At 31.1% G+C, this 45,372-nt stretch carries 36 protein-coding genes, 8 tRNA genes and 2 rRNA genes (2 of these 46 running past the window's edge); 18 read left to right on the forward strand and 28 right to left on the reverse strand.

Translation table 11 applies throughout. From position 1 onward, the window contains the following. A protein-coding gene (locus NAB20_RS08485; protein WP_375604979.1) for a PepSY domain-containing protein crosses the window boundary here: on the forward strand, positions 1-866 show its 3' end. 1,330 nt of this gene lie to the left of the window's left edge; the window shows 866 of its 2,196 coding nt (coding positions 1,331-2,196); its start codon lies beyond the left edge, outside the window; it ends in the stop codon at positions 864-866. After that, positions 866-1,846, forward strand: a complete 981-nt coding sequence (locus NAB20_RS08490) for an FAD:protein FMN transferase (protein ID WP_375604980.1) — start codon at positions 866-868, stop codon at positions 1,844-1,846. The genes NAB20_RS08485 and NAB20_RS08490 overlap by 1 nt, the downstream gene beginning before the upstream one ends. A gap of 237 nt (positions 1,847-2,083) precedes the next feature. Here the strand turns inward: NAB20_RS08490 and lptB are convergent, their stop codons facing one another. From lptB to NAB20_RS08510, 4 genes are all read right to left on the reverse strand, one after another. Then, positions 2,084-2,824 carry an LPS export ABC transporter ATP-binding protein gene (gene lptB / locus NAB20_RS08495; RefSeq protein ID WP_088391306.1) on the reverse strand — a complete coding sequence of 247 codons (741 nt, stop codon included), beginning with the start codon at positions 2,822-2,824 and terminating at the stop codon, positions 2,084-2,086. Positions 2,825-2,988: 164 nt separating this feature from the next. Next, positions 2,989-3,333 (reverse strand): carboxymuconolactone decarboxylase family protein, encoded by a 345-nt coding sequence (locus NAB20_RS08500; protein ID WP_088391304.1) that lies wholly within the window; start codon positions 3,331-3,333, stop codon positions 2,989-2,991. Then, complete coding sequence (tatC, locus tag NAB20_RS08505; RefSeq protein ID WP_105197017.1) at positions 3,326-4,144, reverse strand: twin-arginine translocase subunit TatC; 819 nt, start codon at positions 4,142-4,144, stop codon at positions 3,326-3,328. Before tatC ends, NAB20_RS08500 begins: the two co-directional genes overlap by 8 nt. After that, on the reverse strand, positions 4,145-5,110 hold the full coding sequence (locus NAB20_RS08510; RefSeq protein ID WP_105197019.1) for an SIS domain-containing protein: 966 nt from the start codon (positions 5,108-5,110) through the stop codon (positions 4,145-4,147). It lies immediately after the preceding gene. Positions 5,111-5,346: 236 nt separating this feature from the next. On the opposite strand from NAB20_RS08510, the gene recQ reads away from it, so the two are divergent. Further along, positions 5,347-7,542 carry a DNA helicase RecQ gene (recQ, locus tag NAB20_RS08515; RefSeq protein WP_105197018.1) on the forward strand — a complete coding sequence of 732 codons (2,196 nt, stop codon included), beginning with the start codon at positions 5,347-5,349 and terminating at the stop codon, positions 7,540-7,542. An 823-nt stretch (positions 7,543-8,365) separates the two neighbouring features. Here the strand turns inward: recQ and NAB20_RS08520 are convergent. From NAB20_RS08520 to NAB20_RS08550, 7 genes are all read right to left on the reverse strand, one after another. Further along, the gene (locus NAB20_RS08520) at positions 8,366-9,691 is read right to left on the reverse strand and encodes an IS110 family transposase (RefSeq protein WP_375604981.1); all 1,326 of its coding nucleotides are present in this window, start codon (positions 9,689-9,691) and stop codon (positions 8,366-8,368) included. Positions 9,692-10,293: 602 nt separating this feature from the next. Next, positions 10,294-10,366: transfer RNA gene (locus tag NAB20_RS08525), tRNA-Lys, on the reverse strand. Positions 10,367-10,402: 36 nt separating this feature from the next. Further along, positions 10,403-10,487, reverse strand: a tRNA-Leu gene (locus tag NAB20_RS08530). 38 nt (positions 10,488-10,525) lie between these two features. Continuing rightward, positions 10,526-10,598, reverse strand: a tRNA-Lys gene (locus NAB20_RS08535). Between the two features lie 29 nt (positions 10,599-10,627). Next, positions 10,628-10,700: transfer RNA gene (locus NAB20_RS08540), tRNA-Lys, on the reverse strand. 29 nt (positions 10,701-10,729) lie between these two features. Beyond that, positions 10,730-10,802: transfer RNA gene (locus NAB20_RS08545), tRNA-Lys, on the reverse strand. A 29-nt stretch (positions 10,803-10,831) separates the two neighbouring features. Continuing rightward, positions 10,832-10,904 (reverse strand) — tRNA-Lys (locus NAB20_RS08550). Between the two features lie 114 nt (positions 10,905-11,018). Between NAB20_RS08550 and NAB20_RS08555 the strand changes: the two genes are divergently transcribed. Continuing rightward, positions 11,019-11,540 (forward strand): shikimate kinase, encoded by a 522-nt coding sequence (locus NAB20_RS08555; protein ID WP_105196371.1) that lies wholly within the window; start codon positions 11,019-11,021, stop codon positions 11,538-11,540. Here the strand turns inward: NAB20_RS08555 and NAB20_RS08560 are convergent. Genes NAB20_RS08560 through NAB20_RS08570 form a run of 3 tightly spaced genes read right to left on the reverse strand, consistent with a single transcriptional unit; the run spans position 11,528 to position 12,997 of the window. Continuing rightward, positions 11,528-12,025 (reverse strand): phosphoribosyltransferase domain-containing protein, encoded by a 498-nt coding sequence (locus tag NAB20_RS08560; protein ID WP_105196370.1) that lies wholly within the window; start codon positions 12,023-12,025, stop codon positions 11,528-11,530. The two genes, NAB20_RS08555 and NAB20_RS08560, sit on opposite strands and share 13 nt — an antisense overlap. A gap of 8 nt (positions 12,026-12,033) precedes the next feature. After that, the gene (locus NAB20_RS08565) at positions 12,034-12,615 is read right to left on the reverse strand and encodes an SAM-dependent methyltransferase (RefSeq protein ID WP_105196373.1); all 582 of its coding nucleotides are present in this window, start codon (positions 12,613-12,615) and stop codon (positions 12,034-12,036) included. Further along, complete coding sequence (locus NAB20_RS08570) at positions 12,599-12,997, reverse strand: RNA-binding S4 domain-containing protein (protein ID WP_088394168.1); 399 nt, start codon at positions 12,995-12,997, stop codon at positions 12,599-12,601. The genes NAB20_RS08565 and NAB20_RS08570 overlap by 17 nt, the downstream gene beginning before the upstream one ends. A 76-nt stretch (positions 12,998-13,073) precedes the next feature. Between NAB20_RS08570 and NAB20_RS08575 the strand changes: the two genes are divergently transcribed. Continuing rightward, a complete protein-coding gene (locus NAB20_RS08575; RefSeq protein ID WP_375604982.1) occupies positions 13,074-14,009 on the forward strand; it encodes an FKBP-type peptidyl-prolyl cis-trans isomerase in 936 nt (311 codons plus the stop codon). Between the two features lie 53 nt (positions 14,010-14,062). On the opposite strand, the gene NAB20_RS08580 is transcribed toward NAB20_RS08575, so the two are convergent. The 5 genes from NAB20_RS08580 to NAB20_RS08600 all read right to left on the reverse strand — a co-directional run bounded on the left by NAB20_RS08580 (position 14,063) and on the right by NAB20_RS08600 (position 18,855). Next, a complete protein-coding gene (locus NAB20_RS08580) occupies positions 14,063-14,713 on the reverse strand; it encodes an alpha/beta hydrolase (RefSeq protein ID WP_088394172.1) in 651 nt (216 codons plus the stop codon). Continuing rightward, positions 14,714-15,049 (reverse strand): hypothetical protein, encoded by a 336-nt coding sequence (locus tag NAB20_RS08585; protein WP_105196368.1) that lies wholly within the window; start codon positions 15,047-15,049, stop codon positions 14,714-14,716. Positions 15,050-15,051: 2 nt separating this feature from the next. Then, positions 15,052-16,305: a dihydroorotase family protein gene (locus tag NAB20_RS08590; protein ID WP_105196372.1), complete on the reverse strand. Its 1,254-nt coding sequence runs from the start codon at positions 16,303-16,305 to the stop codon at positions 15,052-15,054. After that, the gene (locus NAB20_RS08595) at positions 16,302-18,224 is read right to left on the reverse strand and encodes a BatA and WFA domain-containing protein (RefSeq protein ID WP_105196367.1); all 1,923 of its coding nucleotides are present in this window, start codon (positions 18,222-18,224) and stop codon (positions 16,302-16,304) included. Before NAB20_RS08595 ends, NAB20_RS08590 begins: the two co-directional genes overlap by 4 nt. A 106-nt stretch (positions 18,225-18,330) precedes the next feature. Beyond that, positions 18,331-18,855, reverse strand: coding sequence for a DUF4442 domain-containing protein (locus NAB20_RS08600; protein ID WP_088391503.1), 525 nt, complete (start codon positions 18,853-18,855; stop codon positions 18,331-18,333). 100 nt (positions 18,856-18,955) lie between these two features. On the opposite strand from NAB20_RS08600, the gene NAB20_RS08605 reads away from it, so the two are divergent. Further along, complete coding sequence (locus tag NAB20_RS08605; RefSeq protein WP_375604983.1) at positions 18,956-21,133, forward strand: ATP-binding protein; 2,178 nt, start codon at positions 18,956-18,958, stop codon at positions 21,131-21,133. 492 nt (positions 21,134-21,625) lie between these two features. Here NAB20_RS08605 and NAB20_RS08610 read toward each other — a convergent pair whose 3' ends face one another. From NAB20_RS08610 to NAB20_RS08635, 6 genes are all read right to left on the reverse strand, one after another. Beyond that, positions 21,626-22,972: a DEAD/DEAH box helicase gene (locus NAB20_RS08610; RefSeq protein ID WP_088391507.1), complete on the reverse strand. Its 1,347-nt coding sequence runs from the start codon at positions 22,970-22,972 to the stop codon at positions 21,626-21,628. A 261-nt stretch (positions 22,973-23,233) separates the two neighbouring features. Next, entirely contained in the window at positions 23,234-24,352 is a 1,119-nt protein-coding gene (dnaN, locus tag NAB20_RS08615) for a DNA polymerase III subunit beta (protein WP_105196365.1), read from the reverse strand. A 99-nt stretch (positions 24,353-24,451) separates the two neighbouring features. After that, entirely contained in the window at positions 24,452-26,119 is a 1,668-nt protein-coding gene (gldG, locus tag NAB20_RS08620) for a gliding motility-associated ABC transporter substrate-binding protein GldG (protein WP_375604984.1), read from the reverse strand. 1 nt (position 26,120) lies between these two features. Further along, positions 26,121-26,852, reverse strand: coding sequence for a gliding motility-associated ABC transporter permease subunit GldF (gldF, locus tag NAB20_RS08625; RefSeq protein WP_088391513.1), 732 nt, complete (start codon positions 26,850-26,852; stop codon positions 26,121-26,123). An 83-nt stretch (positions 26,853-26,935) separates the two neighbouring features. After that, positions 26,936-27,232 (reverse strand): putative quinol monooxygenase, encoded by a 297-nt coding sequence (locus NAB20_RS08630; protein WP_088391515.1) that lies wholly within the window; start codon positions 27,230-27,232, stop codon positions 26,936-26,938. 38 nt (positions 27,233-27,270) lie between these two features. Beyond that, positions 27,271-28,092 carry an S-adenosyl-l-methionine hydroxide adenosyltransferase family protein gene (locus NAB20_RS08635; RefSeq protein WP_105196363.1) on the reverse strand — a complete coding sequence of 274 codons (822 nt, stop codon included), beginning with the start codon at positions 28,090-28,092 and terminating at the stop codon, positions 27,271-27,273. 94 nt (positions 28,093-28,186) lie between these two features. On the opposite strand from NAB20_RS08635, the gene NAB20_RS08640 reads away from it, so the two are divergent. Further along, complete coding sequence (locus NAB20_RS08640; RefSeq protein ID WP_127822939.1) at positions 28,187-29,137, forward strand: PhoH family protein; 951 nt, start codon at positions 28,187-28,189, stop codon at positions 29,135-29,137. A gap of 157 nt (positions 29,138-29,294) precedes the next feature. On the opposite strand, the gene NAB20_RS08645 is transcribed toward NAB20_RS08640, so the two are convergent. Further along, positions 29,295-29,723: an Rrf2 family transcriptional regulator gene (locus NAB20_RS08645; RefSeq protein ID WP_375604985.1), complete on the reverse strand. Its 429-nt coding sequence runs from the start codon at positions 29,721-29,723 to the stop codon at positions 29,295-29,297. A gap of 15 nt (positions 29,724-29,738) precedes the next feature. Then, entirely contained in the window at positions 29,739-30,935 is a 1,197-nt protein-coding gene (gene hmpA / locus NAB20_RS08650) for an NO-inducible flavohemoprotein (RefSeq protein WP_127822940.1), read from the reverse strand. A gap of 158 nt (positions 30,936-31,093) precedes the next feature. Here hmpA and NAB20_RS08655 point away from each other — a divergent pair, with 158 nt between their 5' ends. The 6 genes from NAB20_RS08655 (at position 31,094) to NAB20_RS08680 (ending at position 38,975) form a co-directional block, all read left to right on the forward strand. After that, complete coding sequence (locus NAB20_RS08655) at positions 31,094-32,044, forward strand: phosphoribosylaminoimidazolesuccinocarboxamide synthase (protein ID WP_105196360.1); 951 nt, start codon at positions 31,094-31,096, stop codon at positions 32,042-32,044. 86 nt (positions 32,045-32,130) lie between these two features. Continuing rightward, a complete protein-coding gene (locus tag NAB20_RS08660) occupies positions 32,131-33,519 on the forward strand; it encodes a hypothetical protein (protein ID WP_375604986.1) in 1,389 nt (462 codons plus the stop codon). Between the two features lie 987 nt (positions 33,520-34,506). Continuing rightward, positions 34,507-35,898: a hypothetical protein gene (locus tag NAB20_RS08665; protein WP_105197036.1), complete on the forward strand. Its 1,392-nt coding sequence runs from the start codon at positions 34,507-34,509 to the stop codon at positions 35,896-35,898. Between the two features lie 223 nt (positions 35,899-36,121). After that, a complete protein-coding gene (locus NAB20_RS08670) occupies positions 36,122-36,937 on the forward strand; it encodes a cyclase family protein (RefSeq protein WP_258929452.1) in 816 nt (271 codons plus the stop codon). 727 nt (positions 36,938-37,664) lie between these two features. After that, positions 37,665-37,898 carry a hypothetical protein gene (locus NAB20_RS08675; protein WP_375604987.1) on the forward strand — a complete coding sequence of 78 codons (234 nt, stop codon included), beginning with the start codon at positions 37,665-37,667 and terminating at the stop codon, positions 37,896-37,898. Between the two features lie 360 nt (positions 37,899-38,258). Beyond that, positions 38,259-38,975 carry a zinc-dependent metalloprotease gene (locus NAB20_RS08680; protein WP_375605780.1) on the forward strand — a complete coding sequence of 239 codons (717 nt, stop codon included), beginning with the start codon at positions 38,259-38,261 and terminating at the stop codon, positions 38,973-38,975. 401 nt (positions 38,976-39,376) lie between these two features. On the opposite strand, the gene NAB20_RS08685 is transcribed toward NAB20_RS08680, so the two are convergent. Then, a complete protein-coding gene (locus NAB20_RS08685; protein WP_088391533.1) occupies positions 39,377-40,465 on the reverse strand; it encodes a M42 family metallopeptidase in 1,089 nt (362 codons plus the stop codon). A gap of 80 nt (positions 40,466-40,545) precedes the next feature. Here NAB20_RS08685 and NAB20_RS08690 point away from each other — a divergent pair, with 80 nt between their 5' ends. From NAB20_RS08690 to NAB20_RS08710, 5 genes are all read left to right on the forward strand, one after another. Continuing rightward, positions 40,546-41,256 carry a DUF4294 domain-containing protein gene (locus tag NAB20_RS08690; protein WP_105197034.1) on the forward strand — a complete coding sequence of 237 codons (711 nt, stop codon included), beginning with the start codon at positions 40,546-40,548 and terminating at the stop codon, positions 41,254-41,256. A gap of 965 nt (positions 41,257-42,221) precedes the next feature. Then, positions 42,222-43,737 (forward strand): 16S ribosomal RNA (locus NAB20_RS08695). Between the two features lie 96 nt (positions 43,738-43,833). Further along, a tRNA-Ile gene (locus NAB20_RS08700) sits at positions 43,834-43,907 on the forward strand. Positions 43,908-44,020: 113 nt separating this feature from the next. Further along, a tRNA-Ala gene (locus NAB20_RS08705) sits at positions 44,021-44,094 on the forward strand. A 207-nt stretch (positions 44,095-44,301) separates the two neighbouring features. Beyond that, positions 44,302-45,372, forward strand: a 23S ribosomal RNA gene (locus tag NAB20_RS08710); it runs 1,835 nt beyond the window's last position. The 16S and 23S rRNA genes sit together here with 2 tRNA genes alongside, the layout of an rRNA operon.

Consider the following 45,372-nt stretch of genomic DNA (forward strand, 5'->3'; position numbering starts at 1 on the left):
TATTAGAAACACAAGCTTGGACTCAAAAAATACTTGATTTGCATACAATAAATGATCAATCTATGACAGATTGGTTGAATTGGGTAAATAGCTGGAATGCAGTTTCGGGTATTCCATTAAGTACTCTAGAAACAACCTATCTAACTAAAAATAAAAAAGAAATACTTTTTAAAGTATTATCTAAAACCCAAGTAGAAGAAAATAACCCTAACTTTATATTAACATTAAAACCTTTAAGAAAGATAAAATATCAATCAGGTGATTTATTCGTCATTTATTTAGGATACCCCAAAAAAGAACGTTTATATTCTATCGGAAAGTTAAATGATGAAATTCAACTAATGGTTAAGCTACACTCTAATGGTATAGGATCTAATTATTTATACCAATTAGAAAAAGACCAAATAATAAGAGGAACAATTATACAAAATTCGAAATTTAATCTACCTAAAAACGAAAAAATCATAATGATTGCTAATGGAACGGGTGTAGCCCCCTTTTTAGGAATGATAGCAGAATCTACACCAAACCAATCATTTTATCTATATGCTGGTTTTAGAAATAACAATTCCTTTGTTCAAAACCTACAACATCAAGTAAAAAGCTTTAGAAAAGAAGGGAAATTACAAGAATTTAAACTAGCCTTATCTAGAGAAGAAAATCGAACCTATGTTACAGATTTAATTAATCACGATCTAGCGTTTGTTTTTCAGTTATTAAAAGAAGGAGGGATACTAATGATTTGCGGTTCATTAGCCATGCAAAAAGATATAGAAAAATTGTTAGAGAATCATGCTTTTATATATGAAGCTGAAAATGTAGAATTTTACAAATCAACACGTCAAATCTTAACAGATTGCTATTGATGAAAAAAATAACGATACTAACCCTCTTTTGTTCTTTTTTATTACAAGCGCAAGTACAACGTCATCGAGCCGTTACACTTATGGGAAGTCGATTTGATATAACCATAGTCGAAAAAGATACCATTCTTGCGGAACAAAGAATTGAGGAAGCTATAACAGAAATTAATCGTATAGAAAATTTAATATCAGAATGGAAATCTACTACACAAATTTCACAAGTTAATCAGAATGCAGGTGTACAAGCTATAAAAGTAGATCAAGAAGTTATACGACTTACAAAATCAGGATTATTTTTTTCTAAAATAACAGAAGGAGCTTTTGATATTAGTATAGTAGCAATGGATAAAATTTGGAAATTTGATGGATCAATGACGACCATGCCTGAAGAAGTGAATATAAAAAAATCAATAGAAAAAGTTGATTATCAAAAGATCCTAATAGATACAATAGCTTCCACAATCTTTTTAAAAGAAAAAGGAATGAAAATAGGTTTTGGATCTATAGGAAAAGGTTATGCAGCAGATCGAGTACGTAGTATCTTAGAAGCAAAAGGAGTTAAAGGAGGAATTATAAACGCATCGGGTGATTTAACTACTTTTGGGGAACAAGTTAACGGGAATTTATGGAAAATAGGAATTACCAATCCTTTTGATAAAGAAGAGTTTATAGATGTAGTTAAGTTAGGAAGGTATGCTGTAACCACTTCGGGAAATTATGAAAAATATGCTGAAATAGAAGGAAAACGCTATTCTCATATTATAAATCCCAAAACAGGTTATCCATGCCAAGGAATTTGTAGTGTAACCATTTTGGGTCCTAGTGCAGAGATAGCTAATGGGTTTAGTACTTCCATCATGGTTTTAGGTATACAAAAAGGAATGAAATTATTGGCTAATTATCCAGACTATTCTTGTTTATTAGTAACTGATAAAGGAAAGATTATTAAGTCTAAAAATTTTAACAAAATGTACAGTAAGTAGTGTGATCAATGATAATGGATTTATGTTGAAGATAAAAATAATGAAGATTTTTTAGATTAAAATGCTTAGCAAGCAATGAATTTAATCATCTAATTTGAATCCTGAATATTGAAGAGTTCCAAAAAAAGAAAAACCTTTTTTAAATTGGCGCAATTTTATTTCTTGTTGGTTTTAGAACTCCTATGTAACCAACAAGAAATTTATTAAAAGAAATATTAACCAGAGTAAGTAAAAAAATTAAAACTCTAATTTTTTCCTTCTTAACTCGAAGTTTTGTCCTAAATACACACGACGTACCATTTCATCTTCCACCAATTCTTCAGGAACTCCTGCTTTTAGAATACCTCCTTCAAACATTAGATAAGTTTTGTCTGTAATAGCAAGTGTTTCTTGTACGTTATGATCTGTAATTAAAATGCCAATATTTTTGTTTTTAAGTTTAGCTACAATACGTTGAATATCTTCAACTGCTACAGGGTCAACACCAGCAAAAGGTTCGTCCAATAAAATAAATTTAGGGTCAGTGGCCAAACATCGGGCTATTTCTGTACGACGACGCTCACCACCCGAAAGCAGATCACCACGATTTGTACGAATATGATTTAATGAAAATTCATCAATAAGAGCTTCCATTTTTTCTTCCTGCTGTTCTTTAGTTAAATTTGTTAGCTGTAAGACACTCATAATATTGTCTTCAATACTCATTTTTCTAAAAACAGAAGCTTCCTGAGCAAGATAACCAATGCCATTTTGGGCTCTTTTGTACATAGGAAAGTTGGTAATGTTCATGTTGTCTAAGTAAATATTACCAGAATTAGGTTTTACCAAGCCTACTATCATATAAAAAGAAGTTGTTTTGCCAGCCCCATTTGGACCTAAAAGTCCCACTATTTCCCCTTGATTAACTTCAACAGATATCCCTTTTACTACGGATCTCTTTTTATATGTTTTGATTAAATTATCTGCTCTTAATATCATGTTTTAAATTTGAAAATCTGAAAAATTTGAAAGTGAATTAATTATTCAAAATCATTTTTAAATCCAACTTGACAAATAAAGTTAAAATTAATCAATGAAATAAACGAATTAGTATAAAATTACAATTTCAAATTTTCAAAATGATTAATTTTAAAATTAATTAATTAATTATTTTCAAGTGCTTCCCAAAACTCGTAAGCTCTTCTCAAATGAGGAATTACAATAGTGCCTCCGACTAGGGTAGCAACACTCATTGCTTCCATCATTTCAGCTTTGTTAATTCCTAATTTGTAACACGTTTCTAGGTGATATTTAATGCAATCATCACAACGTAAAACAGCTGATGCAACAAGTCCCATGAGCTCCTTTGTTTTTATATCTAAAGCACCTTCCGTATAAGTATTCGTGTCTAGGTTAAAAATTCGTTTAATAACTTTATTGTCATCGCCTAATATTTTTTCGTTCATCTTAGAACGATAATCGTTAAAATCTTTTACTAAATCAGTCATTTTGTTCTTTTAATTGGTTTTTGTATACAATTCTAGAAATAATAATGCTCATTTCATATATTAAGAGCATAGGAACTGCTACGGTTACTTGACTTACCACATCAGGAGGAGTAACAATAGCGGCTATAATTAATACAATTACGATAGCATATTTTCGAGTATTTTGTAAAAAACTAGGTTTTATAAGCCCTAGTTTAGTTAATAAGTAAATGATAATTGGCATTTCAAAAAAAATACCACCAGCAAGTACAGATGTTTTAACCATTCCTATATAGGAATTTAAATCAATATCGTTTTTAACTACACTACTGATAGAAAAGGAAGCTAAAAAGTTTACGGACATAGGAACAATTACATAGTAGCCAAATAAAACACCTGTAAAGAAAAGGATAGATGCTGAAATAATAAATACTTTAGCATATTTTTTTTCATTTTCATAGAGTGCAGGGCTTATAAAACGCCATAGTTCCCATAAGATATAAGGAAATCCAAGTATAAAACCAGCAGTAATACACATCCATATAAATACATTTACCTGTCCTTCCATACTTGTATTTTGTATAGTAAAAGGAAGCTCTTCAATACAAATAGTATCCGCAAAACCAAGGTAATGAGAGGCATCGCAAAAAAAGCGATATGTTATAAATTCTACTCGTGTGGGGCCAAAAATTACTTCATCAAATATAAAATCAGCAAAAAAGAAGACCACAATGGCTAATATAACAATTGCAATAGTACTTCTTATGAGTAACCATCTTAGTTCTTCTAGATGGTCTAAAAAAGACATTTCTGATAAATTTTTCTTTGCCATTTATATAATTCCTTCTTTTAAAATATCGTGTATATGTAATATGCCTACATAATTTCCTTCTTCTTCAACAACTAGTTGAGTAATCGAAAAGTCTTCCATAGTGTGAAAAGCATCTATAACCATAGCATTCAAAGCAATTGTTTTAGGTGTCTTTGTCATAATATCCTTTGCTTTTAATCCTGATATAGTTTCAGTAGTATTAAGCATCCTTCTAATGTCTCCATCTGTAATAATCCCAATGAGTTGCTTGTCTTCTATTACAGCTGTTACACCAAGTCTTTTTTCTGATATTTCAATAATTACATCCTTTATTGGAGAATTAGAGGAAACCTGTGGTTTATGGTTTTTATCTAATAAGTCAGAAACTCGTAGCAAAAGCTTTTTGCCTAATGCTCCACCAGGATGATATTTAGCAAAATCTTCACTTTTAAAATTTCTTTTTTTCATCAAACAAATAGCCAAAGCATCTCCTAATACCAATTGAGCAGTCGTACTATTAGTAGGAGCTAAATTATTAGGACACGATTCTTTAGTTACATAGGCATGCAAAACAAAGTCTGATTCTTTGCCTAAAAAAGAATGAAGATTAGCAGTCATTCCTATTAATTGATTACCAAATCGTTTTAATAAAGGAACTAATACTTTTATTTCAGGACTATTACCACTTTTTGATATGCAAATAATTACATCACCATCTTGTACCATTCCTAGATCTCCATGAATAGCCTCAGAAGCATGTAAAAACATAGAAGGGGTTCCTGTTGAATTAAAAGTAGCCACCATTTTTTGGGCAATAATGGCACTCTTTCCTATTCCTGTAACAATTAGTCTACCTTTGGCGTTATATATAAGTTCTACTGCTTGAGCAAAATCAGCTGTTAAATAATTTACTAAGTTTGCTATAGCTTCGCTTTGTTCTAATAAAGAGGCTTTAGCGGTGGCAAGAATGGAATCTTTAGTAATCAAAACAAGAGTCTTTTTTAAAATTTGTATAATGATAAAGAATTTTGTATCTTTATGTAAGTGCAAATTTATAAAAATACCTAGTTGAAAGAATTTTTTATTTGACTGAAATTTTATTAATTTTGTTTAAAATTTCCCAAAAATATACCAAACACATTTTTTTTTACTAGTTGGGGATAGTATAAAAGCTGTTTGATTTTCATCATTTCATTAATTTGTCAATAGAAAATAGTTGAAGAATGAGTTCTCACCCAATTGATTTACACAAAGAATTAAAAAAGTATTTCGGATTTAACCAGTTTAAAGGTTTACAAGAACAAGTAGTAAGAAGTATTGTATCTGGAGAAAATACTTTTGTTATTATGCCTACAGGTGGCGGAAAATCGTTATGTTATCAGTTACCTGCACTAATCCAAGAAGGGGTAGCTATTGTTGTTTCGCCTCTTATTGCCTTGATGAAAAATCAAGTAGATGCCCTTAGAAGTTTAGGCTCTGGGGATGCTATAGCGCATGTTCTTAATTCTTCATTAAACAAGACCGAAATTAATCAAGTTAAAAAGGATATAGCATCTGGTTTAACTAAATTGTTGTATGTAGCCCCTGAATCTTTAACAAAAGAAGAGTATATTGATTTTTTAAAGGAGCATAAGATTTCTTTCGTTGCCATTGATGAAGCGCATTGTATTTCGGAATGGGGACATGATTTTAGACCTGAATATCGAAACTTAAGAAATATAATTAGGGCTTTGGGAGATATTCCAATCATAGGACTAACAGCAACCGCCACCCCAAAAGTTCAAGAAGACATTCTTAAAAATTTAGATATGTCTGATGCTAATGTATTCAAAGCATCATTTAATCGTCCTAATTTATTTTATGAGGTACGAACAAAAACCAAGAATGTAGAAGGAGATATCATTCGTTTTATAAAACAACATAAAGGAAAGTCTGGAGTTATTTATTGTCTTTCACGTAAAAAAGTAGAAGATATAGCTGAAGTTTTAAAAGTGAATGGCATTTCGGCTGTACCGTATCACGCAGGTCTTGATGCTAAAACAAGAGCTAAACACCAAGATATGTTCCTTATGGAAGAGGTAGATGTAGTGGTAGCTACTATTGCATTTGGTATGGGTATTGATAAGCCTGATGTCCGATTTGTAATTCATCATGATATACCAAAATCCTTAGAAAGTTATTATCAAGAAACAGGAAGAGCAGGACGTGATGGAGGAGAAGGACATTGTTTAGCTTACTATTCATATAAAGATGTAGAGAAATTAGAAAAATTTATGGCAGGAAAACCAGTAGCTGAACAAGAGGTAGGTTTTGCTTTGCTACAAGAAGTAGTTTCTTATGCAGAAACGTCTATGTCTCGTCGTAAATTTTTATTACATTATTTTGGAGAAGCGTTTGATAGCGAAACAGGAGATGGTGGAGATATGGATGATAATATGCGTAATCCTAAAAAGAAAACAGAAGCTAAGGATAATGTAATAAAACTATTAGAAGCTATTCGTGATACAAAAGAAATATATAAAGCAAAAGAGATTATTTTAGCATTAATAGGAAAAGTAAATGCCGTTATTAAAGCACATAAGACAGATGCCCAGCCATTTTTTGGTATAGGAAAAGATCAAGATGAAAAATATTGGATGGCATTAATTCGTCAAGTAATGGTTGACGGCTTTATGCGTAAAGATATTGAAAGTTATGGTGTTTTAAAAATGACTGATAAAGGATACGATTTTCTGAAGACACCAATATCTTTCATGATGACAGAAGATCATGAATTTTATGATAATGAAGATGATACAGTTATAGCAGCTGCTAAGTCATCAGGAACCACAGATGAGGTTTTAATGGCTATGCTGGTTGATTTACGTAAAAAAGTAGGTAAAAAAGAAGGTGTGCCTCCTTATGTTGTTTTTCAAGAATTTTCATTAGAAGATATGGCCTTGAAATATCCTATCACTATAGCTGAATTAAGTAACATTCAAGGAGTAGGAGAGGGAAAAGCAAAAAAATATGGAAAAGCATTTGTAGATCTTATTTCAAAGTATGTTGAAGAACATGATATTATGCGACCTGATGATTTAGTTGTTAAATCTACAGGAGCTAATTCAGGATTAAAGCTTTATATCATTCAAAATATAGATCGAAAGTTACCTTTAGATGATATTGCAAAAGCAAAAGGTTTGGATATGGATGCTCTACTAAAAGAAATGGAGCAAATAGTGTATTCAGGAACCAAATTAAATATAAATTATTGGGTTGATGAAATTTTAGATGAAGATCAACAACAAGAAATTCATGATTATTTTATGGATTCTGAGTCGGATAAAATTCAAGATGCTTTAGATGAATTTGACGGAGATTATGATACGGAAGAATTGCGACTTATGCGAATTAAATTTATTAGTGAAGTGGCTAATTAATATGAAAAAATCGAATTTTTGACAAAAAGCGGGATAATAATAAAAGAATTATTCCGCTTTTTTTGATGGTTTATTTAAGGTTTAATAGACTAAGAACAAAAGTTGGGGAGGATTTCAAAAAAAGAGATCTTTGTCAAAATTAAACACTACTATGAATCCCTATAGATCTTTTAAAATTGGTGCTTCCTGATTTTCTAGTTGATTATTTTGAAATAATTTCAGTTGATAATTCACAAGAAAACTACATCTCTATTTTGAAGAAAAAGCAAAACCTCCAAAAGAGTTTGATCACACAGAGTTAGCCTCCAAAGGCTTAACAGATGAAATAATAATTCAAGATTTTCCACTAAGAGGAAAGTTTGCGTATTTGCATATAAAACGTCGTCGTTGGATTGATAAAAACACAGACGAGATAGTTAAAAGAGATTGGAATTTATACAATTTAAACTTTGAATTTTCTTTTTAAAAATAGTACCTCTACAAAAACAACAAAAAATAGTATTGGTTCTTGATGCGCTTCGTGCTCGAACTAACGATAATTTCAATTATATACTCAACCGTCTGTTCAAGTTGTTTTTAAAATGAAAAAAAACATATCGAGGACGTTACTTTTAAACCCAGATTCCGCATTAGACTTCGTTGTGAAACAAAAATTTTCAATAAATTCAAGTGCTCACGGAAAATTTTAGAAGAAGAAATAGTGAACTATTTTGATGATTAAAATTTGAGTACGTGCTTGAATTTGAAGAAAAATAAAGTGGAGTAGATTTACTTCGTCTATTCGCTACGCTCGGGTCTAATGCGTAATTCTATCTAACTTAATTTAAGGAATTGATAAAGAAGTAGTTTCGATTCCGTATTTTTTAATCATTTTTTTAATTTGTATCGTTTTTTTATTCTTCATTTCTTGAATATATTCGTTTGTATTTATTGGTATATAATGTTGTTTTTTGACTATCATATTCCAAATTATAACTGCTATTTTTCTTGCTGTTGCTGTAATTGCAGCACCTCTTCCTTTTTTAAAAGAAATCCTTTTAAAGAACATAACGAGGTAACCTTCTTTTTTTCTTTCAATTGTATTTGCCGCATTTCTTAATGTCAATGCAAATTTATTTTTCCCTTTTGGAGTTCTGCTACTCAAAACCTTGCCTCCACTAATTTTATTATTTGGAGCTAACCTGAGCCAATTCACAAATTGCTTGGAGGTCTTGAATTTATATATATCGGTGCCTATTTCGGCTAAAAAACTAGTAACGGTTCCTGAGCAAACTGATTCTATAGCAAAGAGATCTACTCCAAAAAGTTTTAAACTATATTTCTGTACATCAAATTTGGGTTGGTTTTTCCCTTTATTCTGTTTCTTTACCAATTCGATATCTTCTGATAAAACAATTTCTCTGGTTTGATTTTTCAGCACTTGATCAATACGAGTGTCGGTGTTTTTTATTTTATCTTGAATAAGTCTGTAAATATCATAACAATCGGAAAGCTCATGTAGGTATTCATTGTTTATTTTACCTTGTAAAGCGTCGGCTATTTCTTCTTTGCTTTTTTTAACTCGTTTGTCGCAATATTCAGCTAATTTTTCACCTGAAGTTTCACCTGATAGTATCATCTCAATTACTCTTATTCCAGAAACTCCTGTGATGTCACTTATCACAACGTCGAGTCTGAAGTTCATTAAACGTAATGCTTTTTGCATTTTGTTTACAAAGCCTGAACTTTGTTCAATCAAACTAGAACGATGTCTATGAAGTGTTCTTATCTGCAAAGTGGTTTCAGAGGGCAAAAAAGAACCTCGTAATAGCCCTAAAGAATGAAGTTTCTGTATCCATTGTGCATCTTTCACATCTGTCTTTGCTTTGAGGTTTTTTGTTTGAGTCCCTTGAACCAAAAGAACTTCAAAACCATTTCCCTGCAAGATCATAAACAAAGATTGCCAATAACTCCCTGTGGACTCCAAAGCAACACTACGAATCTTGTTCTCTTGAAGATAAGCTACCAAAGCGCATAATCCTGATTGATAAACATTAAATTCTCTAATTTGATTTTCATCCTGTCCTATGGCTACAAAATGAGAACGTGACCCAACATCAATTCCTGCAGCATTGGGATTTACAATTTGCATTTTTTCGAAACTTTTCATAAAATATTTTTTTATTAAAATGCGAGGAAATGTAATATCTTTGCTTAAATTATTCTATACGAGATAACATGGTGTTTCATCATTGATTGTCTCAAAGGGCTTCCAAATGGAAGCCTTTTTACATTTCAGCCAAAATCTGGGAGGGGATAAATTCACCATTTTATACATAGGCTTTGCTCGCAAGTGCAAGTTAGCTCTCATTTGTCAAAGAATAATACTTTCTTGAAATCTGGGTTTAGTCCAGTTGTTTTAAGTTAAAATGGTATTAGTGGCTAAAGGGACACGTATGATGCAAGAATTTGCGTCTTTTTTAAAAGAAATTAATCGATAGTACTGCTGTAGATTCTCAAAACTACTTTGATAATAGAAGTACAAATGTAGCTGCTAAATCTTTTAATGCAAAAATAGAAGCCTTTAGAAGTCAGTTTGGAGGGGTAAGAAATATCGATTTCTTCTTATTCGGATTGTTCAATCTTTTTTGCTTAATCCTTAAATTTTGTTCTTGATCCCTTTTGTTCTTGATTTTTCTAAGATACTTTTTTAGAGTAAAAAAGCAACAAAAAAGGCTATCCTAAACAACATTTTGAACAGCCTTTTTTTAGTGACCCCGCTGGGGCTCGAACCCAGGACCCCATCATTAAAAGTGATGTGCTCTACCAACTGAGCTACGGAGTCTATACTATTATATTTTTGTTTCTTAAATTAGTTTTATGGTGACCATGATGGGATTCGAACCCACACGTCTTACGACACCACCCCCTCAAGATGGCGAGTCTGCCAATTCCTCCACATGGCCGTTGAGAATGAAAAAGCCAAACTTTTGTTTGGCTTTAGTGACCCCGCTGGGGCTCGAACCCAGGACCCCATCATTAAAAGTGATGTGCTCTACCAACTGAGCTACGGAGTCAATGCTTTAATAAATTTTATTTTGTTTAGTGACCCCGCTGGGGCTCGAACCCAGGACCCCATCATTAAAAGTGATGTGCTCTACCAACTGAGCTACGGAGTCAATGCTTTAATAAATTTTATTTTGTTTAGTGACCCCGCTGGGGCTCGAACCCAGGACCCCATCATTAAAAGTGATGTGCTCTACCAACTGAGCTACGGAGTCAATGCTTTAGGAAATGTTGTTTTGTTTAGTGACCCCGCTGGGGCTCGAACCCAGGACCCCATCATTAAAAGTGATGTGCTCTACCAACTGAGCTACGGAGTCGTAAACATTTCTTGTTTGCGGGTGCAAATATATTACCTTATTTTTGATTTTTCAAAGAAAAGGAGGTTTTATTTCTGTTTTTTTTGTAAGTTATTGATTATTAATGTGTTTTGTATGAGTAAAATTGTGTTAGTAGGTTATATGGGATCAGGTAAATCAAGTGTTGGGAGAGTTCTAGCTCGTAAATTGGCATTAGAATTTATAGATTTAGATGATTTTATTGTTCAAAAAGAAGGAAAAAGTATTAAAGAAATTTTTGATACAGAAGGTGAGATTTATTTTCGAAAGTTAGAACATATTGTTTTAAAGGATTTATTGTTAAAAAAAGAGTCTTTTGTTTTGAGTTTGGGAGGTGGTACTCCATGTTATGCTGGAAATGATCTTTTATTACAAGGAGATGCTGTTAATTCAGTTTATTTAAAAGCTTCAATTCAATTGTTGGTTGAGCGTTTAGTTATAGAAGCTGATAAAAGACCCTTAATAGCGGGTTTAAATAAAGAAGAAATGAATGAGTTTGTAGCCAAACATTTATTCGACAGAAGCTATTATTATAATAGTTGTAAAAAAATAGTTTCTGTCGATAATAAGACGATTGATGAAATTTCTGATGAATTGGTACGTCTTTATTCTAAATAGGCGTACTGGTTGTTGTTTTCGAATACAACGTGAACGTGTTCTAGTATAGAAGTAGACAAAGAAATGCCTTTGAAATCAGCTTTTATAGGATATTTTTTATGGTTACGATCTACAAGTACCGCCGTTTTAAATTTTTGAAGAGGTACTTCCAAAAAATGTTTTACTCCATATATAAGGGTTGTTCCAGTGTTGAGTACATCATCTACCAATACAAGCCCTTTATTGCTGTATTCTTCTTTTGGAAGGCTTGTGTGTATAGTAGTGTTAGGATTTTTTTTATCAATTATAACTTCACAAAATTGAATAGATAGAGGAGAAATATCTTTTAGTGTGATAACTAATTTTTGTGCTAATATGCTCCCATTTCCCTGTATCCCAGCAATAATTACTTCTTTTTCATTAATAAATGTTTCGTGTATCTGATATGCTATGCGTTTGATTTTAAATTCTATTTCAGTATGAGTAAGAATAATATTTGTGTTCATTTGTGTTGTTATTTTTTTGTAAATATAAAAAAGAGTTCTTTACCTTGTCTAGGTTTGATAGAATTGTAAGCAATTTCTAGTGTTTTTATAGTAAATTGGGGTGAAAACAAAAGTTTGTATTCTTCCTTAGAACCTCCAAAAGGAGGGCCTTGTTCAGTTAAAGGGAAATCAAATAAAAGCCCCGCTATTTTTCCTTGTGGATTTAATAGTGAATTTATTTTGGTTGCATATTCTTTTCTTGCCATAGGAGGAAGTGCGCAAAAAAAAGTTTGTTCTATAATTAGATCATAGTTGTCTTTATGTGAAAAAAAATCTTCGTATATAATTTGGTTATAAGGTACCTGTGGTAATCGCTTTTTTATGTTTTTAATGGGTGTTTCTGCAAAATCGAGAACATGAGTGTTCTTAAAACCTTTTTGGATCAAATATTCAAATTCGTATGCGTTTCCACCTCCAGGAATTAGTATTTTGAGATTTTTATTTGTTAATTGATCAAAATAACTTTTCAGAGGTTGTGTAATGATTCCAGTATCCCAACCTGTTTCGTTTTTTTGATATCTGTTTTCCCAGTAATTACGATTCAGATTCATCTTTAAATTCATTTTCAAAATCTAATTCAAATTCATCCAAATCACGACGGTCTTTTTTGGTAGGTCTACCTTCACCATATTTTCTGTAATGTGCTTTAGAAAGTTTAAGCATTTCTAAATGAGCAAATGCTTCTTCTGGGGTTTCATCTCTACGATATATATCGACTAGTTTGGCACCTACTCGGCTTGTAGGAATGTCTAAAACCTGAATGCTATAGGTAATTTGGTCTTTTCTAAAAGTAACTTTGTCTCCAGAAAAAACTTCTTTAGAAGGTTTGGCTGTAATTCCGTTTACAGTTATTTGGTTTTTTTTACAAGCTTCAGTTACCATGTTACGAGTTTTGTAATATCGTACACACCATAAATATTTATCAATACGCATAAAATCAAAAATCTTAGTTAAATTAGTATACAAAAATAATTCAAAATTGTATCTTGCGTGCAAATTTTATAGAAGAATGAATAAATTAAGTAAATTGATAGGCGGCTTATTTTTAGTGATTGTATTTATGTCTTGTAATAGAAATAATGATACAGTAGATGTCGTTCCTCCTAAAGCATATTCAGAACAAATACCAGGAGAAATTTTAGAAATAGAAAAGTTTTTTGAAGATTATCACATGGATGTTGATGCAGATAAAAATGTTGAATTTGTAAAAAGAATCGGTTCTAAATCAGGCTTAGTTTCTATAAAAGATCAGTATGCACCTAAATTCAAAATAATACGTTACAACGATTATGATTTTAAGGTGTATTATATTAATCATAATGGTGGAGGAGAATTAAAACCAGAACTTTCTAAAACTCCTTGTCCTATAGATACAGTTTTAGTATCATATCATGGCCTGTTGTTAAAGGAAAAAGCGGGTTTTGATCAAGAAAAAACGACATTTAATAAAAATCAGTTTTTTGACCGAGGAGAAAATCCAGTTCGTTTTGATTTAGCAAAAGTAATAGCTGGTTGGTCTAGAATGGTGTCGTTAATGACTACAGGTATTACAACAGTTGATCCTGTTACAAATGTTTTAAGTTTTAAAGATTTTGGTGCTGCAGTATTGTTTCTACCTTCAGGGTTAGGGTATTATTCTGATGCACAGGTAAATATACCAGCTTATTCTCCTTTAATATTTAATGTTAAATTAATGTCAATGAAGAGAAAAGATCATGATTTTGATGGGCATACAACCTTTGAGGAAGAATATAGTTTTGATGCGTCAAATTTAAACGCTTCATGGGTTAATTTAAAGCGTGATACAGATGGAGATGGGTATCTTGATTATCTAGATCGCGATGATGATAATGATGGAATATTAACAAGAGATGAAGCAATAGGGGATGATAATCGTAATGGAATTCCAAACCATTTGGATAAAGAGGATAGAAGAAGAAAATAAAGCATATTGAAAATAAAAAAGAGGCTATCTAATCTAAAAGATAGCCTCTTTTTTTATTCAGTTTCTAATAACCAATTTTTAAAATCGTAAAAGTTTTGAGGAGCTACACCATGTCCTACAGGATATTCTTTATAGCTATTCTTGATACCTAAATCGTTTAATATGGGTTGTGCTTTACGAGCCCATTCTACGGGTACTACTTGGTCTACGCTGCCATGTGAAGCGAATATTTGTAAATTATTAAAGTTGTTTTTTTGATAATCTTTTAATGCAATTTCTTGATTAAAATACCCACTCATACCTACTATTCTCTGAATTTTGTTAGGATAAGATAAGGCGGTAGCGTAGCTTAAAATACATCCTTGGCTAAATCCAATTAGCGTAATTTTATTAGGATCAATAGCGTAATTTTCGACTAATTCGTCAATAAAATGAACTATTGTTTCCCTTGAACTGCGAGCTTGATCTAAATCTGAAAATTTATTTTCGTCAGCATCAAAATTAATGGCATACCAAGCATAAGCATTTGGCATTAGATTATAAGGAGCACGAGCGGATATGATGTAATAATGATCAGGAAGTTCAGAAGCAAATGAAAAAAGATCTTCTTCGTTACTTCCGTAACCATGTAATAATAAGAGTAATGGGTTTTTCTCTTTTTTTATTTTAGGTTCTTTTACTAGATGGTATAGCGATAAATTCATTTAGATAGTTTTAAAAAATTTTTGAAATATGGAGCCTAATAGTGGTAACGGACGGGATTCGCCTCGGCTTGCGGTATATAAACCGTAAAAGCTTAATAGAGAAATGAATATCCACATACTTATAGTAGCCATAGGGATGCTAAAATTAGAAAGCATAAGACCTAATGTAACAAAAGTAATGGTTAAGCCTAGACCTTGTCTTACATGAAAAGAGCCAAATTCGGTTTTGTCTTCTCCACTATTCATGGATAAGGCAATAAGTGGACCTATTATAAGTATATAGCTTATAATTGCTGTGTTTTTTCCTTTTTTTATATCGTTTAAGTTTGTATTCATTATTAGCTTTTAATAAATTGAGAATGATTAATAATACCAATTACTTTTCCTTTCATAGATTGGTTTATAAAAGCTGAGTTTTTAGATTTGGATATTATGTTTTCTTTTTGAAAAAACCAATTTTCATTAGGAGTAAATAGTGTTAAATTAGCTGTTTCTCCTTCTTTTAGGTGAGGCTCTTCTATATCAAAAATCTTTCGTCCAGCAGTTAATTTTTCTATAATAATTTCTGTGGGTAAAATGGTTTGTAAGGCACTATAACAACTTTCTAATCCAATGGTTCCATTTTTAGCTAAATCAAATTCTAAATTTTTGTTTTCAATGTCTATAGGGTTATGATCGCTTGTAATACAGTCAATAGTATTATCTAAAACGCCTTCAATAAGTGCTTTGCGGTCTTGTTCTGATCGGATAGGAGGAGTTACACGATAATTAGAATTAAAACTGTTTAGTACTTCGTCTTGTAATATCAAATGGTGAACAGATACACTACAGCTAACTTGTAAGCCTTTTTTCTTCGCCTGACGAATTAGATCTACAGCGTGAGCGGTTGAAAGGGTTGGAATGTGTAGTTTACCTCCTGTGTATTCTAAGATGTATAAATTGCGGGCTATTATTAAATCCTCAGCTAAGGAAGGAATGCCTTTTAAACCTAACTGAGTAGAAGTGATTCCTTCGTTTACGATTCCTTTGCCTTTGATGTTGTTATCCATTGAGTAAGCAATAACTTTTCCTTCAAAATCTTTTGTGTACTGTAGAGCTATTTTTAGGATGTTGGCGTTATCTAAATTTTTGTTATAATCTCCAAAAGCTACAGCACCTGCATTCTTCATGTCTAAAAGTTCTGCTAAGTCATTTCCGTTACTGTTTTTTGTAAGTGCTCCAATGGGGTATAAATCAGTGGCGCTTTGATTAGCTTTTTGTTTAACAAAAAAGATTTGAGATTGATTATCTAATATAGGAGCTGAATTGGGTTGTAAAAGAATGCTTGTAAAACCTGATTTACTAGCTGTCTGTAGTCCGTTATTGATAGTTTCACGATCTTCAAAACCTGGTTCTCCTAAAGAAACACTAGTGTCTATCCAGCCTTTAGAGAGATGTAAATCAGGGTAGGTGATTTCTTCATAATCATTTAGAATGGGGAGATTTTGTCCTATTTTTTCTATTATACCGTTACTAATTTGAATATCAGTAATTTCTTGGTTTAAAGGATGATTTTTTTCAATAATTCGAGCATTACGGATAATTAAATTCATTTTAGAAATTTTTGAATGAGCAATTCGATGATCAAAAATAATAAGGCAAAAATAAGAAACCATTTCCAAATTTGCTGATCAGTGCGTTCTGTTTGAAGGGTTTCAAAAAAAATATTTAAGTTGCTTATTGTATTAATTTTGTTATAATTACTATAATTGTTTAATTGACTTTCTTTGCGGTCATAATTAAAACTAATAGGGTAGATGTTTTTTTTATTTTGAATAATTTGATAATTACCTGCTTTTTTAGGGTTATCGCCACAACTAAATTTTAGTTTATTTTCTAAAATTTGTTGTACAGGAATAAAATTTTCTTCTTTGTTTGTAATAGAAACTATTTCATCTTTATTTAGTAACGCATCAATTATAGTGGTTTTGTTTTGACCAATTGTTTGATATTGTAGACCATTTTTACTAGTTGAAATACCCATTTTGTAAAAAGTAGGTACAATTAGTGGGGCATTTTGAAAATTTGAAATTTCTTTGTTTAAAGGAGCTGAAAATATATATATAATACCAGAATTTTTATACAATGTATTTAAAAATGCCGATTGATCATCGTAGGTAAGTGCTTGGGGTAAACCACTTTTTACTTCAAAGGATTTCTTTACAATAGGGTACTGAAAGTTACGGATTCTTTTTTCAAAAACATCTATGTATAGAGGATTTGAAAAGTTAATTTTCATTATTTTTTTTTCCTTGTTTTGTAAATTACCAAATTGAATGTTTGTGAAGTTTTTTAAAAAAGCATTCAAATTAGATGGAATAATTTTTTCGGAAGGAATAATGACCAAACTACCTCCTTTATCGACAAATTTTTTCATATTAGTGTGCATTGCCGTAGGAATATTATCTAACTCATTTAAGATAATACAATCTTGATTTTCTATACTTCTATAGTCTAGGTGGTTTGGATTGCTGTTTGAAAAATTAAACTCGGGCTTTGTATAAATTCGGGTAAGGAAATTAGATTTTTCGTCATCTCCTATACTTAGGATTTTTACAATTTTAGGTTTTGAGAAATTGAAATAAAAAGTGTTGTCAAAAGCTAAACTATTATCATTTAAAGAAACATATCCGTTAAATGTTTCTTTTGGAATTGTAAATAATAAAGTTTGTTTGTTTTTGTTTAAAGGTATTACAGATTTGGCAATCAAATTGTTTTGATTGTATAATGAAATAGGAATTGATTTAGATTCCTTAAAATTAGATGAAACTAATACACCAATTTCATAGAAATTTTCAAGACTCTGATTTATAAAAACACTATCAATAGCAGCGTTTGTCGTTTTTTCAGCTTCAGGAACTACGAAATAAGTTTTGTTATTTAGAGGTAATTTAGATAAGGATTCGGTTTGTAAGCCAATAGCATCTGTGATAACTAAAATATCTTTTCCTTGATTGTTATTATGCGATTTTGTTTTAATTAGTGCATTTTCAAGAGAAAAAGGAATTGGGCTATAATTTAAATTTTGGAGATCTTTAGCAATAGCTTTAATATGTGTGTTCCAAAAATCGGTATCGTTTGTTAAAAGTGAAAAAGTTGTTTCTTCTGGAATGTTTTCTAATAAATCTTGTACAGCTCGCTTAAGTAATTCTCCTTTTTTACCTTTTGCTTGCATACTAAAAGAGTTGTCTAATAGTATAATAAGTTCATTGTTTTTACCTGCTTGGTCTGTTGCTTTAAAAAAAGGTTGCGCAAAGGCTAGAATAAGAGTGGCTAAGAGTAAAAGTCTTGTTGCTAATAATAAATATTTTTTTATTTTAGAGCTTTTACGTGTTTGGATGATCAGTTCTTTTAAAAAACGAACGTTCGTGAAGTATTCTTTTTTAAACTTTCGTAATTGAAATAAATGCACAATTACTGGAATAATCAGTAAAAAAAGAAAATAAAGGATTTCAGGATGTTTAAATTGCATTTATGTTTTGAATTTGTCAAAGATACATTTTTAGTTTGAATCGTAGAATAGTTTCAGATTTTAATCGTTTTTTTGAACAAAAAATCTAAAAGTATTAAATTAAGAGTTAGGATGAAATTTCCCTTTTTTTTAGTTTTTCTTTATAAAACTCCTTTTCCGCTATGTAAATAGTTTTAGTTACTTCACAAAATGTAACATCCCCTTTTTTGTTGGTAATAGATGTTATCTTAGTATACTCTATTTCTTTCTTTATTTTTACTTCATCAATGATTTTTTTTATTTCTTCATCACTAAAATGAAAAGTAGCGTAAACGTTTTCTCTTGCAGGTTTTTTAAAGCGTATGAAGGCTGTTTTATCCCATATAATGTAATTGTCTTTCAGGATATACATTAATTGAGTCATAGGTATTGGATCTACAGCCGAAAAGAGACTTCCACCAAAAATAGAACCTACGTAGTTCTTGTTTTTATAATTATGAGGGATTTTTATATGTACATTTTTTAAATCTTCTGAAATATGGGTTACTCTAGCTGTACTCCTTTTGTACATAGGAGAAAAATTAAATCCATATTTTAGAAAAATAGATGGATGTATGAATTTTTGAGCAAATCTAGAAAGTTTTTGATACATTGTTTTTAATTCATTAAAATTGATATAAAACAGTTTTGATTGTCAAAAATAAACTATTTTTGACTAAATTCCTTCCTTTAAAAAATCAAAAATTTAGAAGATGTATCGTTTTTTTCTAATCATTTGGAGTCTTATTGTTTGGCCTTATGATGTTTCATCACAAAGAATAAATGCTATAAAAAGAACAGAATTAAAAATTAAAAAGGCAAAAAGCGCACTAAAAGAATTAAATACAAAAGAATCAATGATGCTAGCTCAGGAAGGATTGCTAGAATCATTTCAATTAAATGACAATAGATTAAAAGCTAAAGCCTATATGGTTTTAGGATGTAATTTTGTTGAATTTGTTAATACAAAAAAAGCTGAAAGATATTTCTTGAAATCTTTGTATTATGCTAATTTAAATGATAATGATACTCTTAAGGGGTTGGTTTATAATGATCTAGGAGCAGTCTATTCTTATTATGAAGGCAATTTTGAAAAAGGAATTAAATATTATAAAAAAGGATTATTTTATACAGAAAAAATAGAAGATCCAATTCAAATTACATATGATTGTCTGAACATTGCAGGAGCTTATGTTGATGAAGGACGTTATGAAGAGGTAATGCCTTTCTTAAAAAAAGCAACTTACTATATACAATTTAATAAAGAAGCTGAAGCACAATTGAATTATAATGCTTTATGGGGGCGCTATTATAGTTATAAAAATCAAAAAGATAAAGCAGAATATTTTTTCGAAAAATCAATTCAATGCGGATTAACAGAAAAAGTGGATTTATTAGATAGTTATTTAGCAGAGGTTTATAGTGATTATGCTATACATTTTGAAAAGTTTAAAGAATATGATAAAGCTTTGAAATATGAAAGATTAAGCTCTCAATATAGGGATAAGGTCTATAATCAAAAACGTTCAGAATTTGTCAAAAGCAAAGAAGATGTTATTAAAATGAAAGAATATGAATGGCATATTAATTATATTGAAAAAGAAAAAGAAGAGAAGGAACTTAGTTTAAAAAAAACGTATATAATCATTGTTTTGTTTACGATCATTGTAGGAGGGTTGATGGTATTAGTCTATATATTGTTTAAAAATAATCGTAACAGACGTAAAAGTTTTATACGCTTACAAAAGGTTAATAATGAATTAGAGAAAGCAAAAGAAAAAGCAGAAGAATCGACACGAGTTAAATCACAATTTGTTTCAACTATTACACATGAATTAAGAACACCTTTATATGGTGTTATAGGAATTTCAGATCTATTAGCTGATGAATATCCTGAAATAATAAAGAGTAAGTATTTGCAATCTTTAAAATTTTCGGCTCAATATTTATTGTCTTTAGTAAATGATGTTTTGCAAATTTATAAGATCACAGAAAAAAAAATTATTTTAGAAAAAAGCAGTTTTAATCTTCGGGATCAATTAGACGCCATTAAAAATAGTTTTTATACACAGTGTCTTAAAACATTGAACGTTATTCATGTTGATGTTGATAATGCTATACCTGAAAGGATTGTAGGGGATGGTCTTAGACTTTCTCAGATTTTGATGAATTTGATTAGCAATGGACTTAAGTTTACAGAAAACGGAAAGGTAGAGCTAAAGGTTAATTTGATTGATAGAATAGAAGATCAATTGAGTTTAGAATTTATTGTGCAAGATACAGGAATAGGAATAGCAAAAGAAAATCAACAACGAATTTTTGAGGAATTCGTTCAAATTGAACGTCGTGAAGAAGATTATCAAGGAACAGGTTTAGGTTTACCTATTGTTAAAAAATTAATAGCATTATTCGGTGGGACTATTTTTTTGGAAAGTGAAGAAGGAAAAGGGACTAAAGTAGTATTTCGGTTGAATTTTGAAATAGATAATGAATATTTTTCATCCAAATTATTTGTAGATGAAGCAAAGGCCCAAGCTTTGAAAATACTTCTAGCCGAAGATAATAAGATTAATCAAATAGTAACGAAGAAAATATTAAAATCCTTTGGTTATAAAGTTGTTATTGCAAATAATGGTTTAGAATCAATAGAAGCTTGTAAAAAAGGAAAATTTGATATTATTCTTTTGGATATTAATATGCCTCTTTATGATGGATACGAAGTGGCTATTCAAATAAGAAATTTAAGCATTACAACCCCAATAATTGCATTAACAGCTTTTGATAAATATGAAGTTTTTAGTAAATGTAAAAAAGCAGGAATGAATGATGTATTGGTAAAACCTTTTGAAAAAGAACAGTTGTTAGGTATCATAAATAGTTATGTAGGTTAAAGGGAAGTTATAGTGTCTTTTTTAGATATTTATTCGGCCTATATTATCAAAAAATATAAACCCAAATTTCGCATGCGATTTCGTGGTGAATATGAAAATATAAGTAAAATGTATGAATTTTTTTTCTTGTGATAGGTAGCAAAAGTGGTAGTTTGTCTCTTCGATCCAAGGAAGAAGTTACATTATTGATATTATGTAATTTCTTTCCTATTTTATAAATGACAAGATTGAGAATTTTTAAGATAACTTAATTCAATAAAAAAAGTACGCTTTTTATATTTAAAGTTTTTTTGTTTGTAATAAATTGCGAATGTGTAATCTGATTTTAAAAAAGTAAACCTCATTTTAGAGAAAAAGTTTTAAAATGGGTTTACTTCAAGGAGTAAGGAACTTTCGAACCTTGATTTATTGATATATTTTTTTCTGAATAACCTTATTAGAGTTATCAATAGAGGTGATTTGCTAATAATGAGTAGAATACTGTCAGAAAACTTATTTTTTCTTGCGTTTTTCTGCACGTTTACGTTCAACAGCGCGATTTCTAGGAGCTGTTTTGCGAGGTTTTCTTTTTCCTGGACCACCTAAATTTACTTTTTTATTTTTTTCCGATTTGTCTTGAAAGGCGCTGTTTTCAGATGTTTTAGGTTTTTTAAGCAAGTGTTTTATTTTTTGCTTTTCTTTTTCAGGGCCAATTAATTGTGTTGAAATTTCAATGTTTTCAGGTAAATCTAAGATAGGGATTTCAAGATCCATTAACATTTCAGCTTCTATCTTTATGTCTTCTTCTCTTGGTGCAATAAAACTAATAGCAATTCCTTCTGTATCGGCACGTCCAGTTCTACCAATACGATGAATATATTGTTCTGGAATTTCAGGCATTTCAAAATTTATAACATGTGTAATGTTTGAAATATCTAAACCTCTTGCCATTACATCAGTTGTAATAATACCCTTTGTTTCGCCCCTTTGAAAGCTGGACATTGTAAGTAAACGATAGTTTTGAGATTTATTAGAATGTATTATGCCAAATTGATCTGGATATGCTGCTTCTATTTTTTCATGAAGCATATCGGCAATTTTTTTATTATTAACGAATATTAGAACTCTTTCTAAAGAATCATCTGTTTGTAGTAAGTGTTTTAATAAATTTACTTTAGTATTAAAGTTAGGAACATGATACGATAATTGTTGTATTTTTTCTAATGGAGTGCCTGATTTAGCAAGTGTAATTTCTTCTGGAAAGTCAAAATAATCGTTTAGGATTTCGTCTACTTCATCTGTCATTGTAGCAGAGAAAAGTACATTTTGACGTTTGGGTTTTAACATAGTTAAAATGGAAGTAATTTGAGGGCGAAAACCTAAATTTAACATTTCATCAAATTCGTCGATCACTAGTTTATTTACTTCTTGTAAGGATAAGACGTTATCTAAAGCTAAATCCATTATGCGCCCTGGCGTTCCTACTAAAATATCTATTCCTTGATATACTTGATTTTTTTGCGTATTAATGTTTACACCTCCATAGATTCCTAAAGTTCTAACAGACATGTATGCTGTAAGTTTTTCTATTTCATCTACTACTTGTACAACTAGTTCTCTAGTAGGAACCAAAATCATCATGCGAGGATTGTATGTTTGAGCAAACTTGTATTGTTTTAATAAAGGAAGTAAGTATGCAAAAGTCTTACCTGTTCCTGTTTGAGCAATTCCCATTACATCTCTACCAGATATGATTACATTAAATGATTTTTGCTGAATAGGGGTAGGACTGACAAATTTTAATTCGTCTAATGCTTTTTGTAAAGATTTTGGTAAATTAAATTGCTCAAATGATGACATATATCTAATTGTATTTTTTGCAAAGGTATTGTTTATAGTCGATATTTCTTAAAGAAAGAGCGATAACTTCATTTGAAAATTACAATTAAAGTTGATATTGGGCAAAAATAAGAAGCTTAAAAAGAAGCTTTTTGATAAGTAGTAAATGAGATTTAGTTTGTTATCTCGACGACAGGAGAAGTCACATTATCAATGTTATGCGATTTCTCCTGCTAGTCGGAATAAACAAGATAGTGTCCTTTTCGGACATTCTTTATATTTTTAGCTATTAAGCATTACAGGCATTACGAGCATTGTAACAGTTTCTCCTTCATCTAATCCATCGGCAGGAGTTAATATACCTGCGCGATTTGGCATTGACATTTCGAGCTGGATCATGTCACTTTGTAGATTTGTAAGCATTTCCATTAGAAAACGAGAGTTAAATCCTATTTGCATATCATCTCCTTGATAGTCACAAGTAAGACGCTCTTCTGCTTTGTTTGAATAGTCAATGTCTTCTGCTGAAATGTTTAGTTCAGCACCAGCTATTTTAAGACGAATTTGATGTGTTGTTTTATTTGAAAAAATAGCTACACGACGTACAGAACTTAAAAATTGTGTGCGATCTATCAATAATTTATTAGGGTTTTCCTTAGGAATAACGGCTTCGTAATTAGGATATTTTCCGTCAATTAAACGACATGTTAAGATATAGTTGTCAAAGGAAAAAGTAGCATTGGCATCGTTATATTCAATAGTAACTTCTGCATCAGATGCTGCTAATATACCTTTTAAAATATTTAAAGGTTTTCTTGGCATTATAAAATCAGCAACTTGTGAAGCTTTTACATCAGTTCGAGCGTATTTAACTAGTTTGTGAGCATCTGTTGCTACAAAAATTAGGCCTTCTGGTGAAAATTGGAAGAATACGCCACTCATAACAGGACGCAAGTCATCATTACCTGCTGCAAAGATAGTTTTGCTAACAGCTGTTGATAATATTTCTGCGGGCACTAAAGTCTTAGAAGGATCTTCTAAAACAACGGCCTTAGGAAATTCGGCTCCAGGAGAGTATGCTAAAGCATACTTACCAGATTGAGAACTAATTTCAATCGTATTGTTTTCCTCTACAGTAAAAGTGAGCGGTTGCTCAGGAAAAGTTTTTAAAATTTCTAATAATAATTTAGCAGGCACAGCCACGCTCCCCTCACTAGTAGAATCTATGCTTAAAGAAGCCGACATAGTAGTTTCTAAATCCGAAGCAGAAACCACTAATTGGTCTTGTTTTAATTCAAATAAAAAATTGTCTAAGATAGGTAAAGTATTGCTACTGTTTATTACGCTACCTAAGACCTGTAGTTGTTTTTGTAAATAAGAACTCGATACAATAAATTTCATCGCAAATTATTTAAGTAAGTAACCTTATGGTGTATAGATTTTTAGTTTTTACAAATATATCGTAAACTAATTACTTTTTGAAATTATTTTTTTAAATAATTATCGCCCCCATTTTCGATTTCTTAAATGGTTAAAAATAAGGCCAAATAGGATTAAAATAATTAATGGAGCACCAATTGTAATGAATTGAATAGTGCTATATTCCTCATATACTTTTTCTTTATCAAGTAGTGGAAGATCTACTTCTTTACTACGAATGTTAATTAATCCATTGTCATCTAATAAAAAATTCACACAATTCATTAGGAACTCTTTGTTTGCATATAGCTGATTGGTCCATTTATCAAAACCTAATTCCATAGGTTGTCCGTTTTTATCCAATTGATTTTTAATGATATCGCCATCGGATACAACAATTATTTTGGATTCTTTTCCTATGTTTTTGAAATCCAGTGATTTAAAAGGTAATACGCGATTTTCAAAGACAGAATGAAACTTTCCTTCTAATAACAAAGCCACAGGGAAATTTCCAGGGACATAGTCTTTTGCTACGGGGTTTTCATTTACCATCTCAAGATTAATTTCTACAGGTGTACCGACTGTTCTAGAGTAGGGAGATGATTTTAATAAAATAGTTTTTTTTATACCATTTTTTAAGGTGTCTATAGGGTTTGCAAACTCAAATTTAACACCGTCAATATTGTTTACAATGGGATGTTTGCTCTCTGTGTATACAAATGGAGAATAGAACCAAGGATAGTTTTGGTATTGTGTCTCACTTCCCCTTTTTCCTGTAGCTAATGCTATAGGTACAGCTTGCATATCTTTTATCAGTACAGGATTTATACGAAAACCATATTTAAAAAATAAATCATTTAATCCCAAATCTTTTGCAAAAGCAAGTGTATTGCCTGTTTGATTTAAGTCTTCCATAGAAACATTTACCGCGTCTATTAACCAAAGTGTTTTACCTCCGTTTATGATAAATTGATCTAGTACTTGTTTTTCTGCATCTGTAAAGCTCGAATTGGGTTTGGTAATGATGGCTAAATCAAATGTTTGAAGTGCTTTTTGTATTAATTTAGGTTTTGTTTTTACAGAATCTATAGGAAAGGGAGCTATAAAATAATTATCACGAACAGTTTGTAAAAAATCCGCTTTTAATACATCTGGAAGTTCATTTTTTCCTTTTATAATGGCAATTTTTTTCTTTTTTGATGTTGTAATTTTATGAAAGGCATCTGTAAAAGCATATTCTAGATGTTGTACTGAATGAATGATCTTTTGTTCTGTACTAACCCCCATACGGTTTTTTAATAATGGAACTTTAGTACTTTTTCCTTTATAAGTAGCAATGGCCCAAGGGTAAACGACTTCTTGTGATTGTTTACCTTTATCGTCAACGGTTATTTTAATAGGAGTTAAGCCTCGTTCATAGAATTGTTGCATTACTGCCTCTGCTTCTTCTGGGTTTTCTAGCGGATTAACAAATTGAAATATGATATTAGAATTGTAGGCTTTTAACTCTTCTAATATTTGTTTTGTTTCGAGTTGTAGGCGTTTAAATTCTGTAGGAAAATTACCTTCTAAGAATACATCTATATAAAGTGGTTCTTTTGCATTTTTTAGAATATCTAAAGAAGTTTCTGATAAAGTATATCTTTTATCCTGAGTTAAATCAATACGTTTAAAAAAGGTATAGCTGATAATGTTTAGTACTACTAATCCAAGGATAAGACCGATTATTTTTTGTGCAGTATCTTTCATCTTATTTCTTGTAGTTTTTAAGGTTGATAACGGTTAGTGAATAAAAGAAAAACATTACGCTTATGAAATAAATCAAGTCGCGCGTATCAATTACACCTCGACTGATACTTTTGTAATGGTAATCCATTCCTAAGGAGGCTATGATGTTATTAAAGTTTCCTAAAATGGATAATGTAGAAATACCTTGAAAGCCAAAATAAAATAAGAAAGAGGCTAACACTGCTATAAGGAAAGCAATAATTTGATTGTCAGATAGCGTAGAGGTATAAATTCCGATAGAAGTATAAGATCCTACTAGAAATAATAAACCAAAATAAGATCCCAATGTACTGCCAAAATCTAGGTTTCCTTCAGGTAGTCCTAGATCATAGATTACCTTTACATATACTAATGTAGGGATTACGGCTATAAGAATTAAAAAAAAGGCACCTAATGATTTTCCCATTACAATTTTGCCTAAACTCATTGGTTTTGTTAATAGGAGTTCAATAGTTCCTTGTTTTTTTTCATCAGCAAAACTTCGCATTGTTACAGCAGGAATTAGAAATATTAAAACCCAAGGAGCAATAGTAAAAAAAGGGGTTAAATCAGCAAAACCAGAATTAAGTATATTGTAGTTACCTTCGAAAACCCATAAAAATAGACCTGTTATGAGCAAAAATAACGCAATGACTAAATAACCAACAGGAGATCCAAAAAATGATCGAAATTCTTTTAAAAGTATGGCTTTCATAAATTATGGTATAGGTTTAAAATCTAAAACGTAAAGATGTTGTAATGCAACAAAAGTAATGGAATCGTCTCAAAGTTAAAATTTTAAATCAAAGAAACCAGCTTGTTTACACTCCAAGCTTCTGGTTTGTCATTGAATAATTTTTTTGTAAAACTCCAAACTTCCTCAAATAACGCGGAATTTCTATAATTCTCCAAGTCTTCAGGGCTTTCCCAATAACTATAAGTAAAAAAAACACAAGGATTATTTTGATCTTGGTAGAGTTCTAATAATTGATTTCCTGGTGAGTTTCGAATTAAATCTTTTATTTCGTTAAAATTTTCTAAGAAAAGAGGGATGTTTTCTTCGTGAAAACTAAGTTTAACTATTCTAGTTAACATATCAATAATGGCTTATTAATTTAATTTTGTAAATTATTCTATTCAAAAATAACACTAACTGTATCTCTGTATTTTAAGCCTAATAACGACTTAGCTGTACCAGTGGTGTTAGGATTGCTCTTAAATATAGCAATTTCAAGATAGCCAGCTTCATTAAAAAGAGCTAACTTTTCACCTTCATAGTCTTTAAGCGTATAACCTTCTCGGATATTAAAATCAGAATAGGAACGATGTATTTTTTTTATTGTTTTGTTGCCAAATTTTATTTCAAATTTTTTGTCGATATTTAATTTCTCAAAAGAACTTCTTGTGATGTTTGTTACACAATTTCCATAGTGATCAATATATATAACATTTCCCTTTATTTTGTTAGGTTCTACTATTTCTTGTAGTTGATTTTGTGGCTTTAAATGTTCAATTTTTTCACCAATTACATCCAATACACCTCCTTTTGCAATATGACAAGCCACAGCCAACAAAATGTCTGTGTCAGTAGCGGTTTTAGGTAAATGGTTACTGACCTCTATTCGTGTTATACTTTCTGGTTTTTGATTTTGACAAACTAAGCTCATAATACCATTATCAGCACACACAAAGTAATGCTCGTTCCAATATACAACTAAATGTTTCGTATTATTAGTTTGTTCACTATCTACACCTATCAAATGAACTGTACCTTTAGGAAAGTTATAATACGCAGCACTAATTACGTAACTAGCTTCTATTATATTAAAAAGATCTATTTGATGAGAAATATCAACAATTTGAGCATTAGGGATTTGTGTGAAAATTTTTCCCTTTAGTGCACCTACAAAGTGGTCTTTGACTCCAAAATCGGTAGTAAGTGTAATTATTGACATTCGATTGTTTATAATTATTGCTGTATTATTGAGGCAAAATTAGTAGATTTGGGATAAACAAAACGAATTTATTTTTAACTAAATTAATCTGACTTTGAACGAAAGAGTTATAGAATTAGAAAATATTGCGCCTAAAGAATTTTGGGGAGCTCATGATAATCATTTGGAAACCATAAAAAAATACTATCCAAAACTTAAAATTGTAGCTAGAGGGACAACCTTAAAAGCCTTTGGAGAACAAGAAGTTTTAGATGAATTTGAGGTACGATTTCGTAGACTCATGCTCCACTTTACACGCTTTAATAGTATTGATGATAATGTTATTATGAGAATTGTGGAAGGTGATATACAACACAGTACTCAAATGTCAGATCACGATAAGATATTAGTACATGGAGTAGGGGGGAAGTTGATAAAAGCAATGACTCCCAATCAACAATTATTGGTAGATACGTTACAAAAAAATGACATGGTCTTTGCTGTAGGTCCAGCAGGAACTGGTAAGACTTATACAGGAGTTGCGCTAGCTGTTAGAGCCTTAAAAGAAAAACAAGTAAAGCGAATTATATTAACTCGCCCTGCCGTAGAAGCAGGAGAAAATCTAGGTTTCTTGCCAGGAGATATGAAGGAAAAATTAGATCCTTATATGCAACCGTTGTATGACGCTTTACGAGATATGATTCCTCCTCAGACTCTAGAAGATTATATTATGAAAGGTGTTATTCAAATTGCTCCCCTAGCATTTATGCGTGGTCGTACATTAGATAATGCCTTTGTTATACTAGATGAAGCCCAAAATACGACTCACAGTCAAATGAAAATGTTTTTGACTCGTATGGGTAAAAATGCTAAATTTATTATTACAGGAGATCCTGGTCAGGTAGACTTGCCACGAAGAACTATATCAGGTTTAAAAGAGGCTCTTTTAGTATTAAAAAATGTAGATGGAATAGGAATAATCTATTTAGATGATAAAGATATTGTACGTCATAAATTAGTTAAAAAAATTATTGACGCCTATAAAAGCATAGAAAATCAAGATTAATTAGTAAGATTTTTTTTAATAAATAAGATTGATATGATGAGCGGATCAAAGTTGCTATAAGAAATGAACAGATACAATCAAGATAGAAAATTCTTTTGATTTTAAAAAGTATGAACAAATGCTATACTAACGGTCATAATAAGTGTTTTTAAAAGTTTTATGATTTAGGTAATATTTCATTCCAATTCTTAAAGCGAAGATCTTCTAGTGTATGTTGATTTAAGGTTTCAATAAATAAGTCATAACCTTTTTGTAATAGATGTTTTAATTGACATTCGCTACTAGGAAATATACACAGTTTGGTTTTGCAATCAATAATAGGATCTTCGTCTTGTTCCAATAAATGTATTAGATTACCAAGAGGGGTTTTTAAGGTTTTTTCTGCAATACGTATTCCTCCTCCTTTCCCTCTTTTGGTTTCTACTAAATTATGATAAGAAAGAAACTGAATAACTTTTATTAAGTGATTTCTAGATAAATTAAAAGTACTGGCCAATTCATCTAAAGAAGTAGAATCTTCCTTATTCAGATGAATTAAGTAAATTAATACTCGCATAGAAAAATCAGTAAAGTGATTCAGTTTCATAAAAAATATTAATGATTAATTGAGATTCAAAATTTGTGGACCAAATTCTTCAAAATGAATTGCATTTTTATCTACACCTAAATTTATAAGCGACTGATATTGTGTTTTTATAAATACTTCAGGACCGCAAATATAATATTTAGCATCTTCTATTAAAATTTCTTCCTGATGATTTTCTAAATTAATACGTCCTTTTTTTATAGTGTCCGTTTCGGAATCTATTTGTTCATAGTAAGTATAAGATTTTAGATTTTTGTCTTTTTGCGCTATTTCTTCCACTTCATCTCTAAATGCTTGTACTTTTTCATTACGACAACTATGTATCCATACGGTTTTATTATCATGATCTTTTTGGCTTTGTAACATGCTTAATAAGGGAGTAATTCCTATTCCTCCACTTATTAATATCATTGGATAATCTATTTTTTTTCCGATATTAAAAACGCCTGCTGGAGCTGATACAAAAACTTCACTTCCTTCTTTTTTGTTATGTAAGGTGTTAGAAACCAGTCCATCAGGATTATTGTTAGCTCCTTTTTCTGATTTTATGGAAATTCGATAATATTTTTCATTAAATGAAGAAGAAAGACTATACTGTCTTGGTTGTTCATGACCTAGTTCCTCTATATAGGTCTTGATTGTAATGTATTGACCAGGTAGATAATCAGCAATCGCTTCGTTATCCTTTGGCGTTAAATAAAAAGATTTAATCTCATCGCTTTCTTCTACTATTCTTGTAATTAAAAAATTTCTCCATCCTTTCCAGCCTCCTTTTTTATTAAGATTAGTTTGATACATTTCTTCTTCTATTTGTATCATTATATCAGCTAATTCCCAATAAGCTTTAGCCCACGCATCTAGTAATTCCTCTGTTGCAGATTCTTGTAAAACTTCTTGTATAGAAGCAATTAAGTGATTACCTACTATTTCGTATTGTTCTTTAGTAATATTAAGACTAACATGTTTATTACCAATAGACTTAAGAACATCTATTAAAACACTTGGGTTTTCTATATGTTCTGCATAAGCTAAAACGGCCATAGCTAAAGCTGTTTGTTGTTTACCACTAGCTTGATTTCCTAAATTAAAAATATTTTTTAATTCCGGATTATGAGTAAACATCCTATTGTAAAAATGTTTGGTTAATAATACGCCATTTTCTTTTAATACAGGAATAGTAACTTTAATTAATTCTTTTTCGGTTGTTGTCATTGTAAATTATATTTTATGAAGCAAAAATATTAAAAAAAAATATAAGTTGTATTTTAAATACAACAAATAAAAAAATGATTTATCTTGTAAGTAAATAGGAAACCTTTACATTTGTATTACGGTTTACAATAAATGTAAAATATAACAACACAACACAAATGAATACGATTACTTCTACCCAGTTCAATTTTTCGGGTCAAAAATCAGTTTATCACGGAAAAGTGCGTGAGGTTTATAATATTAATGATGAATTATTGGTTATGATTGCTACCGATAGATTATCCGCTTTCGATGTTATTATGCCAAAAGGAATTCCGTATAAAGGGCAAATACTAAATCAAATTGCCACAAAATTCATGGAGATGACACAAGATATTGTACCTAACTGGTTGATAGCAACACCTGATCCCAATGTAGCAATAGGGCATTTATGTGAGCCTTTTAAAGTTGAAATGGTTATTAGAGGCTATTTATCAGGCCATGCAGCTCGTGAATATGCCTTAGGGAAACGTGTATTATGTGGCGTTACAATGCCTGAAGGAATGAAAGAAAATGATCCATTTCCAGAACCTATTATTACCCCAACAACTAAAGCTGATGTAGGAGTACATGACGAAGATATTTCAAGAGAATCAATTTTAGCAAAAGGAATTGTTTCCGAAGAAGATTATTTGGTTTTAGAAAAATACACGCGCGCTTTATTTCAAAGAGGAACTGAAATTGCTAAATCAAGAGGATTAATCTTAGTAGATACTAAATATGAGTTTGGAAAAACAAAAGAAGGAAAAATTGTTTTAATTGATGAAATTCACACACCTGATTCTTCACGTTATTTTTATGCTGAAGGTTATAAAGAAAGACAAAGTAGAGGAGAAGAGCAAAAACAATTATCGAAAGAATTTGTGCGTAAATGGTTAATATCAAATGGGTTTCAAGGAAAAGAAGGACAACAAATACCCATTATGAATGATGAATATATAACAACAGTTTCCGATAGATATATTGAATTGTATGAAAATATAATAGGTGAAAAATTTGAAAAATCTGATATTTTAAACATTCACGATCGAATTGAAAAAAATATTTCTACATTTCTTGATAAAAAATAAATCCTTTAATCTTTTAATCTTTTGTTATATTTGCGTTTTGAATTTTAAAAAAACTGTTACTAATTTTTTAAAAAAAAGACCGTTTTATGAAAAAAATAATTTTATTTCTCTTTGTAAGTTTATTGTTATCATGCAGCAATGACAAAGAATTTATTAATTTAAATACAAATTTACCTACCGATGTAGCTGCTCAAGATCCAACAGAAGATGATATTAAAGAATATTTTAGTCTTTCGGTAACATCTGTTAAAAAGGCAGATGAAATCGTTAATAATATTACGAACATCAGAGGACTAAAAAAAATTGGATATAAACAAGTAGATTTATTAGTTGAGAATACAGTAATAGAAAAAAAAGATGCCCAAAAAGGAGAGGTTATTGCAAAAATTTCAGGAAAATTTGCTAATAAAACCTTTTCTAAATCATATACGTTTTTTTGCTTGCCAGATGGATCCAGTAATAATTCCGAAGATTCCTATATTGCCAAAAATATTATAATGAAGTGGAAACCTGAATTTAAAGATAATCCAGAAGAATTAACAGATCTAGATTTTGATACTTTTTATAGGTTAAAAAAGACCGATTTATTTACTGTAGAATACCTAAGTAAATGGCTTGATTTCTATTCTAAAAAGCAAAATTCGGATAAGGAGTATAAATTTACTTCTGAGGATTTAAAAGATATTAAAATTAAAAAAATAGATTATTTGATAAGAAGAATAGACATAACTTTCGAATATAAAAATAAGCATTCGGTTACTTTGCTCTTTGATTTTGATCAAGATAAATATTACAAAAAAAAGATTACTTTAAACAAAGATGAAATAAAAAAATATTATGTATTTGGTGTAAGCAAAAATCTAGAAGAATTCAAAGATAAGTTCATTAATACTTCAAGTGATTTTGTTTTAAAAGTTTCTTTTCCTAGAGTAGAAGAAAAGAATAATTCTATAAAATACAATTGTTCTTTATTGACAAAAGGAGGTGAAAAATTAGCTGATTTCTCTCATGAAATTACAGGTTTCAAACCCTTATCTGATTTTCCTAAGGAATTTATAGTGCAAACAACCGATGGTCTAGATCGTTATATGCAAGATGTTTTAAAAGATATACCCGATGGAGATGTAAAAGGAATAGTTTCTCCTTTACGTAATAAAATTATAGAGAAGTTACAATACGGAATTATTAGAGAAGATGATATTATTAATACTCTAGGAAGTGATCTTGTTATTCGTTTATCAAACGGGCAATTAGCGCTAAAGTTGAAAAGGATATCGGATAATAATCCTGATACTTTCGATGATTTAATCCCTTTGAGTCAACATATCAGACATAAAGATATATTCTTTCTCCCTGTTTTTGCTACAACTTCAGCAGTTAAAAAACAAGATAAATTAGTACTTGAATTAACATTTTTTATTTCTGGATATTCTGTTATAGGAAAAATTAAAAAAGAGATAGTGGTGAATCTTTAAAGAATAGTCTAAAAAGAGGGGGTAAAAAGAATAACTTGACTTTGTAGATAGTTATTCTTGGAAACAGAGAACTGACAAGATTTTAACCTTTTGCCCCCTCTTTTTGATAGACTTGTTTTTTGTACTATTTTAACTAATCTAAGAAATAGTTTAATCTTCCTTCTTTTTCACTATATGATCATATAAAAATATATGATACTGTTTAAACATTGAAAGTAGCGTAAAAAAACATTTGTGTAAAACGCATAACCAGTTATTGATTTAATTATTTCATTCTCCTTCATTTTAATCAATTTTTCCATTTTCTAATTTAAGAACAAATTCCGAATTAGACTTCGTCATGAAGAGGAAAAGGAAGGAAAATAGAAAGGAACGGAAATTTTTCTCGCAGATGTGGACGACAAAAGCCGTAATTTACCCCCTTGTTTCTTACTTCTACCAAAGGGAACGTCACATTTCAATATTATGTTATTTCTCCTGTTGTATAAATGACAAGATTGCCAACTTTTAAAAGAATCTAATGAATACCAAAAAAGGGTACTTTTTTAAATTCAAAAGTTTTTTTCATTTGTAGCAAATTTTTAATGCAAAATCTGAAGTTAATGTTTTTAACCCCAGATTTCATATTTTACTTCGTTTTGAAACAAAAAAATCAATAAATTCAAGTACTGACCGAAAATTTTAGAAGAAGAAAAAGGAAGCTTTTTGATGATTAAATTTTGAAGACATGTTTGAATTTGAAGAAAAATAAGTAGAATAAGCTTCGCTAATTGGAGTCTAATCCGTATTTGAGTTAAATAATCATAAACTCTCTTTTGTATTTGTTTTTGTTAAAATATTAAACCTTATAAAAATAGTTAAAGAGTATAAATAATACTTTTTTAAACAAAAAAGTTTAAATATTTAATTTTTGGCATTATATTTGATGTTTCTATGCGGGATTTATTTATAATAAATCTAAATAATAATTTATATAAAAATAATGTTATGAGAAAAACGATTTTACTCCTTTCAGTTAGCCTGTTATTATCTTGTAGTAAAGATAAAGAACTCACAGATTTAAAACTTGATAATGATGTAAAGAATAATGTTGATGTAGCCCCTTTAGTAGATCCAACAGAAAATGAATTAAGAAAATATTTTGATATAGAAATCACCCAAGATATTGATAAAGCAGCTAATAATATATCAACTATAAGAGAAACAAAGAAAATAGAATCGAAAGAATTATCAATAGAAGAAGCAATAATAGAAACAAAAGATGTAGAAAAAGGTATAATTACAGTAAAAGTTTCTGGGAAATTTGGTAAGAAAAACTTCTCAAAAAAGCAATATACATTTTTTGATTTTGCTCAAAAACCATATGATTCATATATGGTAAATAGAGCTTACATGAGATGGAAACCTCAATTCAAAGATAATCCAGCGCAACTAACAGATATAGATTTTGATACTTTTTATAGATTAAAAAAAACAGATCTATTAACAATAGAAGAACTTAGTAAATGGGTTGATCTATATTCAAGTAATCCTAACGCTAATATTTATAAATATACTGCTGAGGACCTTAAAAATACTAAAATTATAGAAGCACTTTATACAGACGAAGCATTTAATTTTAGAATAAAATATAAAAATGAAACAAGTAAATACATCTCTTTGCACTTTAATAAAAATGAATATTACAAAAAGAAGGTAGTTTTAGATAAAGAAGAAATAAAAAAATATTATGTGCAAGGAGTTCATCAAGAATTTAGTGGCTTTTTTGGAAATTTAGTTAAGATATCCGATGATTTTAATTTAGAATTAATGTATGATAATGCAAATTTAAATAAAAGTGAAAACAGTATATCATGCCACTTTTCTCTATCTACAAAAAAAGACGAAAAATTAGCCGAATTTGAATATCTATTTACAGGATTTAAGCCATTGTCTGACCTATCTAAAGAATTAGTTATTAAAACAACAAATGAGTTAGATCAATATATGCAACGTTCTCTATTAAAAACGCCAGATGGTGACGTTATTGAAAAAGTGAAAAGATCATTACAGCATTGGATTAAAATGACCCAAATTGGCGTGATAAGAAAAGATGATATGATTAATACAATAGGAGAAAATTCAATTATTCGTTTACCAAATAATCAATTAGCCTTAAAATTATATCTAAAAAGTATTAGTTTAGGTAATTATTCTGTTGACGCATTAGTACCTTTGAGTAGAAGAGGACTTCATCAAGATATTTTATTAATTAATCCTTATTTTCAAGTAAATTCAGCAGTTAAAAAAGAAGGAAAATTAATTGTAGAAGTAGAATTATATAATGTTAACGAAGAATCTTTAAATAATGTTAAAAGACAAATTGAAATTAGATTATAATATCTCAATATAAACAAGTTGTATTATAACAACTTTATCTGTACAGATAGCGTTTTTAAATTCCTATCTGTACAGAAACAAAATAAATTATGAAAGCTTTAAAGAAACATTAATCCCTTTTAAAAATTCTTTTAACTAGATTGCAAAAATTTTTATAATTCAATAAAAAGAAACATCTATAAAAAAGTTAAAAACTTCTCTATATTGTGTTTAATTAAAAAAAATGATGGTTTTATATTCTAATTATCCATCACTTAAGTTAATCAAATTAAAAAGTATGAAAATAATTGATTTATCTAAAACAATCTACCAAAATCCAAATGATCCTTTCTTTATGAAAGTTAAAATCAAACATAAAATCCATAAAAAATCCAAATGGATCATAAGATTGTTCGGATTACCCTTTAGTTTATTTCCCAAGCACTTTACAGGCTGGGCTGATGATATGATTAAACAAATGGGAGTACACGCTACTACTCATTTAGATGCACCCTATCATTATGGTCCTATTTGTGAAGATAAACCAGCAAAAACTATTGAAGAAATACCGCTAGAATGGTGCTATGGAAATGGTGTTATTATAGATATGAAACATAAAAAAGATTTTGAAATAATAACAAAAAATGATATTGAAAACTTTTTAAATAAAGAACAAATAAATATCCAACCAGGAAATATAGTCCTAATAAAAACAGGTCGAGATAAATATATATACGATAAAGATTATTATAAGAAAGGAACCGGTATGTCCGCAGAAGCAACATTATTTTTAATTCAAAAAGGAGTAAAAGTAATGGGTATTGACCAATGGGGATGGGATTTGCCATTACCTTATCAAATAGAACAAGCAAAAAAACAAAAAAGAAATGATATATTTTGGGAAGGACATCTAGTAGGGGTAGAGCATGAATATTGTCACATGGAACAACTGGTTAATTTAGAAGAACTTCCTTATACAGGTTTTAAAATAGCTTGCTTCCCCTTAAAATTAAAAGGAGCTTCTGCAGGGCCCTCTAGAGTAGTTGCCATACTAGAATAAAAAATCACTCACTCAATCAATCAATCTACTTTTTGTAATTATCTATTCAGTATCAAAATATATTGAATAGGTAATTCACACCCATTCCCCACCATTTCTTATTTTTAATACATTTAACAAAAAAACATTATAACTCCTATATCATAAGAGTTATAAACTTAATTAAAAACACATATTTCTTAAATATCAAAAGGAAGAAAAGCAAGTTTTTGTTTAATCCAAAATTCAGGATTAGACTTCGTGATGAAGATGAAAAGCAAATAAAATAAAACTTACGGAAATTTTATCTAACAAACGCAAGTACAAAAGACGTAATTCAACGCGTGGTTTGTTACTTCGATCAAATGGAAAAGTCATATTATCAATATTATATGATTTCTCCTATTGTGTAAATGGTAAGATTGTGAACTTGTAAAACGATCTAATTGACCACAAAAAAATGTACTTTTTTAGATTAAAAGTCCTTATTTATTTGCAATAAATTTCTAACGCATAATCTCCATTTTATTTTTTTAAAATGGAGTAGATTTTTAACGCTCAATTAAAGCTAAACCTTCCTTTAATAAAGAAGCTGTTAATCTGTTTAGATTTCGTTACTTTTTTTTAAAAAATAACCAATCTTCAAACTTTTCGATTAGCATACTTTAATCAATGATAAAAGAAATATTGATGTAATAACATCAAAAAAAATTATAATTCTATTCTAAATCATTTTAAAAAAAACAATATGGAAATAAGTAAGAAAATGAAAACACTTCTAATTTTAATATTAAGTTGCCCTATTTTTGCTCAAAATATAAAATGTAAAACAGCAGAAATAAATAGGAATCAATTCAATAACCTAAAAATAAAAGCAAAGAAAAAATGGAATGAAGAGATAGATGCAGATGTGATAAAAAATAAAGATTTAGAAAAAGAATTTATTATTCCCGTTGTTTTTCATGTTTTTGATGAAGGATAGGTTTACTATCCAGAAACTAAAAAAGCCACTCCAGATGGTTATTATCAACCAGATGAGAAAAAAATTACAATCGAAAAAATAAAAAAAGCATTAGAAAAAGTAAATGAAGATTTTAATGGGCTCAATGATGATTATAATAGTGTTGATCCTGATTTTCAATCCATAAAATCTAAATTAAATATAAAGTTTGAATTAGCTAAAATTGGAAAAAAAGGGAACTATAAACCAGAAGGATGTGTTATCTTTTATAAAAAAGATGAAAAAGGATTTGGGAATAATAGCAAAAAAACGAAAGACCTAATTCGAAAAAAATATGCTTGGGATAACAATAAATATATTAATGTATATATCCAAAATGATATTTTTGACGATCAAGAAAACAATTCAGGAGTCGCCACCTATCCAGATCAAGAAAAAACAAATGATAATTTTTCCAGAATAGTCTATAGCGGAACCTCTCTTTATGGTAATGTAGATGACGAATTTGCGTCAACACTAACCCATGAATTTGCACATTTTTTAGGACTAATACACACTTTTGAAAATGGCTGTGCAGGAACAGACGAAGTAAGTGATACGCCACAAGAAGAATTTGCCGTAGCAAATGATAATTGTAAACCAGTTTTTAATTGCAATAAAGAAAAAGTGAATAACGAAAATTATATGGGATACAATGGATCTTATGGCTGTTATAAAATGTTTACAAAAGGACAAGTAGAACGTATGTATGAAGCATTACACCATTCCAGTAGAAAAGAATTATGGCAACAAAAAAACCTAATTGAAACAGGATTGAAAGAAGAAACCCTTTTATCTAATAATTCATTTGAAACAGGAAAAATAATAAAAATATATCCCAATCCTTTTAATTCTAAAATTGAAATTATACTAAATGAAAAGATAAAAAATATCAAACTATTTAATATGCTAGGAGAAGAGATGATAATCAATATTCAGTCTCAAAATAAAGACCTAATAGAATTAAAATCATTAGAAAATTTAAAAACAGGCCTGTACATAATAAGGATAACAACCTTCTCAGGAAAAATATTTTCAGAAAAAATAATAAAAAAATAAATAAAAGTTATATTCAAGTGGTTACATCTTTTATGGTAAAGGCGAAAAACAAAGATTTTTCTTCCAGATTTTAAGTAAGATTACAAAATAAAAAGATCAAATACGAGAAAGGAAGACCATTTTACAATCAAGTTGAGACCACCTCATTTTAATCCAAATTTCGCATTAGACTCCGTTGTGAAAAAAATGAATAAATTCAAGTGATCACGGAAAATTTTAGAAAAATAAATAAAGCACTATTTTGATGATTAAAATTTAAGTACCTACTTGAATTTGAATAAAAATAAAGCAAAATAAAATTCTAATGCGAAATTTAGGTTTAAGGAAATATATAGAATTAAAATAGTATAAAAAAATCTACTCCAAAAAAAACATCCTCTTTTTAAGAGTAGATTTAGATTTTATTTAAAATATGAAAAACTTTCGTTGTTTTCAATTTTTAAAAGACTTTCATAGATTAGTTTTATAACGTTTTCTACATCCTCCCGATGTACCATTTCTACCGTTGTGTGCATATAACGTAATGGTAAAGAAATCAATGCAGATGCCACTCCACCATTACTATAAGCAAAAGCATCCGTATCAGTTCCAGTTACTCTAGAGCTAGCATGTCTTTGAAAAGGAATTTCCTTTTCTATTGCGGTATCAACAATCAATTCCCTTAATTTATTCTGTACAGCAGGAGCATAAGCAATAACAGGACCACGACCCATTTTTAAATCACCTTCAATTTTTTTATCAATCATAGGAGTCGTCGTATCATGACATACATCCGTTACAATTGCAACATTCGGCTTAATAGTCTGTGTAATCATCTCAGCACCACGTAATCCAATCTCTTCCTGTACAGAATTTACTATATACAATCCAAAAGGAAGCTTTTTGTTATTCTCTTTTAGTAAACGAGCTACTTCAGCTATCATAAACCCTCCCATTCTGTTATCTATAGCACGGCAGACAAATTTGTTCTTATTTAAAACCATAAACTCATCAGGGTAGGTAATAACACATCCAACATGTACACCTAATGCCTCAACCTCCTCTTTGCTATTACATCCACAATCTATAAAAATATTATGTAAGGTAGCACTTTCTTCCTTGCCCCTTCCACGTGTATGAATTGCAGGCCAGCCAAAAACACCTTTAATAATACCATTTTTAGTATGGATATTTACCCTTTTTGAAGGAGCAATTTGATGATCAGAACCACCATTACGAATCACATATATCAAACCATCCTCCGTAATATAATTTACATACCAAGATATTTCGTCACTGTGTCCCTCTATGACCACCTTATAAGGAGCGTCCGGATTTATAATTCCGACAGCTGTTCCGTATGTATCCGTAATGAATGTATCCACATAAGGTTTAAGATAATCCATCCAAATCTTTTGCCCTTCACTTTCATATCCCGTAGGAGAAGCATTGTTCAAATAATGCCCTAAAAAGTCTATAGAAAGATCATTTAATATTGTTTCAGTATTCATAAAAAAAATTTTTGCTAAAATAAAAAAATGGAGTAACACTTGTAGAATAAATGTATAATTTTGAGCAAAAATAAAATTCAATGCACAAATATAACACAGCCATAGTATTTCTGTTTTTCTCTGTAATAGCAGTTACAGCTCAAGAAGTAAAAATAGATTCTACAGAAATTGAAAAAAAGTTAGATATAAAAGATACCATAGCACAAGTCTCTTATCAATTAGAAGAAGTCTTAGTAACAAACAGAGCATATAACTTTAAAAGCGAAGAAGAAAGAAAACGCTTCATGATTCTAAAACGACGCGTAATGAGAACCTATCCCTATGCCAAGATTGCAGCAGATAGATTAGTGGCACTTAATAACGGAATGAAACTTTTAAAATCAGAACGCGATAAAAAAAAATATTTCAAATTAGTTGAAAAATTTTTAACAGAAGAATTTGAAGAACAATTAAAAAAATTAAGTAGAAAAGATGGACAAATTTTAGTAAAACTAATACATCGTCAAACAGGAGTTACTACCTATGATCTAATATCTGAATTAAAAAGTGGATGGAAAGCCTTTTGGGCTAACAATACAGCTAGTCTATTTGATATAAATCTAAAAACCAAATATGAACCCGATTTAGTTGCAGAAGATTACCTTATAGAAAGCGTTCTATATCGCTCCTTTATAGATGGGAGATTAGTGTCACAAGAATCTAAATTAGGACATAATTATAGCGAACTTCAAAAAAGTTGGCGTCAAAAAGTAAAAGAATATAAAGAAAGACATCCCGAATTACAAAAATAGATAATAAAAAGAAATAAGGTGATCAAAAGAAATCTCGTACTTTGGGGTAAGAGATGCCAAAACAAAATAAACAGATAAAGAAATCAATCTAAATAATCAGCTATATACTTCTTTTAGTATTAGAACAACTGGTTAGATATTTTAAAATTTACTTTTTGTCACCTGTTTCTTTGTTAATTTTGAAATAAATTAGAACTCTTCAGTTTATAAAAACTTTCAAGAACAGAGTCATTTTAAAACATTTTCCATTCGATTCGTTATCTATTACTTATATCCCTTTGTAAAATCAAACTCCGCCCAAACAAGTAAATAAAATAAAAATCCATTACCTATTTAACGTGAGTTCGACTTAAGAAACTTTTAACTTGCTAATAAACAGTTCTTTCATATTTCTTTGAGGAACTTTGTGTAATACTTTATGTAATAGCTATACGACGAAAAAGACAAAGAAAACATTAACGGAAGCACAAAGATTCTATGTAATGTGTTAAAAATCAATGTTTTTTATGTCGAACTCATGTTGTTTAAAAAAGTAACAAGACTCGAAAAACAACCAAACAAATTAAAGGACTATAAAATAATACAAAGGGAGTAATAGATAACTATTTGATAAACAGCAATTAAAATAAAAAACTAAAAAAATAAGACAAAACACTAGGAAAAAAGAAAAAAACGAGCGTATCTTTGCACCCGCAACAGCGAAGTTCTTTAGATTATTGTTAAGATATTTTTCGAAGCTTACTTCAAAAAAAGTTTTCAAAAAAGTCTTGCAAATTAAAAAAGAATTTTTACCTTTGCACCCGCTAAGACGCTAAGTCAAAAGCGAAAAATAAGAATAAAAAGTTCATAGACATATTGGATTGACAGCACGTTTTAATAGAGATATTAAAACAATAAAATTTAAGAGAGTAAGAAAACTAGCATTCTTTGTCCACAATATTTAACCTTAGGGTTACAAAAGATATACGATGAAGAGTTTGATCCTGGCTCAGGATGAACGCTAGCGGCAGGCTTAACACATGCAAGTCGAGGGGTAGAAGGAGCTTGCTCCTTTGAGACCGGCGCACGGGTGCGTAACGCGTATGTAATCTACCTTGTACAGGGGGATAGCCCAGAGAAATTTGGATTAATACCCCATAGTATTATGATGTGGCCTCACATTATGATTAAAGTTCCAACGGTACAAGATGAGCATGCGTCCCATTAGCTAGATGGTAAGGTAACGGCTTACCATGGCCACGATGGGTAGGGGTCCTGAGAGGGAGATCCCCCACACTGGTACTGAGACACGGACCAGACTCCTACGGGAGGCAGCAGTGAGGAATATTGGGCAATGGTCGCAAGACTGACCCAGCCATGCCGCGTGCAGGATGACGCATCTATGGTGTGTAAACTGCTTTTGTACAGGAAGAAACACTCCCTTGCGAGGGAGCTTGACGGTACTGTAAGAATAAGGATCGGCTAACTCCGTGCCAGCAGCCGCGGTAATACGGAGGATCCAAGCGTTATCCGGAATCATTGGGTTTAAAGGGTCCGTAGGCGGTTTTATAAGTCAGTGGTGAAATCTGGTCGCTCAACGATCAAACGGCCATTGATACTGTAAGACTTGAATTACTTGGAAGTAACTAGAATATGTAGTGTAGCGGTGAAATGCTTAGAGATTACATGGAATACCAATTGCGAAGGCAGGTTACTACGAGTATATTGACGCTGATGGACGAAAGCGTGGGGAGCGAACAGGATTAGATACCCTGGTAGTCCACGCCGTAAACGATGGATACTAGCTGTTTGGGGCAACCTGAGTGGCTAAGCGAAAGTGATAAGTATCCCACCTGGGGAGTACGCTCGCAAGAGTGAAACTCAAAGGAATTGACGGGGGCCCGCACAAGCGGAGGAGCATGTGGTTTAATTCGATGATACGCGAGGAACCTTACCAAGGCTTAAATGGGAAACGACAGATTTGGAAACAGATCTTTCTTCGGACGTTTTTCAAGGTGCTGCATGGTTGTCGTCAGCTCGTGCCGTGAGGTGTCAGGTTAAGTCCTATAACGAGCGCAACCCCTGTTGTTAGTTGCCATCGAGTAAGGTCGGGAACTCTAACAAGACTGCCGGTGCAAACCGTGAGGAAGGTGGGGATGACGTCAAATCATCACGGCCCTTACGCCTTGGGCTACACACGTGCTACAATGGACGGTACAGAGAGCAGCCACTACGCAAGTAGGCGCGAATCTAAAAAACCGTTCTCAGTTCGGATCGGAGTCTGCAACTCGACTCCGTGAAGCTGGATTCGCTAGTAATCGCAGATCAGCCATGCTGCGGTGAATACGTTCCCGGGCCTTGTACACACCGCCCGTCAAGCCATGGAAGCTGGGGGTACCTGAAGTCGGTGACCGCAAGGAGCTGCCTAGGGTAAAACTGGTAACTAGGGCTAAGTCGTAACAAGGTAGCCGTACCGGAAGGTGCGGCTGGAACACCTCCTTTCTAGAGACAAAAAAAAGGATGTGATTTAAAATTAAAATTAAATTAAAATCTTACTCTCGCTGTTAATTCAAAAAAAAGAAAAGGCTTAAAATACAGAGTCTCGTAGCTCAGCTGGTTAGAGTACTACACTGATAATGTAGGGGTCGGCAGTTCGAGTCTGCCCGGGACTACTATTTAAAGTTATAAAAAAGGAAATTCTAGAAGCGAATTTTGAATTATAAATTTTAAATGATGAATTTGAAAAATAATTCAAAAAAATAATTCAACATTCAAAATAGACAATGGGGGATTAGCTCAGCTGGCTAGAGCGCCTGCCTTGCACGCAGGAGGTCATCGGTTCGACTCCGATATTCTCCACAACAGCCCCTCCTAACCTCCCCAAAGGGGAGGAACATAGAGCAATCGGCTCTCCCCCTTCGGGGGAGCTGGAGGGGGCTCAAAGTTCATTGACATATTGAGATAAACATACAAACAAGTAGAAAGAACATCTTTAGTGATTAGTAAAAAAGCAATAGGCACTAGTGGCTTATGGCTATTGACTAATGGCTAAAATAATAAAGAAAACAATAAGCAAAATAAGGGCGTATGGGGAATGCCTAGGCTCTCAGAGGCGAAGAAGGACGTGATAAGCTGCGAAAAGCTGCGGGGATCGGCACATACGAATTGATCCGCAGATATCCCAATGGGGCAACCCACTATGTTGAAGACATAGTATCCGATAGGAGGCGAACCCGCTGAACTGAAACATCTAAGTAGGCGGAGGAGAAGAAAACAAAAGTGATTGCGTAAGTAGTGGCGAGCGAAAGCGCATTAGCCCAAACCGTTGTTGTTACGGCAATAACGGGGTTGTAGGACCACAATATTTCTTGTAAACTGAATTAGAATAACCTGGAAAGGTTAACCCAAGAGGGTGATAGTCCCGTATAAGTAAAGAATATAAAGAATAGTGGTATCCTGAGTAGGGCGGGGCACGTGAAACCCTGTCTGAATCTGGCGGGACCATCCGCTAAGGCTAAATACTCCTGAGAGACCGATAGTGAACCAGTACCGTGAGGGAAAGGTGAAAAGAACCGTGAATAACGGAGTGAAATAGAACCTGAAACCATACGCCTACAAGCGGTCGGAGCAGCATAAGCTGTGACGGCGTGCCTTTTGCATAATGAGCCTACGAGTTACCGTTGCTGGCAAGGTTAAGTGATTAAGTCACGGATCCGTAGCGAAAGCGAGTCTGAATAGGGCGCGATTCAATCTAAGGGATTGAAAGCGTATTTATACGCTTAAGTCAGTAGTGGTAGACGCGAAACCGTGTGATCTACCCATGGACAGGATGAAGCTTTGTTAACCCAAAGTGGAGGTCCGAACCCGTTGACGTTGAAAAGTCTTGGGATGATCTGTGGGTAGGGGTGAAAGGCCAATCAAACTCGGAAATAGCTCGTACTCCCCGAAATGCATTTAGGTGCAGCGCTCAAGTTAAGTTATATAGAGGTAGAGCTACTGATTGGATGCGGGGGCTTCACCGCCTACCAATTCCTGACAAACTCCGAATGCTATATAATATATTGAGCAGTGAGGGCTTGGGTGCTAAGGTCCAAGTCCGAGAGGGAAAGAACCCAGACCATCAGCTAAGGTCCCCAA

Source organism: Flavobacterium davisii (assembly GCF_042182265.1).
Classification (GTDB): Bacteria; Bacteroidota; Bacteroidia; order Flavobacteriales; family Flavobacteriaceae; genus Flavobacterium; species Flavobacterium davisii.

What these genes read in the sequence shown, in the direction of transcription:
- NAB20_RS08490 (WP_375604980.1), top strand. Translation starts at nt 866, where the DNA reads ATGAAAAAAATAACGATACTAACCCTCTTTTGTTCTTTTTTATTACAA.
- lptB (WP_088391306.1), bottom strand. Translation starts at nt 2,824, where the DNA reads ATGATATTAAGAGCAGATAATTTAATCAAAACATATAAAAAGAGATCC.
- NAB20_RS08500 (WP_088391304.1), bottom strand. Translation starts at nt 3,333, where the DNA reads ATGACTGATTTAGTAAAAGATTTTAACGATTATCGTTCTAAGATGAAC.
- tatC (WP_105197017.1), bottom strand. Translation starts at nt 4,144, where the DNA reads ATGGCAAAGAAAAATTTATCAGAAATGTCTTTTTTAGACCATCTAGAA.
- recQ (WP_105197018.1), top strand. Translation starts at nt 5,347, where the DNA reads ATGAGTTCTCACCCAATTGATTTACACAAAGAATTAAAAAAGTATTTC.
- NAB20_RS08520 (WP_375604981.1), bottom strand. Translation starts at nt 9,691, where the DNA reads ATGAAAAGTTTCGAAAAAATGCAAATTGTAAATCCCAATGCTGCAGGA.
- NAB20_RS08555 (WP_105196371.1), top strand. Translation starts at nt 11,019, where the DNA reads ATGAGTAAAATTGTGTTAGTAGGTTATATGGGATCAGGTAAATCAAGT.
- NAB20_RS08560 (WP_105196370.1), bottom strand. Translation starts at nt 12,025, where the DNA reads ATGAACACAAATATTATTCTTACTCATACTGAAATAGAATTTAAAATC.
- NAB20_RS08565 (WP_105196373.1), bottom strand. Translation starts at nt 12,615, where the DNA reads ATGAATCTGAATCGTAATTACTGGGAAAACAGATATCAAAAAAACGAA.
- NAB20_RS08570 (WP_088394168.1), bottom strand. Translation starts at nt 12,997, where the DNA reads ATGCGTATTGATAAATATTTATGGTGTGTACGATATTACAAAACTCGT.
- NAB20_RS08575 (WP_375604982.1), top strand. Translation starts at nt 13,074, where the DNA reads ATGAATAAATTAAGTAAATTGATAGGCGGCTTATTTTTAGTGATTGTA.
- NAB20_RS08580 (WP_088394172.1), bottom strand. Translation starts at nt 14,713, where the DNA reads ATGAATTTATCGCTATACCATCTAGTAAAAGAACCTAAAATAAAAAAA.
- NAB20_RS08585 (WP_105196368.1), bottom strand. Translation starts at nt 15,049, where the DNA reads ATGAATACAAACTTAAACGATATAAAAAAAGGAAAAAACACAGCAATT.
- NAB20_RS08590 (WP_105196372.1), bottom strand. Translation starts at nt 16,305, where the DNA reads ATGAATTTAATTATCCGTAATGCTCGAATTATTGAAAAAAATCATCCT.
- NAB20_RS08595 (WP_105196367.1), bottom strand. Translation starts at nt 18,224, where the DNA reads ATGCAATTTAAACATCCTGAAATCCTTTATTTTCTTTTTTTACTGATT.
- NAB20_RS08600 (WP_088391503.1), bottom strand. Translation starts at nt 18,855, where the DNA reads ATGTATCAAAAACTTTCTAGATTTGCTCAAAAATTCATACATCCATCT.
- NAB20_RS08605 (WP_375604983.1), top strand. Translation starts at nt 18,956, where the DNA reads ATGTATCGTTTTTTTCTAATCATTTGGAGTCTTATTGTTTGGCCTTAT.
- NAB20_RS08610 (WP_088391507.1), bottom strand. Translation starts at nt 22,972, where the DNA reads ATGTCATCATTTGAGCAATTTAATTTACCAAAATCTTTACAAAAAGCA.
- dnaN (WP_105196365.1), bottom strand. Translation starts at nt 24,352, where the DNA reads ATGAAATTTATTGTATCGAGTTCTTATTTACAAAAACAACTACAGGTC.
- gldG (WP_375604984.1), bottom strand. Translation starts at nt 26,119, where the DNA reads ATGAAAGATACTGCACAAAAAATAATCGGTCTTATCCTTGGATTAGTA.
- gldF (WP_088391513.1), bottom strand. Translation starts at nt 26,852, where the DNA reads ATGAAAGCCATACTTTTAAAAGAATTTCGATCATTTTTTGGATCTCCT.
- NAB20_RS08630 (WP_088391515.1), bottom strand. Translation starts at nt 27,232, where the DNA reads ATGTTAACTAGAATAGTTAAACTTAGTTTTCACGAAGAAAACATCCCT.
- NAB20_RS08635 (WP_105196363.1), bottom strand. Translation starts at nt 28,092, where the DNA reads ATGTCAATAATTACACTTACTACCGATTTTGGAGTCAAAGACCACTTT.
- NAB20_RS08645 (WP_375604985.1), bottom strand. Translation starts at nt 29,723, where the DNA reads ATGAAACTGAATCACTTTACTGATTTTTCTATGCGAGTATTAATTTAC.
- hmpA (WP_127822940.1), bottom strand. Translation starts at nt 30,935, where the DNA reads ATGACAACAACCGAAAAAGAATTAATTAAAGTTACTATTCCTGTATTA.
- NAB20_RS08655 (WP_105196360.1), top strand. Translation starts at nt 31,094, where the DNA reads ATGAATACGATTACTTCTACCCAGTTCAATTTTTCGGGTCAAAAATCA.
- NAB20_RS08660 (WP_375604986.1), top strand. Translation starts at nt 32,131, where the DNA reads ATGAAAAAAATAATTTTATTTCTCTTTGTAAGTTTATTGTTATCATGC.
- NAB20_RS08665 (WP_105197036.1), top strand. Translation starts at nt 34,507, where the DNA reads ATGAGAAAAACGATTTTACTCCTTTCAGTTAGCCTGTTATTATCTTGT.
- NAB20_RS08670 (WP_258929452.1), top strand. Translation starts at nt 36,122, where the DNA reads ATGATGGTTTTATATTCTAATTATCCATCACTTAAGTTAATCAAATTA.
- NAB20_RS08675 (WP_375604987.1), top strand. Translation starts at nt 37,665, where the DNA reads ATGGAAATAAGTAAGAAAATGAAAACACTTCTAATTTTAATATTAAGT.
- NAB20_RS08685 (WP_088391533.1), bottom strand. Translation starts at nt 40,465, where the DNA reads ATGAATACTGAAACAATATTAAATGATCTTTCTATAGACTTTTTAGGG.
- NAB20_RS08690 (WP_105197034.1), top strand. Translation starts at nt 40,546, where the DNA reads ATGCACAAATATAACACAGCCATAGTATTTCTGTTTTTCTCTGTAATA.